Genomic DNA, 55909 nt, shown 5'->3' with positions numbered 1-55909 from the left:
CCGGGCACCGTCTTGGCGACCTTTTCCACGGCCTGGGTCACGGCGTCGATGTCCATCAGGCTGGAACCCGCGACCTTCACGCCGATCGGGCTTTTGACCCCGGTGGCGAGCATGTCGATACGGTTGCGGATTGGCGGAATCCAGATGTTGGTCAGCCCCGGCACCTGCACCACCCGGTCGAGTTCCTTCACCAGTTTTTCCGGAGTCATGCCGGGGCGCCATTGGTCTCGCGGCTTGAACTCGATGGTGGTTTCGAACATTTCCAGCGGCGCCGGGTCGGTGGCGGTTTCGGCGCGGCCGGCCTTGCCGAACACGTGGGCGACTTCCGGCACGCTCTTGATCAAGCGGTCGGTACGTTGCAGCAATGCGCCGGCAGTTTGCGTCGACAAACCAGGCAACGCCGACGGCATATACAACAGGTCACCCTCATCCAGCGGCGGCAGGAATTCACCGCCCAGGTGCGACACCGGCCATAGCGCACTGGCGACCATCAGCAGCGCGACCAGCAAGGTCATGCGCGGCCAGCGCAACACCGCGTCGAGGGCCGGTTGGTAGAGTTTGATCAGGCCGCGATTCAGCGGGTTGCGTTGCTCATCGGGAATACGCCCGCGAATCCAGTAGCCCATCAGCACCGGGATCAGGGTCACCGACAACCCCGCCGCAGCGGCCATGGCATAGGTCTTGGTGTAGGCCAGCGGCCCGAACAAGCGGCCTTCCTGGGCTTGCAGGGTGAACACCGGGATAAACGACAAGGTGATGATCAGCAGGCAGAAAAACAACGCCGGCCCCACCTCCACTGCCGCATCGGTGATGACCTTCCAATGCGCCTCCCCCTTCAATTCCTGGTTCGGATGCGCGTGGTGCCAGGCTTCGATTTTCTTGTGGGCATTCTCGATCATCACCACCGCGCCATCGACCATCGCGCCGATGGCAATCGCAATCCCGCCCAGGGACATGATGTTCGCGTTGATGCCCTGGAAGCGCATGACGATAAAGGCAATCAACACCCCCACCGGCAACGAAATGATCGCCACCAGCGAGGAGCGCAGGTGCCACAGGAAGATCCCGCACACCAGCGCCACCACCAGGAACTCTTCGAGCAGCTTGTGGCTGAGGTTGTCCACGGCGCGATCGATGAGTTTGCTGCGATCGTAGGTGGTGACGATTTCCACCCCGGGCGGCAGGCTGGTTTGCAGTTGCTCCAGCTTGGTCTTGACCGCCGCGATGGCCTCGCGGGCGTTCTTGCCGCTGCGCAGGATCACCACGCCGCCCACCGCCTCGCCTTCGCCATCCAGTTCACTGATGCCCCGGCGCATGTCCGGGCCCAGCTGGATCGTCGCCACATCCCCAAGGGTCACCGGCACGTTGTGGGTGTCGAGCCGCAGGGGAATCCCGCGAAAGTCCTCCAGGGTTTTCAGGTAGCCGGACGCACGCACCATGTATTCCGACTCACCCATGTTCAGCACCGAACCGCCGGTTTCCTGGTTGGCCTTGCCGATGGCTTCCACCACCTGGGCCTGGGTGATGCCGCGACTGGCCAGGGCCAGCGGATCGATCTGCACCTGGTACTGCTTGACCTGGCCGCCGATGGTCGCCACTTCGGCGACATTGGGCAGGGTCTTGAGCTCGAACTTGAGGAACCAGTCCTGCAACGAGCGCAGTTGCGCCAGGTCGTGTTTGCCGGTGCGGTCCACCAGCGCGTACTGGTAGATCCAGCCGACACCGGTGGCATCCGGGCCCAGCGCCGGCTTGGCCGATGCCGGCAAACGCGCCTGCAACTGGCTAAGGTATTCCAGCACCCGCGAGCGCGCCCAATACAGGTCGGTGCCCTCGTCGAACAGCACGTAGACGTAGCTGTCGCCGAAGAACGAAAAGCCACGCACGGTCTTCGCACCCGGCACCGAAAGCATGGTGGTGGTCATCGGGTAAGTGACCTGGTTCTCGACAATCTGCGGGGCCTGGCCCGGGTACGGCGTGCGGATGATCACCTGCACATCCGACAGGTCCGGCAAGGCATCCACCGGGGTGTTCTGGATCGACCACAAACCCCAGGCCGTCACGAATAAAGTCGCCAACAACACCAAAAAGCGGTTGGCCACCGACCAGCGAATCAACAGGGCGATCATGGCCGGGCTCCCGGTTGCATGCTCATGCCGTCCATGGCCCCCTCATCTGAAAAACCGCCGGACGATTGAGTGATAATTCCCTTCAAACTTGCTTCGGAGTCCAGCAGAAATTGACCGGAGGCCACCACCTGCTGGCCTTCCTGCAGGCCGGCGAGGATGACGGTGTTGTCCTGGTTTTCTGCACCCACCTGGACTTCTACCGGGCGATATCGCCCGCCCTCCTCGGCCACCATCACCAGCACGCGTTTGCCGGTGCGAATCAACGCCTCGCTCGGCAGCAACAGCACCGATTGGCCGCTGGATTGGGCCAGGCGCACCTGGGCGGTCATACCGGGGCGCAACATACCGTCAGGGTTGGGCAGTTCGACCCGAACCTGCACGGTGCGACTGTCCATGGCGGTTGCCGGCAGAATCGCGGCGACGGTGCCTTTGACGACTTGTCCCGGCAACCCGACAAAACGGCTCTCGACCGTTTGCCCAACGTCCAGCGCGGCGCCCTGGGCTTCAGGCACGGCGACCTGCAGCCACACGGTGCCCAGGCCATTGACCCGCGCCAGGGTTTGACCCGCCGCGACGGTCATGCCTTCGCGTACGTCGAGGGTTTGCAACGCGCCGCCCAGCGGGGTGGTGATGGTCATCACCGATTGCACCCGGCCGCTGCGCTCCATCTGCGTGATCAGCCCGGCAGGCATTCCGCTCAAGCGCAGACGCTGGCGGGCGGCAGCCAACAAACCTGGATCGCTGTGTCGCAGAGCAAGGAACTCTTCCTGAGCGGCGGCCCATTCAGGCACCAGAATGTCCGCCAGGGGCGCCTGAGCCTTGAGCACATCCCCCGGCGCACGGGCGTAAACCCGCTCGACAAATCCCGCAGCGCGCGCCTGCACCACCGCCACATCGCGGTCGTTGAAGGCGAGGATTCCCGACAGCTCAAGACTCGACGCCAGCACCCCACGGCTGACGCTCGCCAGGCGCACGCCGATGTTCTGGGTCAGGCTGGGGTCAATCTGAATCGCCGCACTCTCCTCGGCGCCACCGGCGTAGCGCGGCACCAGTTGCATGTCCATGAAGGGCGACTTGCCCGGCTTGTCGAATTTTTGCTGCGGGTACATCGGGTCGTACCAGTACAGCGCCTTTTTCTCGTCCGGCGCCTGCATCGTCCCGGCCGTGACCGGCTGTGCCTCGCGCATCTGCGCCAGCCAATAGCCGCCACCCAGACCCAGCAGCAGGACGCCGCCCAACAGGGCCATATTCACGATTCGGTTATTCATTGGCGGGTTCCCCGTAAGCAAAATACAGCTGGGCGCCGGTCAGGGCACGCTGCTCAATGGCGTCAATCTGTTTGAAGCGCGCCTCGACCCACTCGCGGCGGGCGCTGACCACGCTCATCAGGTCGCCCTTGCCCGCGCGATACCCCGCCAGGCTCAGCGACAATTTCTCCTCGGCCAGCGGCACCAGGCTGTCCTGGCTGCGCTGCACGGCGCGGTCCAGGCGCTGGTAGTTGGCCAGGTCGTCTTCGAGTTCCTGGGTATGTTCACGGGTCTTGGCTTCGCGTTCGGCGTCCAGTTGGTCGAGTTCGGCCTGCTTGGCGGCGATACCGGGGTTTTGTCGGCGACCGGGGAAGATCGGCAAATCGAAGGTGAATTGCAGGCTGACCATGTCGCCGTACTCACGGCCTCGGTGCTGGTAGTCCACTTCCCAACTCCAGTCCGAGGTCTTTTGCGCCCTGGCCTCGTTCAGCCGGGCTTCGGCCTCGCGGGTGCGCGGTGCAAAGGCTTGCAGAACCGGGTGCTGGTGCAGGTTGTGGGTGAAGCCGGTGGTGTCGATTTTCCAGTTCGGCAATTGCCCGCTGGGGGCTTCGCTGGCGGCCGGGCCGATCCAGCGCTTGAGGGCCGCCCGGGCCTGGGCGCGTTGCTGGATCAGCTCATCCTCGCGCTCGGCCAGGTCAGCCGCTTCCTGCTTCGGGATCACAGCGTCGGAAGGCTGCCCGCGACCGCCGGCCAGTTGCGCACGCACGGTGTCTTGCAGCAGGCGATTCTGCTGATAGAAGTCCTTGAACAGTGCCTCTTTGCGCTCCACCGCATAAGCGCGAATCCACGCCTGGGCGGTGGCCTGACGCACATTCAAGCGCTCGATCCGGCCTTCGGCGGCAGCCGTGTCCACGCTGGCCGACGCCAACTCAACCCGTGCCTTGCGCTTGTCGCGGCTGGGCACTTGTTGCTGGATGCCGATCATTTGCTCGGTCATGTCATCGCCATACAACGTGCCGCGATTGGGCCCGCCGACGGGGAAATTTTGCAGGCCTACTACCAGTTTCGGGTCCGGCAGTTCGCCGGCCGGAATCGCCGCCTGGGTCGCGGCCTGCAATTTGGAGGATTCAGCCGTCAGCGACGGCGCGTTGTTTTGCGCCAGGCGCAAGGCCTCATCCAGGGTCAGCGCAGACGCCAGCGTCGGCCACGCCAGCACGCCCATCACCAGGGCACGCACGCATAGGAAATTCATCTTGAAGTGTCCTGTTCTGTTGCGCTGCGCACCGCTTTACGCGGCCCACAGCAAGGCCGTCCCGGTTCAGGGACGAGTCTTCAGGTGCAACAGGATTCAGCGACGGGGCGGGCGCCAGACGCCGGACGGCGTGCGGTCGGGAATGAAGTCGGAAGAGACGCTGACAACCAGCGCATTGGAAGCAGTCACCGGGGCCTTGAGCACCGGCATCGACAATTGCAGCATGCCGCCGGTCTTGCACTCCTGGCCGGGCTTGCAGCTTTTGCCGTGGTCGGCGGCTGCGCCGTCCTGGCAACAGTCAGGGGCCATGTCGCTCATCATCTGCATGTCGGACATCTGCATCGGGCACGGCTCGGTGCTCGACGGCACACCCGCCATCCCGGTCAGGGGAAGCGCAAGACTCAACAGCAGGACCAGGAAAAAACGCAGATAGCGGCTCATGGGACGGGAGCTTAGCCAAAAGGCGGTTAAGCAACAATTAACAAAATCCGGAGATTTCGCCTTCGCCCGGAATGCAGCAACGACACAAAACAAAATGTGGGAGCGGGCTTGCTCGCGAAAGCGGTGTATCAGCCAGTTCATATGTGACTGATACACCGCTTTTTTCGCCAGCAAGCCCGCTCCCACATGAGGACCGAGCAAGCCTCAGGATCAGTGCATGAAGATCGCGATCAGGATAATGACCGGGATAGGCACACCGAGGAAAAACAGCAGTAATGAGCGCATGACGTTCTCCTTGAATTAACGAACGGAAGTGGTGTGGGGAGTGGTTTCCAGATACACCACGGCATCCCGGCGACGACCACCAAAGGTTGCAGCGAGGCTGGCAAAAAACGCACCGATCAACAGCGCCACGAAGGTCCACAGCGACGTGTAGGCAGCCACTTTTGCAGCCGTGTCGGCAGCCTGCTTGGCTTTCAACTTGGCGTCATCCAGGGCTTTTTGAGCCTGGCCATAGACCTGGTCAACACGCGCCTCGGCATCGGCCTGGCTGAGGTTGGTCCGCTGGCTGATCAACTGTGCAAGGTACGCACGGTCTTCAGGTGCCAGCTGACCATTGTTGCTCACGGTACGAGCGAAGATGCGAGCGACCACACCATGCACCGCGTCATCACTGACGGCGGCCGGGCGATCATCACGGAACAGGCTGTCGACGTAGTAGCCAAAGTCTTCGCCCTTGGAGGCAGCGCCAGCCACCTGGCTCATGCCACTGACGGCACCCGAGGCCACACTGGCACCGGCCTTCACACCACCGCTGACCACACTGCTGACCGAACCGACGATCAGCACCGCCGTCACCAGTGTCGCCACGGCCCAGGCCAGGAAGCCATGGGCGGTGTCGCGAAAGTACACCTCATCGCCGTGCATATTGGCCCATTTCACCCGCAGGCGACCGGCGATGTAACCGCCCATCCCCGACGCGATGATTTGCGTAACCGCCAGCCAGACAATGGTAGAAATGCCAAGCCCTTTGGCGCTGATGCCACTGTCGGCCCACGGCGACACCGCCGAAAAGCCCAGGCCGAAGCCCAGCAGTACCAGAATCAAGGACAGCGCAGCCGCGGCAGCGGCCCCGGCAAAGATCGCGCCCCAGGAAACCCCGGAGAGCGTGCTCGACTCTTGCAGCGTGGATGAGGATGTAATCATTGTTGTTTTGCTCCAGGCATGAAAAATAGTGTTACAAGTCTCAAAAGGGACAGTGCAGGCGACGTGCCAGAAGCTCTAAAATTAAAACATCATATATTTCAACAACTTAATTAAGTTGAACTAATTTGAACCATGCAACTTGCAAGAAATGGCCTGGAGCGGCGGGCGTATTGCATTCCTCGTAGGAAATAACCCGTACGCACCCCATGGCATGCAAAAAATCCTACACACACAGCGTTCGTTCAGATTCAGCGGGTTATGGTGAATTGTGTCGTTTGTGCCTACATAAATTTTTATTTAGGAAGCGGGCTATCATTTCTTGGCAAAATGCCCGCACTTCAGTGTGAATCGCTCACCAGGTAATCCTTATGACCCGCATTTTGACCATCGAGGACGACGCCGTAACGGCCCGCGAGATCGTTGCCGAGCTGAGTAGCCATGGACTGGACGTAGACTGGGTAGACAATGGCCGCGAAGGCCTGGTCCGTGCCGTCAGCGGTGATTACGACCTGATCACCCTCGACCGCATGCTCCCGGAACTGGATGGCCTGGCCATCGTCACCACCCTGCGCACTATCGGCGTATCCACGCCGATCCTGATGATCAGCGCCCTCTCCGATGTGGATGAACGGGTACGCGGCCTGCGGGCCGGTGGTGATGACTACCTGACCAAACCGTTCGCCTCCGACGAAATGGCCGCCCGCGTCGAAGTGCTGCTGCGGCGCAAAAGCACGGTCAAGGAGTTTGAAACTGCCTTGCGCGTGGCGGATCTGGAACTGAATCTGATCAGCCGTGAAGCCAGCCGCGCCGAACAGCCCCTGAGCCTGTTGCCGACCGAATACAAACTGCTGGAATTCCTGATGCGCAACACCGGGCAAATTCTCTCGCGGATGATGATCTTCGAGGAAGTCTGGGGTTATCACTTCGACCCGGGCACCAACCTGATCGACGTGCACATCGGTCGCCTGCGCAAAAAAATCGACCCGCCGGGCCTCACGCCGCTGATCCGCACGGTACGAGGTTCCGGGTATGTCATTGCTGAACCCCTCTAAAGGCTGGCGCTCTTCCAGCAGCCGGCTGCTGGCGCTCTACAGTTCGTTGTTCGTGGCCTGGAGCTGCATCCTCATGGGCGTGCTGTACTACGAGGTGTCCGGTTACCTGGGCGACCTCTCGCGCCACTCCCTGATGCAGCGCCAGCACCTGTTCCAGCGGTTTGACGGCGAAGAGCTGGTGGAAGCCCTGACCACCAGCATGACCTTCGACATGAAGGGCGTTGACGCCTACGGCCTGTTCGACAATCAGTTCAACCCGATCAGCGGCCCGATCCGCGTGATACCGCCCGACCTGCCAATGGACGGGCACATCCACGCCCTGGCCAACTGCATCGACTCCGACGACCCGAAACTGCCGCGCGACAGCTGCGACGCCGTAGCCACCCACACCGAAGACGGCCGCTGGCTGATCCTGGTGCGGGCCAACGGCTCGCTGTTCGGCGTGACGCGGATCATCCTGCACGCCTTGCTGTGGGGGATCACCCTGACGATCATTCCCGGCGCGGCCGGCTGGCACCTGCTCAGGCGGCGCCCGTTGCGGCGGATTCGCGGGATCCAGGCGAGTGCCGAAGCCATCGTGGCCGGCGACCTGACCCACCGTTTGCCATTGTCCGACCGACGCGACGAACTGGACATGCTGGCAGCCATCGTCAACGCGATGCTCGACCGTATCGAGAAGCTGATGAACGAGGTCAAGGGCGTGTGCGACAACATCGCCCACGACTTGCGCACCCCGCTCACACGCCTGCGGGCGCAGCTGTACCGAATCCAGCAACAGGCTGATGAAGACGCGCCCCACGCCCTGCAACTGGACGCGGCCATCGCCGAGACCGACACCTTGATGGCGCGTTTTCGCGGCCTGCTGCGGATTTCCGAACTGGAAGACCACCAGCGCCGCTCGGGCTTCCTGGTGCTTGATCCCCTGCCCTTGCTGCAGGAACTCCACGACTTCTACCTGCCCCTGGCAGAAGAAGGCGAGATGGAATTGCTGCTGCAAGTGCCGGACTCATTGCCCTGGATCACCGGTGACCGCGCGCTGCTGTTCGAAGCCCTGGCCAACCTGCTGAGCAACTCGATCAAATTCACCCCGCCGGGCGGCGAAGTGATTTTGCGCGGCGTGAACGATGCCGGCAGCACCCGCATTGAAGTCCTGGACTCCGGCCCCGGGATTCCCGCAGCTGAACGTGCGGCAGTGTTCCAGCGGTTTTACCGGGTGGACGAAGGCAATCAACAGCAAGGCGGGTTTGGCTTGGGGCTGTCGATTGTGGCCGCGATCATCAACCTGCACGGTTTCAAGCTGGAAGTCGGCAGCAGCGAACGAGGCGGCGCAAAGCTGATCCTCGAATGCCGCCAACAACTGATGCCCGAAGCCTGAAGCCTGAAGAACACCACAAAACCAATGTGGGAGCGGGCTTGCTCGCGAATGCGGAGTGTCAGTCAACCCATCTGGCACTGATCCACCGCATTCGCGAGCAAGCCCGCTCCCACATTTGATCTTCATTCAGCCCGGAAAATTACCGCGCAACGCATCCAGCCCGCCGCTGTAGACACCGGTAAACAACTCCTCCACCGCCGCATCCGTCACACCGGCCACCGGGGTAAACACACCCGACCAGGTGACCTTGGCGGTGCTGTCCGTCAACGCCTCAACCTTCAACGTCGCCAAATACTCACTCACCGGAAACGGCGACTCGCTGATGGAGTAGCTGTAAGTACGCGCCGCGTTATCAAAGCGTTGCAGCCGCTCCACCACCACACCACCATCCGCCGTTTGCAGATGACGCACGCGCCCGCCTTCACTCGGCTCGCTCTTGACGATAAAGGGCAGCCAGTCCGGCAGCGAATTGAAGCCGCCGACCAATTGCCAAACCTGTTCGGCCGAAACCGGGATTTCAATAACAGCAGATGCTTTTGCCACGATTAACACTCCAAACCATTCAAGAAAAATCAGATCGCCATGCTGTCGACAACACCGCCGTCGACCCGCAACGCGGCACCGGTGGTGGCAGAGGACAACGGTGAAGCAATGTACGCCACCAGATTCGCCACTTCATCCACATTCGCTGCGCGCTGGATGATCGACGTCGGCCGCGCATTGCGCACAAACACATCCGCCTCGTCCCGCGCACTGCGCCCGGACTTGGCCACGGCGTCCTTGAGCATGTGCTCCAGGCCATCGGTAAAGGTCGGCCCCGGCAGGATCGCATTGACCGTCACCCCGGTGCCCGCCAGGCGTTTGGCCAAGCCATGGGACACCGCCAGGTTGGCGCTTTTGGTCACGCCGTAATTGATCATGTCAGCCGGCGTTGCCACCCCGGATTCCGACGACACAAAGATCACCCGGCCCCAGCCCTGCTCGACCATGCCCGGCGTGTAATGCCGCGACAAACGCACACCGGAGATCACGTTGACCTCGTAGAAACGCGTCCACTCGCTGTCGGGGGCGTCGAAGAAATCGACGTCGTTGAAGATCCCGAGGTTGTTCACCAGGATGTCGGCGCGCGGCTCGGCGGCGAACAGCTTTTCAGCGCCCTCGGCCGTACCGAGGTCCGCCACCAGCCCACGCAGATCCGCGCCGGGCACGGCCTGGCGAATGGTCGCCAGCGCCTCGTCGACCTTGCCCGATTCACGCCCGATCACCACCACCGTAGCGCCGGATTGCGCCAGCGCCTGGCTGATGCCCAGGCCTATGCCGGCGGTGCTGCCACTGACGATTGCGACTTTGCCACTGATATCAATTTTCATGTTCGCGTTCCTGTGGTTAGAGCGGCAACGGTGCACGGGCCGAAATCAATCGTGCCTCGCGCAGGGCCTGCCAAAAGGCTGCGGGAATCTTCTCTGACAACGCCGCGACGTCTTCAGCAATGCGCCCCGGACGACTGGCACCCGGAATCACTGCGGCCACTGCCGGGTGAGCCAGGGAGAATTGCAGTGCAGCGGCTTTCACACTCACGCCATGGGCCGCGGCAATCGCCTTGATCTGCTCGACCTTGCTGATGATCGCCGGGCTGGCTTTCTGGTACTCAAAATGTGCGCCGCCCGCCAGGATCCCGGAGCTGTAAGGGCCACCGACCACGATCTCGACGTTCTGCGCCTGGGCTGCATCCATCAAGCGCTGCAAGGCGCGTTCATGGTCGAGCAAGGTGTAGCGACCGGCAAGCAGGAAACCGTCGGGCTGGGCTTCGGCCAGGTCCAGGGTCAACTCGCAAGGCTCGACCCGATTGACGCCCAGGCCCCAGGCCTTGATCACGCCTTCTTCACGCAGGCGGGTCAGCACCTTGAAAGCACCGGTGCGCGCCTGATTGAAGTAGTCCAGCCATTGATCGCGGTAGAAATCCTGGGCGATGTCGTGAATCCACACGATGTCGAGGCGGTCGGTTTGCAGGCGGTTGAGGCTGTCTTCGATGGAGCGCAGGGTGGCATCGGCGCTGTAGTCGTTGACCATCTTGTTCGGCCGGCCATGTTCAAACACGCCGCTTTTCTCGCCGAGGTCGCGGGCGCTTTCTTCCACTTCATCCAGGATCACCCGGCCGACCTTGGTGCTGAGCACATAGTCGTCACGGTTGTACTTGGACAGGGCCTGGCCCAGGCGGATTTCCGAGAGGCCCGAGCCGTAGAACGGTGCGGTGTCGAAGTAACGCACGCCCTGGTTCCAGGCTGCTTCAACGGTGGCTTGCGCCTCCTCTTCAGGAATCGCGCGGAACATGTTGCCCAAGGGGGCGGTGCCAAAACCCAGCACGCCGGGCAGTTTGTCTTTCAAGCTCATGGGGTAAATCCTCAAGATTGTTCAAGGTCGCTGTGTTGACCGTTGAGCAGATCGTAGATTGCAGAGATCGGACCGTCCAAGACATACTGCGACCAACTTGAGTCCCTTAAGGTCTGACATGATCGACTTCCGCCAATTGCGCTACTTCGTTGTAGTCGCTGAAGAAGAACACGTGGGGCGTGCTGCCGAACGGTTGCACATCTCCCAATCGCCCCTGAGCCGGCAGATTGCCCAATTGGAAGAGCGCCTGGGCCTGACCCTGTTCGAGCGCAGCCAACAGCGCATCCGCCTGACCCGCGACGGCCAGACGTTCCTCGCCGAAACCAAGGCGCTGCTGACCCACGCCAACCGCCTGGAGTCATTGGGCCGGCGATTGGGTAAAGGCGAAGAAGGCGGACTGTGCATCGGCTACATCGAAAACGCCATGCACGCGGGGGTGCTGCCCAACGCCCTGAAGGTACTGCGTGACGCGCGGCCCAACGTGCATATCGCCCTGTACAACCTGCCCTCCATCGAGCAACTGGAAGGCCTGCGCCAACGCAGCCTGGATATCGCTCTGGTGGGTGAACCACCGGCGGCGGATGACCCGGACCTGATGGCATTGCAAGTGTTGGACGATCCGATGCTGCTGGCGCTGCCCGAGCAGCATCCGCTGGCCAGCGTCAGCGAGTTGCTGCCTGAGCATCTGGCCGAGCAGCAATGGATTGGCGTGCAGCGCAAAGCGGGTGCAAACCCGGCGGATGACTTTGTTGCGGCGTGCATTCGGGCAGGGTTTACCCCGCAGATTCCGATGGAAGCCAGCGAGCCGTTTACCGCGTTGGGGTTGGTGGCGTCGGGGCTAGGTGTCGCGATGGTGCAAAAGGGCTTGAGCCGCAATGCACCGCCGGGCGTTGTGCTGCGAGAACTGCCGTGGCTGACCTACACCACGCCGCTGTGGGCGGCGTGGCATCGGATCAACTTGCGGCCGTTGGTGGAGACGTTCAGGAAAGTCCTGACAGAGCCCCTATCACCTGTGGGAGCCGGGCTTGCCCGCGATGCAGGCACCTCGGTCTGTCAGTCAGACCCAGGCGATGCCATCCGGTGATTAATGCTCGTTCCCACGCTCTGCGTGGGAACGCATACCGTGACGCTCCGCGTCACCACTGCGCAAGACTTGAACCATGCATCGCCAACTGGACGCAGAGCGTCCGGGGCGGCATTCCCACGCAGAGCGTGGGAACGATCATCAGTGGCTCTTGGCGACCTTGCCCTTCGCCTGCCCCTTCATATACAACGCCTCCACCAACCGCTGGCGCTCATCCCGGGGCAAGGTGCTGGCGAACTGCGCCAGGGTGTTGTCCACCAGCGCCCTGAGCGCCATGTCCGCCTCCCGGGCCTTGCCCAAATCCGTCACCAACGCCTCACGGTCGAGAGTCGGCGCCTCCAGTTGCTTGATCACGTCCAGCCGCGCCTCGCGCCCGGCAAGTACCAGCGGCTGGCTGTCGGCGCGGTTCTGGCGCAACAACTGGCGCAGTTCCTTGCGCCGTTCCGGCGGCAGCTTGACCATCGCCTGGCGCAGGCCATGCTGGTTAACCACCGCCTCGGCGGGCTTGGTGTTCGCCAACCAATGGTACAAGCCACCGCCGACACCGCCGATCAAAAACACGTTGAACAACACCGACACAACCAGCAGCGGCTTCAGGTACTTGGGTGACGGGGTCATTGCTCGCTTTCCTCGGCGTTGACGGTGAAGACGACTTCGGCGTCGCCCTGGTCGAAGACACTCGGCAGTACTTCAGGGCCAAGCATGGGCAACGGCACGCTCAACGACGCCACCAGGATTCCGGCGGCGACCCCGGCGATGCCCACGCCAACAAAACCGGCCGGCGACAGCCAGCCGGCGTAGCGCGCCCAGAAGGACTGGCGCTGGGGAAACGATTGGCGAATCTGCCGCGCCAGCGCCGGGTCGACGGGTGCCAGTTGATAGCCGTCCAGCTGGCCGTCGAGCCATCGCGCCTGATGCAGCACCTCAAGGAGGCTGGCATCGCCTGCATCCAGCAGGGCCTGGGCCTCGGCCTGTTCGGCGCGCGGCCAACGGTGCAAGTGGCCGCCGTAAGCCTCGGCCAATTGGGCAAATCGTTCAGGCGTCATGGTTTTCCCCTTCCTGGGCGGGCGGGCCCGGGTGTGTCGTCAAGGTAACTGCGCAGGTTGCGCCGGGCCCGTGACAGCAAGCTCTCCAGTGCCTCGACGCTGATGTTCATCAGCGCCGCGGCGTCGATATTCGACAGCTCTTGGTAATACTGCAACACAATCGCCTCACGCTGGCGATCAGGCAGCGACGCCAACGCCGCCGCCATGTGCTCACTGCGGGCGGCCGCTTCCAGCTGTTCATCGGGCGCAGGCGCTGTGTCGACCACCTCGCTCATCGCCTCCTCATCGCGCAACGGGCGCTCCTTGCGCCGACGCAAATGGTCGTGGCACAGGTTGAGTGCCACGCGGTGCAGCCAGGTGTCGAAACGCGCTTCGCCACTGCGCCAGCTTGCAGCCTGGCGCCAGATACGCAGAAAGCTTTCCTGGGCCACGTCCCTGGCCTCGTCGGCATCCCCGAGGATCCGACTGGCGAGCGCGAGCAAACGCGGCAGTTTGCGCGTCACCATTTCGTTGATGGCCGCCGGTTCGTTGTTACCGATGCGGGCCAACAGCTCAACGTCCGGATCAGTGTCTTTCAATAGGGCAAGTCTCGGTCCGGTGGCTAAGGGTCAGGTTGACGGAATGCTCAGCGGATCCAGTGCCCTTCTCTCCAGTACCAGTTGGGGCCGCGCGATTCCCAGTGGCCAGGTTCCCAACGGGCGTTGCGCATCACCGGCTGCCAGTGGCCCGGTACCCAGGCATAACCGCGCCCTTCGTAGCGCCAGTGCCCGCGATCCCACACATAGCCAGGGCGTTCGACGGGAACGGCCTCGACGCGCATCGGCGGTGGCGCTTCGCGGATGATCACTTCGGTCTGGGCAAACGTCGGCGTGCTGACCAGGGCGGCCAGTGCCAGCGGGATCAACAGGGCATAACGTAATTTGGCCAGCGGTCGTGCAAGTCTCATGACAACTCCTTCATCGGCGATCGCCAGTGATCGCAGTTGTAGGGTTGAACGGCAGGTGTCCGAAAATCCGTCGCAACAAAAAGAACTTTTTATCGCGACCGCTCAGGACGGCAGGCAGGGCCAGTATTGCCCAGGGTTTGCGGGGAGTTGATGAAATTGTTGAAAGGCCGCGACGGATTTGTCCATGTGGCCGCGTTCAAGGGCTAACCGTTGGTAATCGACAGGCGCGTTCTGTTGGTTGGCGACGTCCATCACCTTGAGGAAATCACCATGTCTCGTCGAATTTCACTGCTGGTTGCCGCCGTCCTGCTCATGAACCTTGGCGGCTGCGTGTTCCTGCCGGGGCACCGCGAGCATTGCTGCTGGCGCGGTTACGGGGTAGTGACTACCCCGACGGCACAAGCGATCTCCTGATCCGCTAACTGACCGCTGCAAACCCCCTGCGCCCGGCCTTGATCTCGGTGCGCAGTTCGCCAATCAGGTTTGAGATGGAACGGATGCTGTCCAGACCCTGGGGCGACACACGGGGCAGCAGCAGGTCGACGCGCCCGGAGGCCGGGTCGAAGATGTTGATGCGCAGCGAACCGTCGCTGTTCAATGAGCAGTCACAGGCGAGGGGCAGGAAGCCCGACTCCATGATGTGGCGAAACTCGGCGATCGAAATCATGCGGGCACCCTTCCCTGTACGGGGCTCGGAGGACGTGATCCGTCTAGGGTAGATGAGCTTTTTCAAACTGCCCGGGAATTAATGCAAAAGTGATACTTGGTGCGCATTTCGGCTAAAACCGCTGGCCGGCTGACGCCAAAAAAACCACACCGACACCCTCTTATCCGATGCCGCGCGAAGGGCTTGCTTCCTGGCGATGATGGCCAGATGCTCTGGTTTTTTTCCGACACCGAGAGCACTCCGCATGAGCATCGAACCTTTGATCGAACCCGACAGTGCTGTGTACAAGACGTTGCTGGAATCGACCAAGGCCATTCCCTGGCGTATCGACTGGGCAACCATGACTTTCAGCTACATCGGCCCGCAGATCGAGGCGCTGCTGGGCTGGACGCCGCAGAGCTGGGTCACCGTGGACGACTGGGTGGAACGCATGCACCCGGATGACCGCGAATACGTGGTCAACTTCTGCGTCTCGCAGTCCCGCGCCGGGGTCGATCATGAAGCCGATTACCGGGCGCTGACCGCCAGCGGTGAGTACGTGTGGATTCGCGACGTGGTGCACGTGGAGCGCAAGGACGGCGAGGTGCAGGCGCTGATCGGCTTCATGTTCGACATCAGCGAGCGCAAGAAGACCGAAGAACACCTGATTCGCCTGCAGAAGCAGCTGGAGGAGTATTCGTTCCAGGACGGCCTCACCGGCATCGCCAACCGGCGCATGTTCGACACCGTGCTGGCGCGGGAATGGACCAGCGCCCAGCGCAGCCAATTGCCGCTGTCGTTGATCCTGTTGGATATCGACTATTTCAAGCAGTACAACGACCTCTACGGGCATATCAAGGGCGACGAATGCCTGCGCCAGGTGGCACGCACGCTGTCGCAGGCGGCCAACCGGCCACGGGACTTCATTGCGCGCATCGGCGGCGAGGAATTTGTGTGGTTGTTGCCGGAAACCGATGCCGAGTCGGCACGGCGCGTGGCCGAACGCTGCCTCCACTTAATCCGCCAGCAGCAGATCGCGCATGCGCACTCGGCGGTGTCGGACCTGCTGACACTGAGCCTGGGCGTAGGCACTTGCACGGTAACGCCGGGCGGCGCGGCGCTGGCCTTTGTCGAAGCCGTCGACAAATTGCTGTACCAGGCCAAGCGCAATGGGCGGATGCGCGCAGAGTTTGCCGACGTAGAGGATTGATACAACGCTCAAATCGCGGGCAAAAAAAATCCCAAGTAGCTGATGGAAACTTGGGATTTAAAAATGCATAAACCGTGGGAGGTGAACGCCCGGCTATATTACCCAGCGGGAAAACTTGTAACAAGATAATTTTCAACCTTTCGTCGGATTAAAACAGCGCTAAGTCATTCAATAACCACACTTTTTTAATGGATCCGATTATTGGAAATGCCACTTTTTGGTGCAATAACAGCGCATCGTTAAACAAACTTCGCTGTTTAATTCCGTGATAAAAATAAGGTTATTGATTAAAAGTGCGTGGGCTTCTTCAAATAGTGCTGATACAGGTGTTTGCACGGATCCACCAACACAAGTTCGTCCTGGGGCGTGGCGCGCGAAACACTGGCTGCCTGACGGCATAACGCCAGGCGCTCCGCCGCCTCTTCCCGCTGCCGGTCTACCTGGGCATTGAGCCGAACGAAATAAGTCCCCAACAACACCGCGACACATAGAACGCCGACGCCAAAATAGCGCAAGGCGTTGGATTGAGGGGGTTCCAGCTCACTCATACACTCATTGCACCTTGTGTTTCTGATAGCGAACATCGTCGCCCAGCTTTTCACCGAGACGCCCAATTGTATGTAAATTGAAACACATCGGTTGTGGTGGATTTGTAAAACAGTCAGCCGGATTGCGCGTTAATCCTGCTCACGTCGCCTGAATTGCCCTGGCGCCAGCCCGTGGGCCTTGCGGAAACACCGGGAAAAATACGCCTCGTCGGTAAACCCGCAGCGGTGCGCAATCGCGCCGATCATCTGCGGGCTGTTGAGCAGCAGCGTGCGCGCCAGTTGCATGCGCCGGTCGAGCACCAACTGGGAGAAGGGTTTGCCGGTTTCCTTGCGCAACAGGTGGGTCAGGTAGTTGGGCGACAGGAACGCCGCCGCCGCGGCATCCGTCAGGTTCAGCGACGGCTCGTGCAAATGCTCGCGGATGTAGCCTTGCACCCGGGCCAGGGCATCCTTGCGCCCACGCCGGGTGGCGTTGTTGGCGGCGAACGCCTGGAGCGGTTCGGCGTACTGTTGGCACACCAGCCCGATCAACTGGAACAGGTAACCCTTGAGCCGCTCCCGGGCGCCGAAGCTGCGGTGGGCGTCCAGGCTACGCATGTGTTCCAGCCAGGCTTTGACTTCTTCGAAGGCCGCGTCGTCGAGGATGAAGTCCAGCTGCTCCTGGAACCGGAACGGCGACAGCTCCGGCGCCTGGCCGATGGGGATGTCTTCCAGGTCCAGCGGATCGCAGGTCAGTTGCGGCAGGAAAAAACCCTGGCTGAAATTGATCAGCATGAAGTCGCCGTCGTCGGGATGGGGAATCACGTGCAGGCGATGGGGCAGGATAAAGGCCAGGGCCTTTTTCGGGAACGGGCGCACCGCACCGCCGATGTGCTGCACGGTGTCGCCACCCAGGTTGATCTGGATCTGGAAATATTCGTGGCGATGGGGACTGGTCAGCGCCGCCCTGCCCCGCTTGTCGCGGATGTAGAAGTCGGAGCGGTCGCTGCGTTGTTCCATGCCATAGGTGGTGATGCGGGTGCCGGGCATACGCGTTTCTCGGGGGGCCTGGGCACCACTGTAGCGTCAACCCTGGCCGAGGGTGAAGCTCAGTTCCGCCAGGCCGTCGATCCCGGCGGTCACCACATCGCCCGGTTGCAAGGCGCCAACGCCCGCCGGGGTGCCGGTGAAGATCAGGTCGCCGGCTTTCAGCGCCACGGATTTGGACGCATGGCTGATCACCTCGCTGACCGACCAGATCTGGTCCGCCAGGTCGCCCACTTGGCGTTGCTCGCCGTTGACCTTGAGCCAGATACGCCCGCTGGCCGGATGGCCGACGGCGCTCACCGGCTGCAACGGGGTGCAGGGTGCCGATTCATCGAAGGCCTTGGCCCATTCCCACGGCCGCGACAGCTTTTTCGCCTGGGCCTGGAGGTCGCGGCGGGTCAGGTCGATGCCCAAACCGTAACCCCAGATATGCGCAAACGCATCTTCCGGGGCGATGTCCACGCCGCCCTTGCCGATGGCCACCACCAACTCGACTTCATGGTGCAGGTCGGCGGTCAATGGCGGATAGGCGATCACGCCCTCGGCAGGCACCACGGCATCCGCCGGCTTCATGAAAAAGAACGGCGGCTCGCGGTCGGGGTCGTGGCCCATTTCGCGGGCATGTTCGCTGTAGTTGCGCCCGACACAGAACACCCGGCGCAGCGGGAAGCGGGCGTCGTCGCCGTGGATGGCGAGGGACGGGGTTTCGTTGGGAGTGATGACGTAGCGGGTCATGGCATGTGCCTCTTCGGTTACCTGGGGCCAGTATGCGGACTGGCTCCGGGGCGAAGTTGGACAGGCTTACGCAGATTTTGTACTGGGCGGTGCAATCATTTACGCGCCAGCTTGTAGCGCAAACAGTCCTGATAAAAACTCTGGCGAATCACTTCGGGCTTGACCCGCGAACGGCTGTCGTAGGTCTGCTCGGTGATGCCCATGGCCATCATGTGCATCCAGGGTTTCTTGAACTGGTAGGTCTTCAGCTTCTGCCGCGCGGCGTACAGCGAGACGCCCGACAGCTTCAATTCCTGGGCCCGGGCGGCGGTGCCAGCCCCCCAACTGCACATGTACTTGTCGTTGTCCCGCAGCTCCCGTGCCTCAACCGAAACCGCCCCACCCGCCAGGGAACAGGCGATCAGCATGATTCCAACATTGCGCATTTGCATCCCGCCTAACCACCTGAAAATAAAAGTGATTTTGGCGAGAATTTTGTTACAAAGGGGCCAGCAAATTGCCTTATCGGTGAATTTTCCGGCCTGAAACCGAACCGAGTAACAGCGTTGCCATTCAGGCATTTTGCCACTATTGGTTGCCGATGGCCCATTGCCTGACGATAATCGCGGCGCTCTCCCACACTCACGCAAGGAAACGCCGTGAAAAAGCTTCTACTGTTGACCCCATTGCTCGCGCTGCTGTTGCAAGGCTGCGGCGTCACCATGACGCAATACGAGCCGAACTTCGATAACGTCCAGGTCCTCAAGCAGGCAGCGCCGCTGCAACCCGTCAGCAATGCCCAGGTGACGGCCGCATCGGGCGAAGGCTCGTTGTCTGTACGTGCCAACCCGATCCGCTCGCCCAGTGGCAGCATCCCGGCGCATATCCAGGCTGCGATCACCCAGGAACTGCAACTGGCAGGCCTGCTGAACCCGCAAGCAGAACGTCATCTGCAAGTGCTGGTGGTGAAGAATTCGCTGTCGGCAGGCATGGGCTCCGGCAACGGCACGCTGGCCGCGCGGTTTACCCTGCTCAAGGGCAATGACGTGGTGTACGACGCGACCAAGGAAGTGAATCACACCTGGCCCAGTTCGTTCTTCGGGTTCATTGCGATCCCGAATGCCGCCAACGCCTACAACCCGATGGTGCGGGATTTGCTCAAGTCGCTGTACAGCGACCCGTTGTTCATCAAGGCGCTTAAGTAAGGCCTGGGCTGCGAGGATCGGCCACCCTGCCCTCGCAGCTGTTTCAAACGTTCAGTTACGTGTCACGCCCGTGGCACGCCGGCATCCAGCGCCGAATACTTCAGGTTATTACCGTCGACCATTTGCTTGAGCAGGGCATTGACCTGGCGGGTGAAGGTATCGGTCACCGCGTCTTTCGGCGTATTGGCCATCAACGGGATGAACCAGATGCCCATCCAGGTATTGATCGAGTCGTGGTTGGAGCCGGTGCTCAGTGCCTGGCCTTGTGCGTCCACCGATTCCAGCTTCATGGTGTACTGATCAGTCCCCAGCGCCGGAATGATGGTGAAGGTAAAGCCACTGATAAAGGCCAGTACCAGTTGGCCGCCACCCGGTGGATGGTTGTAGACCTTCAGGCGCAGGCTGTAATCGCCTGGCTGCTTCTGGAATTCATCCAGGGTCACGCGACCAAACAGGCCGGAGTCAGTCAGGACTTTCTGCAGCTGTGGCTTGAGCATCTCACGCGCTTGTGGGACTTCGGCCGCGGCGGCATTTGTCGGCTCGCCCTGGTAGAACTTGAAGTCTACGTAGACGTTCGGTTTGTTGGCGTAGCTGGCCTTCGACGGCAGCGTGACGGGTGCTACTTCGTCTTTCGTGAAGCTGGCGCAGCCGCCCATCGACAACGTGATCAGGGCCAACCCCAGCATTTTTCCAATGTGCATTACGACTTCCTTAGTGAATGGAGCGTCTCCATGGCCGGAGTTGCTGGGGGCGGATGATAAAGAGTGGGTGGGAATGTTAAAAGGCCATCTCCTAGAAATACCCGCTCGCAGGCAGCACTAGTTGGCGGAGACCAGTTTCAGGCCGATCACGCCGGCCAGGATCAGCACGATGCACAAAACCCGCAATGGCGCGGTGGAATCGCCCAGCAATGCCATGCCGAGGATCGCGGTGCCCGCTGCGCCGATTCCAGTCCACACTGCGTAGGCGCTGCCCACCGGCAGGGTGCGCAGTGCCATCGACAGCAGGATCACGCTGGAAACGCCGGTCACTACGGTGAGCAATCCGGGGGTGAATCGGGTGAAACCGTCCGAGGCCTTCATCGCGAACGCGAAGGCGATTTCAAGGATGCCGGCCAAGCCGAGCAGTAGCCATGCCATGGGATGAGCCCTCAGGAAATACAGTGGGTGTGTGGCGAGCAGCCCCGCCACACCGAATCAGCGTTGGCTATGCCTTGGCAGCTGCCGCTGGCGTGGTACGGAAGGTGATGCCCAGTCGGTTGAAGGCATTCATCAAGGCGATGCCGTAGGTCAGGTCAGCCAGTTCCTTGTCGCTGAACTCGGCGGCCGCTGCCGCATAGTCGGCGTCCGAAACATCACTGGCGGTCACGGCTTCGGCAAAGGCCAGCGCCACGCGCTCACGCTGGGTGAAGACTGCGCCAGCGTCGTGCCACACTGGCACCAGCACCAGCTTGTCCACGGCCAGGCCTTGCTTGAGCAGGTCCCGCGAGTGCATGTCGATGCAAAAGGCGCAGCCGTTGACTTGCGAAACCCGCAGGTAGACCAGGTCGATCAGCTCCTTGGACAGGCCGCTGTTTTGCAGGTAGACGTAAACCCCGCCGAACGCCTTGTAACCTTCAGGGGAAGCTTTGGAGTAGTCGAGACGCGTTGTCATGGTGAAATCCTGTAGCGGTTGGATGAAGCCGCCATCTTGCGACGCCATGGCCTACCCCAAAAGATCCATGATCTGGCTTGAGCGCTAGGCCATGGACCCGCGGACATGGCCTACTCTGAATCATGATTCTTGGCTCTTTGGCATGGGTCATGGGGTTCGTAGACTGAGGGCCATCCATCCAGGAAGCAACGCACCATGAATATCCTCCATGTCAGTGCCAGCCCTCGCGGGCAAGCGTCGGAGAGCAACGCCCTCTCCCTCAAGATCATTGAATGCCTGCGCCAGCGGCACCCGGACGCCGAGGTGATCCGGCGCGGCATTGCCGCCAATGCCCTGGCACCGGTGGACGAGGCTTATGCAACGTCCCAGCAGTCCCTCGTGGACGTCTCGTCCGAGGGGTCGATGGCCCAGTCCGAGCGGCTTGTTCAGGAGCTGGAGCTGGCCGACATTGTGGTGATCGCCACCCCCATGCATAACTACTCGGTGCCCGCGGCCCTCAAGCTATGGCTCGATCACATCGCACGGGTGCGCCGCACCTTCGATATCTCGGCCCAGGGCAAGATCGGCCTGTTACAGGACCGGCCAGTGTTCGTCGCGATCGCCTCAGGCGGGCGGTTTTCCGGGGAGCGCGCGCACCAGCCGGACTTCCTGACGCCGTACCTGAAAACCATACTGGGCATGATCGGCCTGCATGACGTGACCTTCTTCACCGTCGAAGGCACCGCTTCCCGCCCGGAAACACTGGCCCAGACGCGCCGCCAGACCGACCAGGCGCTGCACGATTATTTCGCCACCTGAACAGGACCCGCCGCCGGATGAGCACTTCGATCAAGGCCTTTTCACCGCTGGACGCCGGCGCCGCGGAGCCGATTTACCGGCAACTTTACTGGCGGTTCCGCAGCGCGATTGCCGACGGTTTGCTCAAGCCGGGCGAACGCATACCCGCAGCCCGGGCCCTGGCCAAGGAGCTGGGGTTGGCCAGGGGCACCATCGACACGGCTTATTCGCTGCTGGCAGCCGAGGGCTATATCCAGGCCCGAGGCCAGGCCGGCACGGTGGTGGCTGAAGGGATCAAGGCCAGCCTGCCGGAGCGCCCCATGACGGCCAGCGACCACAATGCCGTTCGGCACAAGGCCGCCGTGTTGCCGTTTCAAATGGGGCTGCCGGCGCTGGATGCGTTCCCTCGCAAGATCTGGTCGAAAATCGCCGCCCGCTGCGTGCGGGCCACCCAGGTCGCCGACATGGCCAACCCGTGCGTGTTCGGCCTGCACTCGCTGCGCACGGCGATTGCCAGCTACTTGCAGGTCGCCCGGGGCATCCACTGTTCGCCGGCGCAGGTCTTCGTCACCTCGGGCTATCGCAATACGCTGGGGCTGATCGCCCATGCACTGCTGGAACCGGGCGATCGGGTGCTGGTGGAAGACCCGGGCTACCTGTTCACCCGGCCGTTGCTGGATTACCTGAATATCAAGGCCATACCGGTGCCGGTGGACCCGGATGGCATGCAGGTATCCCGGGCCGTGCAACAGGGCAAAGGCGCCCGCGCCGTAGTGGTCACGCCGGCCCATCAAAGCCCGCTGTGTGTCTCGCTGTCCTTGCCCAGGCGCCTGGAACTGCTGGATTGGGCGAGTCGCCAGCAGGCCTGGATCATCGAGGACGACTACGACGGCGAATACCGCTACGTGAGCCGCCCGCTGCCGGCCCTCAAGAGCCTGGACCGCGACGGCCGAGTGCTGTACGCCGGAACCTTTAGCAAGGTGTTGTTCCCCGGCATCCGCCTGGCCTATCTGGTGGTGCCGGCAGCTCAAGTGGAACGCTTCGAACATGTCAGCCAGACCTTCCTCGGGGGCTGCCCGGAGCTGACCCAGGCGATCGTCGCAACATTTATGACCGAGGGGCATTTTGCGCGGTATATCCAGCGCATGCGCAAACTCTACGGTGAGCGTCGGGAGGCCACCGCCAGGGGCTTGCGCAAGGCCTTGGGCGAGCATATTTCGATTGACGCCCAGCCGGGCGGGATGCACTTGATCCTGCGCCTCAATGCACAACAGTCAGACCGCCTGTGCGTGGAACGCCTGGCGCAGGCCGGCATTTATGCAGAAGCCTTGAGCGACTGGAATATTCAAGGCCAGACCGGCCCCGGCCTGCTGCTGGGCTTTGCCAATATCGAGTCCGAGGCCATCGCCGAAGCCCTTGGAAAACGCATCCTGGACGCACTCATGGCCTGATCCGCCTGCGCGTTCTTGGCTCTTTCGCCCACCGGCGAGTGGCGCCATGCTGGACAGCTTGTCCTCACCCGCCTGGAATGCCCATGCCCACTCCCCTGCGCAGCCTTGCAGTTTTCTGCGGTACCAATTTCGGCTTCAACCCGCGCTATGCGGATGGCGCCCAAGCCCTCGGCCGGGAAATCGCCCGGCGCGGCATACGCCTGGTCTACGGCGGCACCCACAAGGGCTTGATGGGCGTGGTGGCGGATGCTGCGCTGGCTGAAGGTGGCGAAGTCATCGGCGTGATCACCGAGTTACTGCATGAACGCGGCCATTCCCACGCCGGGCTTACCCACCATGAAGTGACTCAAGACATGCGCAGCCGCAAGACACGCATGAGCGACTGCGCCGACGGTTTCATTGCCTTGCCCGGCGGGCTGGGAACCCTGGAGGAGTTGTTCGAGGCGGCCACGCTGACCCAGGTCGGCGAACACCACAAGGGCGTGGCGTGCCTGAATACGGAGGGGTTCTTCAACCCGGTGCGCGCCCTGTTGGATCACGCCGTGAAGGAAGGCTTCATGAAGGTCGAGCACAGCCAGATGCTGATGTTCAACGAAGACCCCGGCGCCCTGATTGATGCCCTGGAGCAGTGGCAGGCGCCGATGGTTTCCAAGCTGATTGAGCCGGTGGCGAACTAACGTTTTTCGGCCTTGGCGATGCTGCTCCCGAATCCTTTCGCCAAGGCCTTTTTATTTACCACTGATAGGTCGCACTGGCCTGCACGGTACGCTGCGAGCCATACCAGCACCACGAGTAGGAATAGCAGGACGCGACGTACTCTTTATTCGCCAGGTTGGTGGCGTTCACTGCCAGGCGCAGGTTGTCACCCTGACGATTGATGTGCGGGATGTCGTAGTGCACCGCTGCATCGAACAAGGTGTAGCCCGGCACCTTCAGGGTGTTGGCGGTATCGCCCCAGGAAGAACCGACATAGCGCGCACCGGCGCCTACGCCGAAGCCCTTCAGCGTGCCGTCGTGCAGGGTGTAATCCGCCCAGGCCGACGCGGTATGACGCGGCACCGCGTAGGTGGTGGTGCCTTCGGCCGCAATGGCCGGGCCGACACCGATGTCGCTGATGGGCGCATAACGCACGGTGTTGTTGGATTTGCTGATGCGGTTATCCAGGTAGGCATAGGCCGCAGTGATATCCAGGTTGTCGTTCAGGCTGGCCTTGCCTTCCAGTTCAAACCCGCGGGATTGCACTTCACCGTCCTGAATCTGGCAGCGGGAGCCGTTGCACAGGTGGGAAGCGTCCGGGTCCAGCGTCGGTACGTTGGTCTGGCGCAGGTCGAAAATGGCAGCCGTGATGAAGCTGTTGCTGCCCGGCGGCTGGTACTTGATGCCGATTTCCGTCTGCTTGCCCTCGGTCGGCTGGAACGTCGAACCGCCGTAGCCCGTGCCGGATTGCGGCTGGAAGGATTCCGAGTAGCTGACATACGGCGCCAGGCCGTTATCGAACAGGTAGACCAGGCCCAGGCGGCCGGTGAAGGCTTTGCTGTCCTGGGACGACTTGGTCTTTTTCTGGGTGGTCATCGCCAGGGTACTGTTGTCGGTGCTGGCCCAGTCATAACGCCCGCCCATCAACAGCACCCATTTGTCCCACTTCATCTGCTCTTGCAGGTACACCCCCGTTTGCTCGCTGCGCGAGGTGGCGTCGCTGGTGTACGCCGGCACCGGCACGGCCGCGCCGTAGACCGGGTCGAAAATATCCAGCGTAGGCCCTGCCGTGTACACGCCGCTGCCCGACTTGGTGTCGGTGCTGGTGTTCTGGTAGTCGGCGCCCATCAGCACGGTGTGCTGCAACGGCCCGGTGTCGAATTTGGCCTGCAACTGGTTGTCGAGGGCATAGGCGTCGATGTTCACGTCGCTGGCGATGGTCGAGCGGCGGATGGTGCGGTAATCGCTCTCCAGGTAGTTGCTGTAGAGGCTGCGGTATTGCCCTTCGCTGCGCAGGTAGCGCGCATTCTGGCGCACGGTCCAGACATCGTTGAAGTGATGCTCGAAGGCGTAGCCGATGGAGTAATACTCGCGGTCACTCTTCTCGAAGCTTTTCTCGCCGTCGTAGAAATCCACGTCGATCTTGCGCCCGGTCGGACTGTGCAGCACCGAACCCCAGGCCGGCATCGAACCGTAGGACGCGCCCTTGGGGTCCTTCTGGAAGTGCCCGAGCAAGGTCAGCGAGGTATTCTCGTCCGGTCGCCAGGTGAAGGCGCTGGACAGGGACTGGCGACGGGTTTCGGTGTGGTCGATCTGGCCGTCGGCATCGTCGAACAGGCCGGCAACGCGGTAGGAATACACGCCTTGATCGTCCAGCGGGCCACTCAAGTCAAAGGTCGTGCGCTTCTTGTTGAAGGTCCCGTACTCGACGCCGACTTCATGGAACGGCGTGTCGAGCGGGCGTTTGCTGACCATGTTGATCACGCCGCTGGGGGTGCCCTGCCCGTACAGCACCGACGCGGGCCCGCGCAGCACTTCGACGCGCTCCAGGTCGAAGGCGTCTTTTTGCGGCAAGGCATCCCGGCTCGAGGGCATACGCAGGCCGTCGAGGTAGGTCGCCGGGGTGAAGCCACGGATGGTCAACTGGTCGAGGCGCGAGGCGGTGGAGCCACGGGTTTCCGGGATCACGGCAGCGCTGTAGCGCAGGATCTGGTTGAGGCTCTCGGCGTTCTGCGCGCGCATCTGGTCTTTGGTGACCACGGAGATCGACTGCGGGGTTTCGATCAGTGCGGTGTCGGTCTTGGTGCCCGACAGGCTGCGGGTGGCCACGTAGCCAGACACCGGGCCGGTGGGGCTTTCCGACGGGTACGCGCCGCTGATGGTGGTGGCCTGCAACTCCATGGCGCCATCGGTGTGCGGGATGGCTTCGAGACGGTAGCGGTCGTCGGCGATCTTCAGGGCTTGCAGGCCGCTGCCGGCCAACACTTGGGCCAGGGCGGCGTCGGTATTGTATTGCCCGTTCAGGCCATTGCTGCGTTTGCCGCGGGTCAGGCTCGAATCAAAGGCCAATACCAGGCCCGCCTGTTCGGCGAGGCTGTTGAGGGCCTGGCTCAGGTCACCGGCGGGAATGGAGAACGCAGCGCTTTCAGCCGCGTAGGACGCTTGAACGGTCAGCAGGGGTACGGCGGCAAACGCCATCGCCACTGAAAGGGTCAATGGCTGTAAAGGACGAGCAAGGCGCGACATGAGAAGTCCTGGGAAATGGGGGTTCTATTAGTCATGACGGCCATGTCGGAAAATCGGGTATGAATGAGAGCAGTTTTTATTCAGACTTTTTACCGAGGCTTGATCACCACCACCAAATCGGTGAAGTACTCGACCTTGATCGGCAGGTTATCCGCCAGTGACGCCAGGGCCGCGCCGGTGTCGTCGAGCTTGAATACCCCGGACACGCGCATCCCTTGCAGCGCCTGCGGATCAAAGCGCACCAGCCCATGGCGGTAACCGGCGAGGGTTTGCAGGACCTCGCTCAGGGGCTGGTCGTCGACCTTGAGCAAACCACGGGTCCAGGCGTCCGGGTCGGCGTTGCCGATGGGTTGTGGGGTGCCGGCACGGCCGTCCTGGAGCGTGGACTTCTGCCCCGCCGGCACTTTCACGTTGCCTGCAGTGGTGCCTTTGACGGCCACGGTGGACTCGATCACGGTGACCACGGTCGCGCCATCCTCGGCCTTGCGCACCAGGAACCGCGTGCCCAACGCCGTGGCCGTGCCCTGGTCGGTGTGCACCACGAACGGCCGTTGCGCGTCCTTGGCCACCTCGACCCACATCTCGCCCTGCAGCAGTTCGATCACCCGTTGGTGGCCGTCAAACTTCACGTCCAGTGCCGAGTTGCTGTTGAGCTGCACCTGGCTGCCGTCGGTCAGTGCCACCTGGCGCCGTTCGCCCACGCTGGTGCGTTGGTCGGCCATCCACACCGGCAGGCGCTCAATCCCGGCCCAGCCGCACAGCAACACACCCAACAGCGCGACGGCCTGGGTGCTACGGGCGGCAAACCTTGTTTTCTGTGGGGCAAATGCACGGTTCAGGGCCATGCGCGCCGGGGCGGCGGGCAACTCGTCGAGGCTGCCCCACAGGCTGCGCATGCGCTCGATGGCGACGGCATGCCGTGGATCGGCCTGGCACCATTTCTCGAAGGCCGCGCGGTCGGCCTCGGTCACGTGGTCGTCGTGCAACAACGTCAGCCAGCGGGCGGCTTCACTGATGATCTGCTCGGAACTCACGACAGCGGGTCCGCCCCGTGCAGGGTGTGATAGCAATGCACCAACGCACTGGAGATGTAGTTCTTCACGGTGCTGGAAGACACCTGCAGTTGTTCGGCGATTTCGCTGTAGGTCAGCCCGTCGAGGCGACTGAGCAGGAATGCCTCGCGGGCCTTGGCGGGCAGGCCGATGAGCATTTCGGCAATGCGTTCCAGGGCCTGCAGTGCCACATGAATCGCCGCCGGGTCCGGCATGCCGGCATCTTCGCTCTGGATCGCCAGGGCTTCCATGTAGGCCTTTTCGATGCGCCGCCGACGCGCGCCATCGATCATCAAGCGCCCCGCCGTGGTGGCCAGGAAGGCGCGGGGTTCCTTGATGGTATGGGGATCGGCCAGCAGCAGGATGCGGATAAACGCGTCGTGGGCCAGGTCGGCGGCATGTTGCGAGCAGCCGAGTTTCTTGCGCAGCCAACCGTGCAACCAGGAATGATGGTCGCTGTAGAGGGTGGTGATGGTCTGCTGGCGACGGGTTGTATCACCATCAGCTACAGGAAAGTCATGCATGCGCAAAAATTTCTCAAACAAGAAAGATTACCAATTGCGCGAACGATGACAGTAAAACGAAGGGGGAGCAAGGATGGAGTGATGGGTTGCAATGAATCTGCGACTTGCTGTGCCCACCTTGAAAGCGACCAGTGCGCACGCGACACTTCTGCGACTCATACAAGGACATCACCCATGACAACCTTCGCCAACACGGTCTCCACCCGCGAGGCCTATCAACTGCTCAAGGACGTGGCATTAGAGGTTCGAACGCTGAAACCCGTCAGCTCCAGCGACGAGCAAATGGTTGTCGACATCGACGGCTGGCAGGTCACGCTGTCAACCTGCGGGACGGCTCTGGAGTGCTGCCTGCGCTGTATTGCACCGGATAACAGGCAAGGTTCACTGGACACCTGGCAACGTTACGGCACCAATCCGCTCGATCTGATGAGCCTGTGGGAGCGAACGCAGCTGCAGCGCCTGGTGCATGCAGCCTTCGTTCGCTGAACGTACGCTTTGCCCGCAATCACCCACTGCCAACATCAAACACTTTACGGGTTAACGCCAGCTCCAGGAAACCCCAGTGTAAACCCCCATGCCATCCCCCGGCGTCGACCGCGCCACGTCCAGCCCCTTGTCGTCATAACCCGGCGTGACCGTGTTCGCGTAACGCCGGTTGGTCAGGTTGCGCAGGTCGACCCAGGCTTGCCAGTCGTGCTTCGGCGCGTCGTACCCGAGCGTCGCGCCGAGCAGTGTGTAGGCCGCCGCGTAGTAGGAGTTGGCGTAGTCCACCGCGACCCGCGATGAATGTTCGCCATTGAGGCTGGTGTAGAAACCGCTAGGGTGGCTGTAGCGCAATTGCGCCTGGTAGTAGTGCCTGGGGATGCCGGGCAAGGTGTTGTCGCCGAAGCGGTCGTCGTTGCGGTAGTGGAAGTCGCTGTAGGTGTAGGCCTGGCGCAGGGCGAGCTGGCCCGTGCGGCCACCGTCCCACAGCGGGCTGATCAGGCTCAGCTCCAGGCCTTGGTGCACGGTTGGGCTGGCGTTGGATTCGGCGATTATTGCGGACGTGGTGGACGTCGCGGCCTGGGTTTCGACGCTGAGCAGTTCGTGGCGCACCTCGGAGCGGTACAGCGCCAGGTCCCACTGACCGAACCACGCTTCACCGCGACCGCCGACTTCCAGGGTGGTGGCGGTCTGGTTTTTCAGCTTTACCCCTTCACGTTGCAAACCGCTGGCCGGGCCGCTGCCCACGGGGAAGTACTTGTTGGAACCCCAGATCATCGACCACGCATGGGGCGGTTCCACCGAGCGACTCAGGTTGCCGTACACCTGCAATTGGGGGCTGAAGTCGTAGCGCAGGCCAACCCTGGGCGCGTAATCCCAATCGTGCTGGCTGACGGGTGTGTGGGTCTGCGGGTAGCTGACTTCGGTTTCACGACGGGTATAGATCGCCGCCAGCCCGGTGGTCAGCCAAAGGTCCGGCAGCAGTTCCAGGTCGTTGCCGATATGCAGCACGGTGTCCGAACCCAGGTAGCTGTAGTCGCGGGTCTTGGTGCCGGGTGTGTAGCCCGCCGTATTGCCGGTAGGGATCCGCACGAATTCCGAGCCACCGTTGTTCGGCATCGCCTGGGTGGTGCGCAGGCCGAGGGTGGTCTTGCTGTCACGCCCGAACAATGTGTCCTGGCGGATGTAATTCAGGGTGCCGCTGACGTCGGTGTAGGCAACCTTGAGACGGTTGGTGCCCTCGCGCAGGTCCATCGGATAATCGTGATACGCCAGCCCGACCTCGACCCGGGCGTTGTCGTCCAGGTGCAGGGTGGTTTTGTTGGCGATCCAGGTCGAGCCCGGTTGCGTGCGTTTCGAGTCTCGCGCCACGTTGAGGCTGGCGGCGGCGCGCGGGTCGTGGCTGATCTGGTCGCGGGTCAGTTTGCCGGGGGAATCGTTGTCGGTTTCGCGGTAGCGAAAGTAGAAGCGGGTTTCCAGGTCGGGGTTGAAGCGGTAGCCGAAGTTGGCCGCGATGCCCTTGCCGCTGCCGGCGCTGTGGTCCTGGAAACCGTCGTATTGCGAGTCGGTGAGGCTGATGTAGTAGTCGGCATCCCCCAGCACCTGGCCCGAGCTGATCTCTCGCTGGCCGTAGCCATGGCTGCCGGCTTCGTAGCGTACTTGCAGCCTGGGCGCGTCGTAGCCGGTGTGGGTCACGTAATTGACTGCCCCACCCAGGGCCAATGCGCCCTGGTCAAAACCGTTGGCGCCACGCAGCACTTCAACGCGGCTGAGCCACAACGGGTCCTTGAGTTCGTAGGGCGTGCCACCCGGGCCGGTCAGTGGCAGGCCGTCGAAGGTTTCATACAGGCCGGAAGCGTGGGCGCCCGGGCCCCGGTTGATACCCGAGCCACGGATCGAAAGCTTCACCCCTTCGTTGTTTGCCGCCTTGGCATAAACACCGGCCTGGTACTTGAATACGTCCTCGTTGGTGCTCACCCGCCCCTGATCGACGCTGCCCATGTCGATGTAGTTGGTAGCGCCGGGCACGCTCTTGAGCTGGACCTCGGCCAGTTCGTCGGCGCTGAGTTCGGCGCTGCTGACTTCGACGGGGGCCAGTTGCAGCGTGTCTTCGGCCTGGGTGGCCGGGCTGAAGCTCAGGGCGGCGCCAAAGCCCAGCAAGGGCCAGGCTTTTCGGGAGGTGAACGCAAACGCGGGGGGCATGGGGGTAAATCCTTGGAATTCGTTTTTGCGACGGGCTCGGTCCGGCACAAGGTCTGTGGTGGGAAGCCCGTGAAGCGCGGCGGGTCACCATTGATGAACGCACAGGTCCCCATCGGCGTTAAGTCCAAAATAGAATTACCAAATGCAAACTCAGTATTTATGGAAATAAGCGGCACCGATTACTGTAGAGCCATTGAGTCCCCAGAGATTTACGTCATGCAAACATCCGCCACCGTCATCGATTTCACCCTCCACCGCAAACGCCGCCAGGCTCGCGCAGCGGCTGAACTGATGTGGGCGATGTATGCGGCACGGGCCGGGGTCGCGCTGTTTACCGCACACGTCACCACGTCCAGCGATACCCGCCGGGCGTGAGGCGATGAATTTCCTGCACGCGATACCCGAAGTGCCCGACCTCCCCACCAAACCCAAGGACTGCAACAGCGGCGACGATGACGCCATCGGCCAGTGCGTCGCGCAGAACCTGCAGCGCCTGCGCAGTAAACGCTACCTGTCGCTGGATGCCCTGGCGCGCAACTGCGGCGTAAGCCGGGCGATGCTCGCGCAGATCGAGTCCGGGCGCAGCGTGCCGTCGATCAAGGTGCTGTGCAAGATCGCCAAAGGCTTGAAAGTGTCGGTGGCGGCGTTCCTGGAAAATCGAGCGTTCGAAGGGGTTGAGCTGCTGCCGGCGCAACAGAGCAAACGCCTGGTGAGTGCCGATGGCAGCTTCATCAGCCGGGCGCTGTTTCCGTACGATATGGCGCGCCAGTCGGAGTTCTACGAGATACGCCTGAGGGCCCTCGGCGAGGAGATTTCAGAAGGTCACGGGCCCGGGATCCAGGAAAACCTGGTGGTGGCCCAGGGCGTGCTGGAAGTCAGCGTCAACGAGGAACGCTACCTGCTGTCTACCGGTGACTCGATTTTGTTCTACGCCGACCAGCCCCACCGCTACCGCAACCCCGCAGACAGTGAGGCGGTGGCGTTCCTGGTGATCACCTACCCGGAACGCCTGGACTGAAACGCAAAAAGCCCCGGCACTCGCCGGGGCTTTTTAGATTTCACGCCAAACCAATCAGCAGGTGCAGCACATCATCGGCATGCCGTTGCAGCTCATCATCATCGGCATGGCGCAGTCGTTCATCATCTTCATCATCAGCATGCAGCAGTTGTTCATCATGTCCATGCTCATGCCAGGCATCGGCATCATCTTGCAGGTCATGCAGTCGGCTTCCATCTTGCATACCATGACGCACTTCATCATCGGCATAGGCATGCCCATCGGCATCATCATCGGCATGTTCATGGTCGACATGCTGTTCATCATCGCCATGCCGTCTTCAGACATGCACATCATCGACATGTTGGCGCACTGCATCATCATCGGCATGCCGCAGTTCATCATCATCGCCATCATTTCGGCGTTGTTCTTGAACATCGCCATGTCCATGCCCGCGGCCGGCTTCATGGTGCACATCATGGCCTCGTCGGTCATCTTGCAGGTCATGGTTGCCATCATCATCGGCATGCCCATCATCGGCATCATCGGCATCGCGTTGTTCATTGGCATCTGCATGGCGTTCATCATCTTCGAAACTCCGTAATCGACAGGAAATGAGTAAGTTCTGGGGCCGATTCTAGAGAGGCCGCACAACGGCGCAAGACGCTGACCCAGCAGCAGGAATAGACGCTGCATGGGGATTTCCCGGGGCGCGGCAGCGGATAATTCCGCGATGACAGATGCTTTGGCGTGATCACGCCGGCCGGCTCCGCTATCAGGGCCAAACCGGCGCGATGGATATGCGATTGGGGAATGGCCCCCAATCAGAAGGAAATAAACGATCTAACCACGGTAGAAATACCCGCTCATTCGGCGAAGAAGCGGTTCGCCGGACGCGGCAGCCCGAGGTTTTCCCGCAGGGTAGAGCCTTCGTACTCGCGCCGGAAGATCCCGCGCCCCTGCAACTCGGGCACCACCCTGGCCACAAAGTCATCGAGCCCGCCCGGCAGCCACGGGAACATGATGTTGAAGCCATCGCTGCCCTCTTCTTCCAGCCACTGCTGCATCTCATCGGCAATACTGTGGGCGGTGCCGACAAACGAGAGACCTGCATAACCGCCAAGACGCTGGGCCAATTGGCGCACCGTCAACTGTTCGCGATCAGCCAGCGCCAGTACCCGTTCGCGGGAGCTCTGGCTGGCGTTGGTTTGGGGAATCGCCGGGAGGTATTGGTCGGGATCAAACTTCGTCGCGTCGGTACCCAGCGCGATCGACAGCGAGGCAATCGCACTTTCGTAATGCACCAGGCTGTCGAGATGCGCACGAATCCGCCGCGCATCTTCCAGCGTATCGCCGACCACCACAAACGCCCCGGGCAAGATCTTCAGATGGTCGGGATGCCGCCCCACCGCCAGCATCCGGCGCTTGATATCGGCATAGAATTTACGCCCTTCCTCGAGCGTGCCGGGCGCCACGAAGATCACCTCGGCGGTTTCTGCCGCCAATTGCCGGCCGGGCTCCGAGGCGCCGGCCTGCACGATCACCGGCCAGCCCTGCACCGGGCGGGCAATGTGCAGCGGGCCGCGCACATTGAGGTAGCGGCCCTGGTGATTGAGGGTGTGCAGCTTGTCGGGGTCGAAGTACACACCGCTGTCGGCATCGCGGATGAAGGCATCATCGGCCCAACTGTCCCAGAGCCCGGTGACCACATCGTAGAACTCCCGCGCACGGGCGTAGCGCTCGTCGTGGGCATAGGCCTGCTCCAGGCCGAAATTCTGCGCCGCATCCGGGTTGGCAGTGGTGACGATATTCCAGCCGGCGCGGCCGTGGCTCAGGTGATCCAGGGACGCAAAGCGCCGGGCAATGTGGAACGGCTCGTCGTAGGTGGTCGAGGCCGTGGCTACCAGGCCGATGTACTCGGTGGCCTGGCTCAGGGCCGACAATAAGGTGAACGGTTCGAAGGAGGTGGCGGTGTGGCTGCGCTTCAACGCGTCGATAGGCATGTTGAGCAGGGCCAGGTGGTCGGCCATGAAGAACGCATCGAAACGCGCTTTCTCCAGGGTTTGGGCAAACTGCTTGAGGTGCGTGAAGTTGAAGTTGGCGTCACGGTAAGCGCCGGGATAGCGCCAGGCGCCGGTGTGGATGCTGACCGGACGCATGAACGCGCCCAGCTTCAGTTGGCGTTGAGTGGTCATGGAAAGCCCCTGATCGAGAGGGGCCCAGCATCGGATGGGCGAACGGCGTCTGTCTAATAACCAAAGGATCTGACTTATGCCTGCGCGGATCGGCTGTTGTAGTCCGCCAGAAATTCTTCGGAGGCGACATGGTCTGCCATGCCCCGCAGCTGCGCGGCCGAATCATGCCCCAGCACCTCCTCTACCCGGTTATTGGCGGCCGCCCAGTACACCAGCGCCTCACTGAACAGGGCTTCGCCCTTGGGCGTGAGCACGCAGCGTTTGGTGCGCTTGTCCAGGGCATCCGGGCGCAGCTCGACAATCCCGTCGCGCACCAGCGGCTTCATCGCATGGGTCAGCGCCGACATCAGGATCGCCAGGCGTCCGGCCAGCTCCTGCAACGTCGGCCCTGCCTGCTCATCCACCGCCGCCCACCGGGCGATTTCACCCAGCAAGCCGACCTGCGTAGCCTTCAGGCCAATCGGCGCCAGCGCTTCGTCATACAGTTGGCCCAGCCGCCGGGCGGCACGGCGCAGTGCGTTGTTGGTGCACGCCACGTCCCCCAGCAGGCTCAAAAGGTCGGCACGGGCATCAGGCTTGTCAGTCTTGTGTGTTGGCATTTTCAGATCCTCCATGCCGGTAGAATGATTGAGTACTAAACCATTGACAAGGACAAACGCCAAGCCTATAACTTGAGCCCTCAACAATATTGGTTGAGTACTCATCTATTGGAGCCGTTCATGTCGATCCCTGCTTCCACAAAAATTGCCCTGATCACGGGTGCTTCTTCAGGTATTGGCGCTGTGTATGCCGACCGATTGGCAGCCCGTGGCTACGACTTGATCCTGGTCGCCCGTCGTGAAGACCGCCTCGAAGCCCTGGCGGCGAAGATCACTCAAGCCTACGGGCGCCAGGTCCAGACCATCGGCGCCGACCTGGTAAACCCCGCGGACCTGGCCCGTGTTGAAAGCCTGCTCGCCGGCAACCCGGCGATCCAGGTGCTGGTGAATAACGCCGGCCTGGCCCGCCTGCATCCGCTGGCTCAATCCTCGGTCGAGGATTCCACGACCCAGATCGCCCTGAACATCACCGCCCTCACCCGCCTGACCCACGCGGCGCTGCCGGGCATGCTGGTGCGCAATGAAGGTTTGATCATCAACGTGGCATCGGTGTTGGGCGTGCACTCGCTGCCGGTCAGCTCGGTGTACAGCGGCACCAAGAGCTATGTCCTGGCATTCAGCCGTGGCTTGCAATCGGAACTGGCGGAAACCGGGGTGAAGGTGCAGATCGTGTTGCCGGCAGCCACCGCTACCGAGATCTGGGACGCGTCGGGCATTCCGCTTTCCGCCCTGGAACAGGAGTCGGTCATGACCACCGAAAACCTGGTGGACGCGGCACTGGCCGGGCTGGATCAGGGTGAGACGATCACCTGGCCGTCGGTGGCCGATGGTTCGTTGTGGGAGACCTATGATGCGGCGCGTGGTGCGTTGTTTGCGGCCACGCAAACAGGCAAGCCGGCGCCCCGGTATGGGATCGTCTGAGGCGCCAGCCGGCTTTATTGAATACCGATGGAAATACGCCGCACAGTCTGCTCCTCACGGGGCAGGCTGATGTCGCCTTCGTAGGTGCACTCGCGGCCGGTGCAGCTGTTTTCCACGGTCACCGGCGCAAGGCTTTTGACCGGAAAGCGCGGTTTGGGCTCAGCCTGCGGCGTGAGCGGTACAGCGCTGAGGACAGGTGCCTCGTAGGTCAGGTCCAGGCTGGACGCGTGGGCCTGGGTGGCCAGAACGGCGAGCAGTGCGCTCGCCATGACAGTCCTTGTAAACAACATCGAAATCTTTCCGGGCAGCAAAAAATGAAGGGGCAATGATAAACCCTTGAGCTGCCGGGTTGAAGTCAACGTGCCTGGACGGCAGGTTCCAGCACCAATACGTTGGAGGGGCCCGCACGGAATGTCGGGTTGTGCTTCGCGGCTTCCAGCATGTGCGGCGCTGCGTGGTGATCCTTGAGCGCCGCCTTTGAAGCCCACGTCTCGATCAACACAAAACTGTCGCTGTTGCCCTCGACCGGATGCAGGTCGTACTGGATACAACCGGCTTCGGCCCGGACCAGCGGAGCGAGCCCGGCAAAGGCCGCCAACTGGTCCGCACCCCGGCCAGGCTGGGTATTGATGATGACGACAAGCCGCACTTCATCGGACATAAACAGCACCGTTATCGATAAGGAAATTGAGGCGCCACAGTAAGGGATGCCATTCTCTGGCGCTATGAAAAATCTATCAGTAAGCTACTTTCACTGATTGGATTGAGTCAGCACTCAAGCCCTCCCCCTTTTCTGCACCCGGCGATAACCACGTGATCGAAGTAACCGAAGTTTCCATTGCCCAGCTGCGCACTGCGCTCGAATCCGGCCAGACCACGGCGGTTGAACTGGTCGAGGCTTACCTCGCCAGGATCGACGCCTACGACGTCCCCACGACTGCCACCGCGCTCAACGCGGTGGTGGTGCGCAACCCGCAAGCGCTGGAGGAAGCCCGCGCATCCGACGCACGCCGGGCCAGCGGCACAACCCTGGGCCCGCTCGACGGCATTCCCTACACAGCCAAGGACAGCTACCTGGTCAAGGGCCTCACCGCCGCTTCCGGCAGCCCGGCTTTCGCGAACCTGGTTGCCTACCGCGATGCGTTCACCATCGAGCGACTGCGGGCAACAGGCGCCATTTGCCTGGGCAAGACCAACATGCCGCCGATGGCCAACGGCGGCATGCAGCGCGGCGTGTATGGCCGGGCCGAGAGCCCGTACAACCCCGACTACCTCACCGCACCGTTCGCCTCGGGCTCCTCCAACGGCGCCGGCACGGCCACTGCGGCGAGCTTCGCGGCGTTTGGCCTGGCGGAAGAAACCTGGTCCAGCGGGCGCGGCCCGGCGTCCAACAATGGCCTGTGTGCCTACACCCCGTCCCGTGGCGTGATCTCGGTGCGCGGCAACTGGCCGCTGACCCCGACCATGGACGTGGTCGTGCCTTACGCCCGGACCATGGCCGACCTGCTTGAAGTGCTCGACGTCGTGGTCGCAGAAGACCCCGACACACGCGGCGACCTGTGGCGGATGCAACCCTGGGTGCCGATCCCCGGCGTCGCCTCGGTACGCCCGCAATCCTACGCAGACCTGGCCGCGACCGGCGATGCACTCGCCGGCAAACGCTTCGGCGTGCCGCGCATGTACATCAACGCCGACCCCGAGGCAGGCACCAGCGACGCCCCGGGAATCGGCGGCCCTACTGGCCAGCCAATCAAAACCCGGGCCTCGGTGATCGAGCTCTGGGAAGCTGCGCGCAAGGCACTTGAAGCCGCCGGCGCAGAAGTGGTCGAGGTGGATTTCCCGCTGGTCTCCAATTGCGAAGGCGATCGCCCGGGCGCACCGAAAGTGTTTACCCGAGGCCTGGTGTCCAAGGAATTCCTCCACGATGAATTGTGGGAACTGTCGGCCTGGGCGTTCGATGATTTCCTGCGGGCCAATGGCGACCCTGCGCTGAACCGCCTGGCGGATGTCGACGGCCCGAAGATCTTCCCCCACGACCCCGGCACCCTGCCCAACCGCGAAGACGACCTGGCCGCCGGCATGGACGAATACGTGCGTATGGCCGAGCGCGGCATCACGCCGTGGGACAGGATCAGCACCGTGCCCGACGGCCTGCGCGGCCTGGAACAGACACGACGCATCGACCTTGAAGACTGGATGGATAACCTGGGGCTGGATGCGGTGATTTTTCCGACAGTCGCCGACGTAGGTCCGGCGGATGCGGATGTGAATCCCGCGTCGGCGGATATCGCCTGGAGCAACGGAGTGTGGGTCGCCAACGGCAACCTCGCCATCCGCCATTTGGGCGTGCCGACAGTGACGGTGCCCATGGGCGTCATGGCCGACATCGGCATGCCGGTGGGGCTGACATTTGCCGGCCGGGCGTATGACGATTCGGCGCTGCTGCGATTGGCATCGGCCTATGAGTCGACGGGCAGCAAGCGCCTGGTGCCGCCGCGCACGCCGGCGCTGGTGGCTCGTCAGGACTGATTGATTTCGCTGCTGATCTTGCGCATCAACCGATCGGCTTCCGACCCGGGTTCAAATCGAAAGCCACGCATCTCATCGAGGAGCAGGCAATCGCTGATGGCCTCCCAAAGTTGCTCCTGGGTCGGCTTGTTGCGCAACAGTATGTATGAAAGCAGCAGGCGTTCGATGGGAACGCCTCGAATACAGGCCGTTTCAATGATTGCCAGCAGGATAAAGCGCAGTCGAACTTCCCGCTCCGTGGGCCAAACCGTTTTTCGCTTACCCAATGCCGGGCCTCAGTGTCAGGAAAAGCGTGAGGCTATGGCCCAGAGGGGTGGCGTTTCAAGCGCTGCATGGGGAGAAAGCCCTGCTCCTACACAAAACAGGGAAAAAGCCCACGAAATCACCCCGCAGATCAACAGCCTTTACCCACGCTTGCCCATCAACGGATCACTGATGCTATGCGCCCCCGTCTCGATTCGCCCCGCCACCCGCCGCACCCAACCATGCTCGTCGCGTAGCTTGAAGTCATACCAGCCTCCATTGGGCTGGCAGGAGAACGTGCGCTGCACACGACCGCCGCCCGCAATCTCGAGCAGCCACGGCCCCTGCCTGGTGTAAGGGCAACGCTCGATGGTGATTGAGGCCGCACGCTTGCCAGGGTTGACCAGGGTCAGCAGCAAGGTGTCACCGTGATACGCCAGGGATAACTCCGGCTCGCGACGCTGCAGGTGCCCCTTGAACGAACGGTGGAACCCATTCGGTCCCAACAGCCAAAGCTTGTAGGCACCCGCGACTTGCCAGGTGTCACTGAGGTGCTTGCCGGCTTCCACCGTGTAGCGGCGCGGTACCTCGTCCAGGTGCAGGCGGTCGTAGACGTGGAAGACCACGCCCTGTTCGCCATTGTTGAAGAAGTCCAGGCTCACCGAACTGGCGCGACGGTCAACCGAGCCTTCAACGTTCAACTGGTACGGCAGCGCCCGGGATGGCCGCGCCATTCGCGCCTGGAACGGCGCCTGTTGCTGGCCCACCGTCGGCAGGGCGACCTGGGGCAGTTGCTCCTGGCGTTGACGCAGGGAGTCGGCGGCCTGGCGGCTGATGGTGTGCAGCGGCGGCAGGGTCTCGGTGTTGGGGTTGACGAAGTTGAAGGCCGAGGTGAGGTCGCCGCACACCGCCCGGCGCCAGGCGCTGATATTGGGTTCGCGCACGTGGAAACGCTTCTCCAGAAATTGCAGCACGGAGGTGTGATCAAACGCCTGGGAATTGACCCAGCCACCACGGCTCCACGGCGACAGCACCAGCATTGGCACTCGCGGCCCGGGGCCGTACACCCCGCCGTCCGGCGCGGGTTGCTGGCTAGAGCCGGGCGGTGCCGGGTGGGTAAAAATCTCGCTGTCGAACTTCACCGTGGACTTGCCGGCAAAGCTGCCATCCAGGCGTTTGGACGGGGCTGACGGCGACGGCACGTGGTCGAAGAAACCGTCGTTTTCATCGTAGTTGACCAGCAGCACGGTCTTGCTCCACACGTCCGGGTTGGCGGTCAGTGCCTTGAGGATTTCCTGGGTGAACCAGCCGCCTTGCACCGGGCTGGAAGGCCCGGGGTGTTCGGAGTAATCGGCCGGCGCCACCAGCCAGCTCACCTGTGGCAGGCGCCCGTCGTTCACGTCCTTGCGAAAGCCCTGGATGATCGATTCCAGGTCGCTGCCGCTGACCGCCGGCAGGGTGTTGCCATTGCCTTTGTACAACGGCACGCGGGCGTTCAATTGATCGCTGTAGGGCACAAAATCCTTGAAGTCTTTCGGTGGCACGGCGGGGTTGCCGGCCGCGACGCTGGCCGCACGAAACTGGCGAAACCCGGCCAAGGGGTTGTCGCCAAAGTTATCCGGCAGGTACTGGTAAACCTTCCAGCTCACACCCGCTTCTTCCAGGCGCTCGGGATAGGTTTTCCAGGTGTAGCCCACGCCCACCGCGCCGGGGCCGTCCCATTCGTTGACCACCGCCGCCACATTTGCACCGGTCGGGCCGTTGGTGCCGGTCCAGTGGAACAGCCGATTGGGATTGGTACCTGCGTGTACCGAACAGTGGTAGGCGTCGCACAGGGTAAAGGTGTTGGCCAGGGCGAACTGGAACGGCACTTCCTGCTCACGGTAGTAACCCATCGAGGTGGGTGTCTTGAACGTTGGCCAGGCGTTCATCCGGCCGCTGCTCCAGGCGGCGTGCTCGTCGACCCAGGAATGCGGCGTGCCGCTGACCCGCTGCGCGTTGCCACGGGAGCTGTCCAGGTGATAGGGCAGGATCCGCCGCCCAACGCCCTGCTGCTCCCACACCCGGTGCCCGCCCGGCAGTGGAATGGTGAAGCGGTCACTGAACCCGCGCACACCCGGCAAGGTGCCGAAGTAGTGATCGAAGGAGCGGTTTTCCTGCATCAGGATCACCACATGTTCGACGTCCATGAGGGTGCCGGTGCGGTTGTTGGCGGGGATCGCCAGGGCCTGGCGAATGGAGTCGGGCAACAGGGTGTAGGCGGATCCGATGGCAGCTGCTTGCAACAACGTTCTGCGTGTAAGAGTCGGCATAAGACGATTCAATCCCTTGAAGTTCTGGAGCGAAGCTCAGGACAAAATAGGGACTCAAGGCGACAAAGAAATGACATCGCTCGAATCGCGCTCGACCTGCCCCACCTGGTACTCCCTCGGCGTACACCCGAACTCGCGCTTGAACACCGTGTGCAGGTACTGGGCGGATTTGAACCCGCAGTCATAGGCAATATCCGCAATCGCGGCCCTGGTATTTTCCAGGCTGGAAACCGCAGCCGCGAGTTTGAAGCGCAGGATTTCATCGTGGACGCTGCGGTTCAGTTCACTGCGAAAATGCGCTTCCAGGGACGACCGCGACACGCCGACGTAGTTGGCGACCTGGGCGGTCTTGATGCCCTGGCAGGCGTACTGGCGAATGAAATGCAGCGCCTGCATCACGTAGGGATGGCCGAGGGGTTGGTGCAGGCTTGAGGTCTGCACGTTGACCGCTTCCGGCGGCACCAGGATCTGGCTGCCTGCCGAAGGCATGCCGTGCAGCATCTGGTGCAGCAGGCGCGCGGCGGTGCGGCCCATTTTTTCAGTGCCCTGGATCACCGAGCTCAGCGGCACGCGGGTCAGGGTGCGGGTCAAGGGGTCGTTGTCGATGCCGATCAGTGCCACTTGCTCCGGCACCGGGATGCCGGCGGTGAGGCAGGCCTGCAGCAACTGGCGGGCACGGGCGTCGCTGACCGCGATGATGCCGATGGGTTTGGGCAGGCTGTGCAACCAGGCAATTTGTTGCTCCACCGCCGAGTCCCACAGCGGCGCGCTGGTGCCGAGCCCGCGATACACCTCCACCGGCAAGCCATCGCGCTCCAGCAGGCGGCGGAAGGCTTTTTCGCGCTCCTGGGCCCAACGGTTGATATCGGCTTCAGGCAGGCTGAAACAGGCAAAGCGCGTCAGCCCGGCTTCGATCAGGTGTTCATAGGCCAGCTTGATCAAAGCAAAATTGTCAGTGGCCACATACGGAGTATGCCGTGGGTAAGCCCGCTCATCCTCATAAGACCCGCCCACCGCCACCACCGGCACATGCACACCCGCCAACGCGGGGCCCATCGCCGGGTCGTCGAAGTCGGCAATGATCCCGTCGCCATGCCAGCGCTCGATACCCTTGAGCCGGCAGACGAAGTCCTCTTCCAGGAACAGATCCCACGACACCCGCGTACTGCTCAGGTAGTTGCCGATCCCGGTGATGATGCCGCGATCGTAGATCTTGTTGCCATTGAACAGCAGGGCAATCCGGTGCACAGGCGGGACAGTTTTCACAGGGGCGGCTCCATGCGATATGTCGAGCCACTATGCGCGTAAAACCACTCAAAATCGAACCCCGCTCTGGTGATTTTCATAATCGGTTGGCCGGGGGCCGTTGCTAGTATCGAGGCAAGGTTAACGTGCACTCATAACAACAAGGATCTGGCGATGCCCTACTTTCCCGCGGTCGAAAAAATCCTCTATGAAGGCCCCGATAGCGACTCTCCCCTGGCCTTCCGGCACTACGATGCAAACAAGCTGATCCTCGGCAAACCGATGCGCGAGCACCTGCGGATGGCCGCGTGTTACTGGCACAACTTTGTCTGGCCCGGCAGTGACATGTTTGGCTCCGGCACCTTCCAGCGGCCCTGGCAGCAACCGGGGGAAGCCCTGCAAGTGGCACGCGGCAAGGCCGAAGCGGCGTTCGAGTTTTTCTCCAAGCTAAGCATCGACTACTACAGCTTCCACGACACCGACGTGGCCCCCGAAGGCGCAAGCCTGGCGGAGTACCGCGACAACTTTGCGCGGATGGTCGACCAGCTCGAAGGCCATCAGGAACAGACCGGTATTCGGCTGCTGTGGGGCACTGCCAACTGCTTCAGCAACCCGCGCTTTGCCGCCGGCGCCGCCAGTAACCCGAACCCGGAAGTGTTTGCCTATGCGGCGGCCCAGGTGTTCAGCGCGATGAATGCCACCCACCGTCTCAAGGGCTCCAGCTATGTGTTGTGGGGCGGCCGCGAAGGCTACGAGACCCTGCTAAATACCGACCTCAAGCGCGAGCGCGAGCAACTCGGGCGGTTCATGCGCATGGTGGTCGAGCACAAATACAAGATCGGCTTCACCGGCGAGCTGTTTATCGAGCCCAAGCCACAGGAGCCCACCAAGCACCAATACGACTACGACAGCGCCACCGTGTTTGGCTTCCTGCATCAGTTCGGCCTGGAGAAAGAGATCAAGGTCAACATCGAGGCCAACCACGCCACCCTCGCCGGCCACAGTTTTCACCATGAGATCGCCACCGCCGCGTCCCTGGGCATTTTCGGCAGCATCGACGCCAACCGTGGCGACCCGCAGAACGGCTGGGACACCGACCAGTTCCCCAACAGCGTCGAGGAGCTGACCCTGGTCACCTACGAGGTACTCAAGGCCGGTGGCTTCAAGGGAGGTGGCTACAACTTCGACTCCAAGGTACGCCGCCAAAGCCTCGACGAAGTGGACCTGTTCCATGGCCACGTGGCCGCAATGGACGTGCTGGCGCTGTCCCTGGAACGTGCCGCCGCCATGGTGCAGAACGACGCCCTCGAACAATTCAAGGCCCAGCGGTATGCCGGCTGGGACCAATCCTTCGGGCGTGCCGTGCTTGGCGGCGACTTCAGCCTGGCGTCGCTGGCCGAGCATGCCTTCAGCCACCAACTGAACCCACAAGCCGTGAGTGGCCGCCAGGAGATGCTCGAAGGCGTAGTGAATCGCTTTATCTACCCATGACCGCTACGCTCCAGGTCCAGCAGTGCGTCTAAACAACAATAAAAGGGACTCACCATCATGAAACACCTGAAAACTGTCTTGCTCACCAGCGTTCTGGCACTGCTTTCCAATTCGGTCATGGCCGACGCGGCCCATCCGAAAATCGGCTTTTCCATCGACGACCTGCGCCTTGAACGCTGGGCCCGCGACCGCGATTATTTCACCGCCGCCGCCGAGCAGTTGGGCGCCAAGGTCTATGTGCAATCGGCAGACGCCAACGAACAGCGGCAGATCTCGCAGATCGAAAACCTGATCTCCCGGGGCGTCGACGTGATTGTGATCGTGCCGTTCAATGCCACGGTGCTGAACAACGTGGTGGCCGAGGCCAAGAAAGCCGGGGTGAAAGTGCTGTCCTACGACCGGCTGATTTTGAATGCCGATATCGACGCCTACATCTCCTTCGATAACGAAAAGGTCGGCGAGATGCAGGCCCAGGGCGTGTTGAACGCGCAGCCTAAAGGCAATTACTTCCTGCTCGGCGGCGCACCTACCGACAACAACGCGAAGATCCTGCGCCAGGGCCAGATGAAGGTGCTGCAGCCTTCGATCGACAAGGGCGACATCAAGATTGTCGGCCAGCAATGGGTCAAGGAATGGAACCCCACAGAAGCCCTGAGCATTGTCGAAAACGCCCTGACCGCCAACAGCAACAAGATCGACGGCATCGTCGCCTCCAACGACGCCACCGCCGGCGGCGCGATCCAGGCCCTGGCGGCACAAAAACTCGCGGGCAAGGTGCCGGTCTCGGGCCAGGATGCCGACCTGGCCGCGATCAAGCGCGTGATCGCCGGCACCCAGACCATGACCGTCTACAAGCCCCTGAAGCTGCTGGCGTCCGAGGCGGCCAAGCTCTCGGTGCAACTGGTGCGTGACGAGAAACCGGCCTACAACTCGCAGTACGACAACGGCAGCAAACAGGTGTCGAGCATCCTGCTCAAGCCGACCGCGTTGACCAAGGACAACGTCAACGTGCTGGAAGAAGACGGGTTCTACACCAAAGCGCAAATCGCCGGGCAGTAAGCGTACGGCTCACTGCAGGGGCGGCTTGAGGCCGCTCCTGCCTTTTCGCTGTGGAATGAGTGCCCGCCATGTCCGACTACCTGCTGGAAATGAACAACATCGTCAAGACCTTCGGTGGCGTCAAAGCCCTGAATGGCATCGACATCAAGGTAAAACCCGGGGAATGCGTAGGGTTGTGCGGCGAGAACGGCGCCGGCAAATCGACCCTGATGAAAGTGCTGTCGGCGGTGTATCCCCATGGCACCTGGGACGGCGAAATCCTTTGGGACGGCCAGCCGTTGCGCGCCCACTCCATCGCCGAAACCGAAGCCTGCGGCATCGTGATCATCCATCAGGAATTGACGCTGGTACCCGACCTCTCGGTGGCCGAAAACATCTTCATGGGCCACGAGCTGACACTGCCCGGCGGGCGCATGAACTACCCCGCCATGATGCACCGTGCCGAAGCCCTGATGCGCGAGCTGAAAGTGCCGGACATGAACGTCGCCCTGCCCGTTTCGCAATACGGCGGCGGCTACCAGCAACTGGTGGAAATCGCCAAGGCCCTGAACAAGCAGGCGCGCCTGCTGATCCTCGACGAACCCTCCTCGGCGCTGACCCGCTCGGAAATCGAGGTGCTGCTGGACATCATCCGTGGGCTCAAGGCCAAGGGCGTCGCCTGCGTGTACATCTCCCACAAGCTCGATGAGGTCTCGGCCATCTGCGACACCATCGCGGTGATCCGCGACGGCAAACACATCGCGACCACGGCCATGGCCGAGATGGACGTGTCGCGCATCATCACGCAGATGGTCGGCCGTGAGATGAGCAACCTCTACCCCACCGAACCCCATGCGGTCGGCGAGGTGCTGTTCGAGGCGCGCAACGTCACCTGCTACGACGTCGACAACCCGGGCCGCAAGCGGGTGGACAATGTTTCGTTCAGCCTGCGCCGTGGCGAAATCCTCGGCATCGCCGGGCTGGTGGGCGCCGGCCGCACGGAACTGGTGTCGGCGCTGTTCGGCAGCTACCCCGGGCGCTACCAAGGCGAGGTGTGGCTGGATGGCAAGCCCATTGATACACGCACGCCGCTGAAGTCGATTCGCGCCGGGCTGTGCATGGTCCCGGAAGACCGCAAGCGCCAGGGCATCGTCCCGGACCTGGGCGTTGGGCAAAACATCACCCTGGCGGTGCTGGACCGTTTCTCGCACCTGACGCGCATCGATGCCGAGGCGGAACTGGGCAGCATCGAGCAGGAAATCAAGCGCATGCGCCTGAAGACGGCGAACCCGTTCCTGCCGATCACCAGCCTGTCCGGCGGCAACCAGCAGAAGGCCGTATTGGCCAAGATGCTCCTGACCAAACCCCGGGTGCTGATCCTCGACGAACCGACCCGTGGCGTGGACGTGGGCGCCAAATATGAAATCTACAAATTGATGGGCGCGCTGGCGGCCGAAGGCGTGTCGATCATCATGGTGTCTTCGGAGCTGGCCGAGGTGCTGGGGGTCTCCGACCGGGTGCTGGTGATCGGCGAGGGCCAGTTGCGCGGCGACTTCATCAACCAGGGCCTGACCCAGGAACAGGTGCTCGCCGCCGCCCTCAGCCAACCGAACGGGCATGACAATAATAATGATCGGAAGTCCGCGTAAATGAACCAGGTCAAACAGCTCTTCACCCGCTACAAAATGCTCGCCCTGTTGATCGCCGTGGTGCTGATCTGGGTGTTTTTCAGCTGGCAGACCGAAGGCGGTTTCCTGACCCCGCGCAACCTGTCGAACCTGCTGCGGCAGATGTCCATTACCGGCATCCTGGCCTGCGGCATGGTGCTGGTGATCATCAGCGGCGAGATCGACCTGTCGGTGGGCTCGATGCTCGGTTTGCTCGGCGGCGTCGCGGCGATCCTGGATGTGGTTTATCACATTCCCCTGCCGCTGAACCTGGCCATCGTCGCCCTCTGTGGCTTGCTGATTGGCCTGGGCAACGGCTACATGACCGCGTACCTGCGCATCCCCTCCTTCATCGTCGGCCTGGGCGGCATGCTCGCGTTTCGCGGGGTGCTGCTGGGCATTACCGGCGGCACCACGATTGCACCGGTTTCGCCACAACTGGTGTACATCGGCCAGGGTTACCTGCCGACGGTGGTCGGGGTGATTCTCGGCGTGCTGCTGTTCGGGCTGGCGATATTCCTGACCTGGCGCCAACGCCACAACCGCGCCCTGCACGGCTTGGCGCTGCCGTCGATGCTGCGCGACAGCGTGCGCGTGGTGTTGATCGGTTTCGTGCTGGCCGGCTTCGTCTACACCCTCAACAGCTACGACGGCATTCCCGTGCCGGTGCTGCTGCTTCTGGTGCTGCTGGGGGTGTTCAGCTACGTCACCAGCCAGACCGTCTTTGGCCGGCGCATCTACTCGGTGGGCAGCAACATGGAAGCCACACGCCTGTCGGGGATCAACGTGCAGGCGGTCAAACTGTGGATCTTCGGGATCATGGGCGTGATGTGCGCCCTCGCCGGGCTGGTCAACACCGCGCGCCTGGCGGCCGGTTCACCCTCGGCGGGCAACATGGGCGAACTGGATGCTATCGCGGCGTGCTTTATCGGCGGTACATCGATGCGCGGCGGTTCGGGCACCGTGTACGGCGCCCTGCTCGGCGCACTGGTGATCAGCAGCCTGGACAACGGCATGTCGATGCTCGACGTGGACAGCTACTGGCAGATGATCGTCAAGGGCAGCATCCTGGTGCTGGCGGTGTGGGTGGATGTGAGTACACGGACGGGGCGTCGTTGAGGTTGGGGCAATGGCATGGAGCTTGCTCTTGACCAGCAGGCGGCCGATATCGGCCTCGACTTGAGCAGAAACGACCCACGAGGCACATGCCATGCACAGTTTGTTCTTTGCAACCGCTCAGATGATCAACGGCCGCGTACAGTCCGTTGATTCCATGGACAAACATCAGGACCCAAGGGCAATGCCCCTTGAACTGCAGGCAAAGCTTGGCATCGCCCTTGGGCTGCTGGCCCTCGGCAGCTGTTTCGCGCTGTGGTTGATCGGCGCCTGAGCCTGCCCCAAAAAGAGGCCGGTGTTACCGCCCGGGCAACCCTATCGGGCGGTCCGGATCATGTCGGCAGCTTTTTCGCCGATCATGATGCACACCGAGTTGGGGTTGCCTGAAATCAGGGTCGGCATGATCGACGCATCGGCCACCCGCAGCCCTTCGATGCCATGCACCTTGAGGTCCGGCCCCACCACTGCCCGCTCATCCACCCCCATGCGACAGGTGCCGGATGGATGCAGTGCGGCGTGGGCTTCCTGATGGCAAAACCGCTTCATCGCTTCGCGCGAGCGCACGGTGGGTTCCGGTACATGCCGACGAGCCACGTAGGGTTTGAAGGCCGCCTGGGCCATGATCTGTTCGCCCACAAGGCAACCGTCCACCAGGCTTTCAATGTCGTACGGATCGGAAAAGTAGTTGGGCACGATGCGCGGCGGGGACATCGGGTCGGCGGAGTAAAGCTCCACATAGCCCCTGGACCTTGGCCGTATCTGCCCCAGGTTCAACGTGCAGCCATTGCCGCCGGGCACCGAATCCACACCCTCTTCGATGCCCGCGCCCACCACCATGAAATACTGGATATCCGGGTGCACCGCCGTCTTGTCGCCCCACCAGAACGCCCCGCCTTCAATCAGGTTGGACGCCGCCGGGCCTTGCCGGAACAACGCGTACTGCAACCCCGCCATAAGCTTCCACCACGGTTTTTTGTACTTGTCGTAGCTGTGGGGGCCAGTCAGCTCATACACCAGTGAGATTTCGATATGGTCCTGCAGGTTCTGCCCCACACCGGGCGAATCCTGAACCACTTTGATCCCGTGTTTTTCCAGCTGCTCAGCGGGCCCGATCCCCGACAACATCAGCAACCGGGGTGAGTTGATGGCGCCGCAGGACAGGATGATTTCCTTGTCGGCGTGCATCACCTGGCGCACGCCCTTCTCCAGGTATTCGATGCCGACGGCCTTGTTGCCCTGCATCAGGATACGCAGCACCCGGCAGCCGGTCTTCACCGTCAGGTTCTTGCGCGACTTGGCCGGCGCCAGGTAGGCCACGGCGGCACTGCTGCGAAAGCCGTTTTTGGCGGTGATCTGGTACAGCCCGCAGCCCTCGGGCTGGCCTGAGTTGAAGTCTTCGTTATAGGGCAATCCAAACTGCTGGCAGGCCCGCAGCCAGACTTTGGTCAAGGGATGGATATTGATCGGGTCCGACACCCCCAACGGCCCGCCGACACCGTGCACCTCGTTGCAGAACCGCTCGTTGTCCTCGGCCTTTTTGAAGTACGGCAACACGTCTTTATACGACCACCCGGCGGCGCCCTGTTCGGCCCAACCGTCGTAGTCGGCAGGCACGCCACGGATATAAATCATCGCATTCACCGAGCTGCCGCCCCCGAGCACGCTGGCCTGGACCATGGTCGGCGTTTCGCTGCGGTGCTGGTCCTCGGTCGGCTCCCACGCATAACGCTTGAGCAGCGGGCCCTGGGCGGTCTTGTAGTAGGCGCCGGGAATATGGATGTAAGGGCTGCGATCCCGCGGGCCTTCCTCGAACAGCACCACCGACGCTCCCGCATCCTCACTCAGGCGCGATGCGACTGTGCAGCCCGTGGAGCCGCCCCCGATTACGATGAAATCCACCATGACAACCTCAGATCTTTTTAGTATTCAGCCAGTGTCGAAACGCGCGTTATCAACCGACCAGGCCGGTTAACAGCGTCTTCAATTGTTGGGCGACGGCGTAGCTGTTTTGCTGCTGCTGTTTTTTGCAGAACAACTCACAACTCCACCACCCGGCGTACCCGGTGGCCTTTACCGCGGCGGTCCACTCGACCAGGTCGAGCACGCCGCTGCCGGTGGGCACATCGCGCAGCACCTCCTCATTCGGGATACCGCCTTCGAAGGCCAGTGAGTCGCAGACATGCACGCCGTAGATCACGTCCTTGTCGAGCCGGGCGACGTCCGCAGGGGTCACGCCGCTGGTAAAGCAATGCCAATAGTCGATCACCATCTTCACGTTGCTGCGCCCGGTGCGCTCAATCAGCTGCAGTTGGTGATCCAGGGTGTTGAGCGGCGTCCAGGACAAGGCTTCGAGGTAGAGCAGCAGACCGTATTGCCGGGCCACATCGGCCAACTCCGCCAGGTTGCTTGCCGTGCGGGCGTACTGTTCGGCTTGATCCAGGCCCAGCAAGCCTGAGTAATGCAGGCTCTTGCCGGTCGCCTGAAAATCAATCACCGCCTGTACATTGATCGGACCGGTGAGGACTTGCACGCCTTTGGCGCCCACCAGATTGGCCAGCTCAAATAGCCGCCGGGCTTCCTTGAACAGGTCCTCGCGCTCGGCGCCCTGGCGTTCGATATCCCGCAGGTAGCCGATGCCGGTGACAGGCACGTCGTTGAGCAGTGCTTGAAGCTCTGACTCGCAATAGCCGGCCTGCAGATACGCCTCCAGCTTGCCGCTGTTGATCTCCAGCGCGTCAAAACCCAGCGTCCGGGCTATGTCGATATCCATCGCCAGGGTCGAGTGTTTCGCAACGGTGGAATGCAGGGCGAGGACGTTATTTTGGGTTGCCATATGGCGCTCCTACGGTTGAACAGCGATCAGCCAAGGCACCAACGGCCAACGCCGCGGCGTCCAGCCGTGCTTGGGGCAAGAGGCCCTCGGCGACGGCGGCGACAATCGCCCGAACGATCTGCGGCACGTGGGGCATAGCCTTTGCGGAAATCAGTAATAAGTCGGCCCCGGCATTCAGCGCGGCCACTGCGACCTCGCCGAGGGACATCTGGCCGATGATTGAGCGGTGATCGAGGTCGATGGTCATGACCAGCCCCTTGAAGCCCAACTCCTGGCGCAACACGCCGATCAATTCAGGCGACACCGAGGCTGCCGTGGGCGGTGTGCATGCGGCGAATATCGCCGGGCCCATCATCACCGCATCGGCGCCAGCGTCGATCCCGGCCTGAAACCCGGGCCAGAAGGCCCGCAGTTGCTGCATGGACTCGCTGACCACCGCCGTTTCAGTCGACGGCTGCTGAAACAGCACCGGGTGCCCGGGGAAGTGCTTCAGGGTGCTGGCCATCCCGGCCCGCCGCACGCCGCGCACATAGGCACCGACCATCGCCGCCGTCTGGTGGACATCGCCCGACAGCGTGCGCCCCGCCAGCCACACATTACGGCCGCCGACCACATCCGCCGTCGGCGACAGCAGCAGGTTGACCCCGGTCGCCCGCGCGGCGGTGGCGACCTTGAAGCACGCCTGTTCCAGCGCCGCACAATCCATCGCCCGGGCCACATCGGGCTCCGGCAGCGCCGGGGTCATCCCTTGCAAGCGGTGCACGGCGGAGATGTCGGCATCGGCTGCCAGCAGCAGCGGCCCACCCAGTTCGGTGGCCGTGCCGGTAAAACGCTGCCAGATGTCCAGGGTTTCGGTTTGCAGGCGGCTGGCGCTCATTTTTCCGCTGACGTATTCCTCTCCCGTCTCGCCAAACAACAGGCTGCGCCCGCCATTGCCGAGGAACCGACGCACGTCATCCGTCATCTGCACGTCCAGCAATACCGGGAACAGTACGCCGTAGGCCTTGCGGTCATTCGCGCTCATGGCTGGTTTCCTGGGTGGCGATTGCCAGTTGACGAACCTTGGCAGCGGCGTCCAACAGAACCTGGCGGTCCAGGGTGCCTTCGTGGACGGCGGCGACAATCGCCTCGGCGATGCTGTCCAGGCCTGACTCGCTGGACACCAGCAACAGGTGCGCACCGGCCACCAGGGAGGCTACGGCGGTGTCGGGGATGGTGTTGCCGCGCAGGATCGACACGGCGTCCAGGTCATCGGAAATGATCAGGCCTTCGAAGCCGAGGGTGTCACGCAGTACGCCGATGACCTTCGACGAGGTGGACGCCGACTGCTGCGCATCAATCGCAGGAAACACCGCCGGGCCAGGCATGACGGCTTTTACGCCGGTGGCGATGACCTGCTTGAACACTTCAAGATTGTCATGCAGCAATTCCAGCGGCCCCGGCACGGTGGCTTCGGCAATGGCCGGATCGTGCTCGGTGATGTAGTGCCCGGGGAAGTGCTTGGCAGTGGCGATCACACCCGCGCGCTGCACCCCGCGGATAAACGCGCAGGACACTCGGCTGACTTCCACTGGATCCGCGCCCAGGTGCCGGTTGTGCAGCCATGGATTGACGCCGGTGACCACGTCCACGATGGGCGCCAGGAACAGATTCACGCCCAGCCCGCGGGCCGCGGCGGCCATCTCGAAGCAACGTTGCTCGAGGTCCTCGGCGCCGAGGTCCTGGAGCTGCGCCCGGGTGGCGACCGCCGGGACCAGTTGGTGCAGGCGTTCGATTCCGCCGAGTTCCTGGTCTACCGCGATCAGCACCGCAGAGCCCGCCAGCGCCGTGGCTTCCTTGACGATACTGATGAAATCGGCTTTGGACTCGGCCGCCTTGCGCGCCGGGCTCATGCCTCGGCCCACGTATTCATCCCGGGTTTCCCCGAGCAACAGGGATACACCACCACGGCTCAGGTAACGGCGCACATTGTCGTCCAGGTGCAAATCCCCGAATGCGGGAAGCAGTACCGAATACGCGGCGCGATGCAGTTCGCTTGACATTGTTTTTCCTCAACAGCGTTTGGGTGAGTCGTTGGATGCGCAGCGGTGCCACGCATGAAATCAATTACCGCGGGAAAGGCACCCAGGCCCGCTGCTGGTGGGATTCGAGGCTGGCCTGGGACAACAACACCCCGCGCACGCCTGCGTGAATATCCGGCAACGGGACGCTGGTCGCTGTGCGCCATTGCGCCCCGGCGTCCAGGGCCTCGGCGAAGTCGGCGTACAGCACGGCCAGCGCTTCCAGATAACCTTCGGTATTGCCCGCCGGCAAGCTGGTGAACGTCAGCGTCTGCGGCCTGTTGTCGGACTGGCCTCGCCGATAGATGCGGTCTGCACCGTCAGTGGGCGTGAACAACAGGGTTTCCGGTGACTCCTGGCACCACTCGAGCGAAGCCAGGCTGCCGACGACCTTGAAGCGCAAGCCGTTGCGATGCCCGGGCGCGGCGAAACTGGCCCACAACAATCCATCCACGCCGCCGTCGAATTCCAGTTGCACCACGCAGGTATCGTCCAGGCCCCAACCCGGCACCACGCTGGTCAACTTGGCGTTGAGCTGGGTGCAGCGCTGCCCGGACAGAAACTCCAACAGGTTGAAGGCATGGGTGCCGACGTCTCCCAGCGCGCCGGTGGGGCCGGCCTTTTGCGGGTCACCGCGCCACGCCAGGCTATTGCTCAAGCCGGACACGCCGGGGGCCAGCCACTCCAGCAGGTATTCGACGTACAGGAAGCGCAGCTCACCCAGCTCGCCGGCCTGGATTCGACTGCGGGCGTCCCTGACCATCGGGTAGCCCTGGTAGGTGTAGGTCAGCGCAAAAAATGTCCCGTGGCGCTCGGCAAGGTTCGCCAGCTCCCGGGCTTCGTCAGGGTGGTTGACCAGGGGCTTGTCGCAGATCACCGGGATGCCCGCCTCCAGGAACAACCGGCACGGTTCGAAGTGCAAGTGGTTGGGCGTCACGATAATCACCGCCTCGATCGGGTCGGGGCGGCGAGACTCGGCGGCCGCCATGTCCTCGAACGACAAGTAGATACGTTCGGGTTCAATAGTGAGCGCTGCGCCCGCCTCGCGGCATTTATCCGCGTCGGCAGAGAAAGCGCCGGCAACGATATCGAAGCGATTACACAGGCGCATCGCGGCGCGGTGGTAACTGGCGAAGTAAGCGCCCTGCCCGCCGCCGACCATGCCGACCTTGAGTCGCCTCTTTCCGGGAATGTCGCCGGTCAACCTTGCCATCGCCCAATCCTCCGCAAAAAGCATTGGCCCGAGTATCAGGGGTGACCGGTGTTTCCACCATTTCGCACCCTTGGCGATACCTGACGCGGACTGAAGCACTCCTGCGCAGCACGGGGTGTTACCCGTCGCTATCGAATGTGTTACTGGGCGGACCGCCACCGTCACGATTGACCCGTGAAAACCACAACGCACTGGCGCCGAACCTTCAGTAAAAGCGCTTACAATCTGACGCATTCAGTTATGCTCAAACTTCATGTTTGAACTTAAACAAACGGCATGAAAGATGCTTTGGTAATGATCGGAAGTTTCAAACGCTTAAACGGTTATTACGGTTATGCCCAAGGTTATTCGATAACTGCGCTATAACTTTAATAACTGGCGCCTTAACCCAGCCAAGTACATCGAGATAATAATGCCCAGCCGCCCGGATTCATCGCCCCTGTCATTAGCCGCCGCCACCTCCCACCCCGAGCGACAGCAGGCGCGCAGCGACTTGCAGGCCAATGTGCAAAAGAATCTGAGCACGCTGGTGGAGTCCTGCCGGTCGGTGGCCGACATGTGCCGCAAAGTTGATGTGAACCGCCAGCAGTTCAACAAGTACCTGGTGGGCCAGCACGTGCCGTCGCAGAAGATTCTGCAAAAGATCGGCCGTTATTTCATGATGGAAGCCGAAGACCTCTTCCGCCCGCCCGCCGAGTTCAAGAAGTTCTATGAAGGCTATGAAAACGAACTGCCGACCGGCTTGCGGGCTTCGGAGCAGTTCAATCATTTCCTGCCGCTGGCCAAGCAGTCGGCTGACGTGCTCGAAGACTATCTGGGGGTGTATTACCGCTACCACAATTCATCGATCTACAAGGGCCGGATCCTGCGTTCGGTCACCTGCCTGTACCGCGCCGACTCGATGGTGCAGTACGTCACCGTCGAGCGCTTTCCGCTGCGCGATGGCAGCGGCAAGATCGGTTATTCATTCACCTACCACGGGTTCTGCCTGCTGCTGGGCGATCGCCTGTTCATGGTGGATTTCGAAGGCAAGCAACGTAACGAAATGACGTTTTCGATCCTGACGCCGCAGCATCGTCGGCCGATCCGTTTCCTCTATGGGTTGGTGACGGGTGTGGCGTCGTCCTCGTTCCGCCAGCCTTTCTCCACGCGCATGGCGCTGGGACTGGTGGACAAGGGCAAGATCCGCAAGCACCACTTGCGCAATGCAACGGTGCTGTTGCCCAGCGACCAGTCGATCCCGCTGGACGTACGTGAATACATGACCGGCGACAACGCCACCATCGTATGGGGCGGTCAGGACTGAGGGACCTGCAGGGGCTGGCGTGCCGTCATCATTTCAACCAGCGACGGGCCCTTGCTGTTGAGGGCTTTGACGAGGGTCGCGTTGAGTTGTGACGCGTGTTCCACGCGCCAGGCTTCAAGGCCGAAGTTTCGGGCGATGCCGGCGAAGTCCGGGGCATAGGGTTTGCCATCCGGCAGGTTGAATTCACCGGCCCGGTGCTGCTCGATGGGCGACGTCTGTACGTCGCCCAGGGCTTCGTCACCGTTGCTGTTGAAGACCAGGAACACCACCGGAATGCTGTGCATCACGCACACGGCCATCTCTTGCATCGACTGCAGGAAATCCCGGCTGCCCACGGCACAGACCACCTGGCGGGCGGGCATGGCGAGCTTGGCGCCGATCGCTGCCGGGACGGCCCAGCCGAGGGTGGCGGGGTTGCCGGCGCACAAGTGCCTGCCGGGGTAATGCATCGGGAACATCTTGCGGGCCATGGGCTGGGTGGGGCCGCTACCGAAGACGAGGATGGCGTCGTTTTCCAGCACGGAGGGTGAGGCGCGGCCTTCGCGCAGTACGCTGATTTTACGCGGGGTGGGTTGGGGTTCTGCACGCAGGGTGGCGGGTGGCAGGCTGGCGTTGGTGGAGGCGCCTTGGAGGGCGTCGTCAATGGACAGGCTGACAGGGCCGGGATGGGCGCTCAGCATGGTGTCGAAGGCTTGGCGCAGGGCTTGGGGTAGCTGTTGTAGTGTCGAAACCGTCGCGTGATCTTTCATGACGTTGGCGGCTATCGTTTCGGGCTGGGCGTTACTGATGACCAGCAGCGCGCAGGCGTCCTGGTGCGCGGTGGCGAGGGCTCCCAGGGCTGAGGGGATGCCCAGGGGGCCCGTGAGTACGACGGCCATGGGGCGACCGCATGCACGGTAGTAGCCGTCGGCGAGGTGCACGGCGCTGTGGGCCTGGATGACGTGGATAAAGGGGATGTCGGTGCCCGGGGTCAGCAGCGCTTCCACCAGGGCCCGGGCGCCGTCGCCCGGGGGGCCGGCTACGTAGTCGACACTGTTGGCCTTGAGTGCCTTGGCGATGATTTGGCCACCTGTGAATTTCACTCGATACTCCAGCGAATGCGCGGCGTCTGGGCCGGGATCAGGCTTGGAGTATTCGCCTGGTGCGGGGTGGGCTCAATTTCGCACCTTGGGTAAAAGAGACGCAGATTGACGCAGATATTGGGGCTCACTACAGCACAGCGGCCTGCAGGCCGGCTTGAGTGTTAGAAGCCAAATCAAAAGCTA

General features: G+C 62.3%; 57 protein-coding genes (1 of these 57 only partly in view). 20 read left to right on the top strand and 37 right to left on the bottom strand.

Going from position 1 to position 55909, the window contains the following annotated elements; all coding sequences use genetic code 11:
- The 5 genes from HX801_RS04115 to HX801_RS04095 all read right to left on the bottom strand — a co-directional run.
- On the bottom strand, positions 1–2126 hold the 5' portion of the coding sequence (locus tag HX801_RS04115; protein WP_177021645.1) for an efflux RND transporter permease subunit. It extends 988 nt beyond the left edge of the window; 2126 of the gene's 3114 nt are visible here — the first part of the coding sequence; it begins with the start codon at positions 2124–2126; its stop codon lies beyond the left edge, outside the window.
- The gene (locus HX801_RS04110; protein ID WP_177021644.1) at positions 2123–3394 is read right to left on the bottom strand and encodes an efflux RND transporter periplasmic adaptor subunit; all 1272 of its coding nucleotides are present in this window, start codon (positions 3392–3394) and stop codon (positions 2123–2125) included. The genes HX801_RS04115 and HX801_RS04110 overlap by 4 nt, the downstream gene beginning before the upstream one ends.
- On the bottom strand, positions 3387–4625 hold the full coding sequence (locus tag HX801_RS04105) for a TolC family protein (protein WP_177021643.1): 1239 nt from the start codon (positions 4623–4625) through the stop codon (positions 3387–3389). The genes HX801_RS04110 and HX801_RS04105 overlap by 8 nt, the downstream gene beginning before the upstream one ends.
- Before the next feature lie 96 nt (positions 4626–4721).
- Positions 4722–5066, bottom strand: coding sequence for a hypothetical protein (locus HX801_RS04100; RefSeq protein ID WP_177009771.1), 345 nt, complete (start codon positions 5064–5066; stop codon positions 4722–4724).
- Between the two features lie 300 nt (positions 5067–5366).
- Positions 5367–6272 carry a hypothetical protein gene (locus HX801_RS04095; RefSeq protein ID WP_003219728.1) on the bottom strand — a complete coding sequence of 302 codons (906 nt, stop codon included), beginning with the start codon at positions 6270–6272 and terminating at the stop codon, positions 5367–5369.
- A 368-nt stretch (positions 6273–6640) separates the two neighbouring features.
- Between HX801_RS04095 and HX801_RS04090 the strand changes: the two genes are divergently transcribed.
- Both HX801_RS04090 and HX801_RS04085 read left to right on the top strand, forming a co-directional pair.
- Entirely contained in the window at positions 6641–7324 is a 684-nt protein-coding gene (locus HX801_RS04090; RefSeq protein WP_003219726.1) for a response regulator transcription factor, read from the top strand.
- Entirely contained in the window at positions 7302–8699 is a 1398-nt protein-coding gene (locus HX801_RS04085) for a cell wall metabolism sensor histidine kinase WalK (RefSeq protein WP_008435962.1), read from the top strand. The genes HX801_RS04090 and HX801_RS04085 overlap by 23 nt, the downstream gene beginning before the upstream one ends.
- 126 nt (positions 8700–8825) lie before the next feature.
- Here the strand turns inward: HX801_RS04085 and HX801_RS04080 are convergent, their stop codons facing one another.
- Genes HX801_RS04080 through HX801_RS04070 form a run of 3 tightly spaced genes read right to left on the bottom strand, consistent with a single transcriptional unit; the run spans position 8826 to position 11090 of the window.
- Positions 8826–9242: an SRPBCC family protein gene (locus tag HX801_RS04080; protein WP_008435964.1), complete on the bottom strand. Its 417-nt coding sequence runs from the start codon at positions 9240–9242 to the stop codon at positions 8826–8828.
- Between the two features lie 29 nt (positions 9243–9271).
- Positions 9272–10069 carry an SDR family NAD(P)-dependent oxidoreductase gene (locus HX801_RS04075; RefSeq protein WP_003219722.1) on the bottom strand — a complete coding sequence of 266 codons (798 nt, stop codon included), beginning with the start codon at positions 10067–10069 and terminating at the stop codon, positions 9272–9274.
- A gap of 16 nt (positions 10070–10085) precedes the next feature.
- Positions 10086–11090, bottom strand: coding sequence for an aldo/keto reductase (locus HX801_RS04070; RefSeq protein ID WP_177021642.1), 1005 nt, complete (start codon positions 11088–11090; stop codon positions 10086–10088).
- Between the two features lie 118 nt (positions 11091–11208).
- Between HX801_RS04070 and HX801_RS04065 the strand changes: the two genes are divergently transcribed.
- Positions 11209–12174: a LysR substrate-binding domain-containing protein gene (locus HX801_RS04065; RefSeq protein ID WP_177021641.1), complete on the top strand. Its 966-nt coding sequence runs from the start codon at positions 11209–11211 to the stop codon at positions 12172–12174.
- Between the two features lie 141 nt (positions 12175–12315).
- Here HX801_RS04065 and HX801_RS04060 read toward each other — a convergent pair whose 3' ends face one another.
- Genes HX801_RS04060 through HX801_RS04045 form a run of 4 tightly spaced genes read right to left on the bottom strand, consistent with a single transcriptional unit; the run spans position 12316 to position 14166 of the window.
- Entirely contained in the window at positions 12316–12792 is a 477-nt protein-coding gene (locus HX801_RS04060; RefSeq protein ID WP_003219717.1) for a periplasmic heavy metal sensor, read from the bottom strand.
- Positions 12789–13220, bottom strand: coding sequence for a hypothetical protein (locus tag HX801_RS04055; protein ID WP_003219715.1), 432 nt, complete (start codon positions 13218–13220; stop codon positions 12789–12791). Before HX801_RS04055 ends, HX801_RS04060 begins: the two co-directional genes overlap by 4 nt.
- The gene (locus tag HX801_RS04050) at positions 13217–13798 is read right to left on the bottom strand and encodes an RNA polymerase sigma factor (RefSeq protein ID WP_102607490.1); all 582 of its coding nucleotides are present in this window, start codon (positions 13796–13798) and stop codon (positions 13217–13219) included. The genes HX801_RS04055 and HX801_RS04050 overlap by 4 nt, the downstream gene beginning before the upstream one ends.
- 47 nt (positions 13799–13845) lie before the next feature.
- Positions 13846–14166, bottom strand: a complete 321-nt coding sequence (locus HX801_RS04045) for a YXWGXW repeat-containing protein (protein WP_003219711.1) — start codon at positions 14164–14166, stop codon at positions 13846–13848.
- 270 nt (positions 14167–14436) lie between these two features.
- Between HX801_RS04045 and HX801_RS04040 the strand changes: the two genes are divergently transcribed.
- On the top strand, positions 14437–14580 hold the full coding sequence (locus HX801_RS04040) for a hypothetical protein (protein WP_166742173.1): 144 nt from the start codon (positions 14437–14439) through the stop codon (positions 14578–14580).
- Between the two features lie 4 nt (positions 14581–14584).
- Here the strand turns inward: HX801_RS04040 and HX801_RS04035 are convergent, their stop codons facing one another.
- On the bottom strand, positions 14585–14833 hold the full coding sequence (locus tag HX801_RS04035; RefSeq protein WP_008435982.1) for a DUF1652 domain-containing protein: 249 nt from the start codon (positions 14831–14833) through the stop codon (positions 14585–14587).
- A gap of 244 nt (positions 14834–15077) precedes the next feature.
- On the opposite strand from HX801_RS04035, the gene HX801_RS04030 reads away from it, so the two are divergent.
- Positions 15078–16022, top strand: coding sequence for a diguanylate cyclase (locus HX801_RS04030; protein WP_177021640.1), 945 nt, complete (start codon positions 15078–15080; stop codon positions 16020–16022).
- Between the two features lie 287 nt (positions 16023–16309).
- Here HX801_RS04030 and HX801_RS04025 read toward each other — a convergent pair whose 3' ends face one another.
- The 4 genes from HX801_RS04025 to HX801_RS04010 form a co-directional block, all read right to left on the bottom strand.
- Positions 16310–16570: a hypothetical protein gene (locus tag HX801_RS04025; protein WP_003219703.1), complete on the bottom strand. Its 261-nt coding sequence runs from the start codon at positions 16568–16570 to the stop codon at positions 16310–16312.
- A gap of 129 nt (positions 16571–16699) precedes the next feature.
- Positions 16700–17599, bottom strand: coding sequence for an AraC family transcriptional regulator (locus HX801_RS04020; RefSeq protein ID WP_177021639.1), 900 nt, complete (start codon positions 17597–17599; stop codon positions 16700–16702).
- Between the two features lie 36 nt (positions 17600–17635).
- A complete protein-coding gene (locus HX801_RS04015) occupies positions 17636–18331 on the bottom strand; it encodes a fumarylacetoacetate hydrolase family protein (protein ID WP_177021638.1) in 696 nt (231 codons plus the stop codon).
- 95 nt (positions 18332–18426) lie between these two features.
- A complete protein-coding gene (locus HX801_RS04010) occupies positions 18427–18756 on the bottom strand; it encodes a hypothetical protein (protein WP_023658946.1) in 330 nt (109 codons plus the stop codon).
- 213 nt (positions 18757–18969) lie between these two features.
- Here HX801_RS04010 and HX801_RS04005 point away from each other — a divergent pair, with 213 nt between their 5' ends.
- Entirely contained in the window at positions 18970–19515 is a 546-nt protein-coding gene (locus HX801_RS04005; protein WP_003219695.1) for a hypothetical protein, read from the top strand.
- A 62-nt stretch (positions 19516–19577) separates the two neighbouring features.
- On the opposite strand, the gene HX801_RS04000 is transcribed toward HX801_RS04005, so the two are convergent.
- The 3 genes from HX801_RS04000 to HX801_RS03990 all read right to left on the bottom strand — a co-directional run bounded on the left by HX801_RS04000 (position 19578) and on the right by HX801_RS03990 (position 21168).
- The gene (locus HX801_RS04000; RefSeq protein WP_003219694.1) at positions 19578–20216 is read right to left on the bottom strand and encodes a hypothetical protein; all 639 of its coding nucleotides are present in this window, start codon (positions 20214–20216) and stop codon (positions 19578–19580) included.
- 117 nt (positions 20217–20333) lie between these two features.
- Positions 20334–20654: a multidrug efflux SMR transporter gene (locus HX801_RS03995; RefSeq protein ID WP_087693029.1), complete on the bottom strand. Its 321-nt coding sequence runs from the start codon at positions 20652–20654 to the stop codon at positions 20334–20336.
- A 67-nt stretch (positions 20655–20721) separates the two neighbouring features.
- Positions 20722–21168: a carboxymuconolactone decarboxylase family protein gene (locus HX801_RS03990; RefSeq protein WP_029615984.1), complete on the bottom strand. Its 447-nt coding sequence runs from the start codon at positions 21166–21168 to the stop codon at positions 20722–20724.
- Positions 21169–21363: 195 nt separating this feature from the next.
- Here HX801_RS03990 and HX801_RS03985 point away from each other — a divergent pair, with 195 nt between their 5' ends.
- The 3 genes from HX801_RS03985 (at position 21364) to HX801_RS03975 (ending at position 24073) form a co-directional block, all read left to right on the top strand.
- Entirely contained in the window at positions 21364–21966 is a 603-nt protein-coding gene (locus tag HX801_RS03985) for an FMN-dependent NADH-azoreductase (protein ID WP_177021637.1), read from the top strand.
- A 17-nt stretch (positions 21967–21983) separates the two neighbouring features.
- Entirely contained in the window at positions 21984–23396 is a 1413-nt protein-coding gene (locus HX801_RS03980; RefSeq protein ID WP_177021636.1) for a PLP-dependent aminotransferase family protein, read from the top strand.
- Between the two features lie 77 nt (positions 23397–23473).
- Complete coding sequence (locus tag HX801_RS03975) at positions 23474–24073, top strand: TIGR00730 family Rossman fold protein (RefSeq protein WP_177021635.1); 600 nt, start codon at positions 23474–23476, stop codon at positions 24071–24073.
- A 55-nt stretch (positions 24074–24128) separates the two neighbouring features.
- Here the strand turns inward: HX801_RS03975 and HX801_RS03970 are convergent, their stop codons facing one another.
- From HX801_RS03970 to HX801_RS03960, 3 genes are all read right to left on the bottom strand, one after another.
- The gene (locus HX801_RS03970) at positions 24129–26618 is read right to left on the bottom strand and encodes a TonB-dependent siderophore receptor (protein WP_177021634.1); all 2490 of its coding nucleotides are present in this window, start codon (positions 26616–26618) and stop codon (positions 24129–24131) included.
- A gap of 89 nt (positions 26619–26707) precedes the next feature.
- Complete coding sequence (locus tag HX801_RS03965; RefSeq protein ID WP_177021633.1) at positions 26708–27652, bottom strand: FecR family protein; 945 nt, start codon at positions 27650–27652, stop codon at positions 26708–26710.
- Positions 27649–28194, bottom strand: coding sequence for a sigma-70 family RNA polymerase sigma factor (locus tag HX801_RS03960; RefSeq protein WP_102605591.1), 546 nt, complete (start codon positions 28192–28194; stop codon positions 27649–27651). Before HX801_RS03960 ends, HX801_RS03965 begins: the two co-directional genes overlap by 4 nt.
- A 174-nt stretch (positions 28195–28368) precedes the next feature.
- On the opposite strand from HX801_RS03960, the gene HX801_RS03955 reads away from it, so the two are divergent.
- The gene (locus HX801_RS03955; protein WP_102605590.1) at positions 28369–28680 is read left to right on the top strand and encodes a hypothetical protein; all 312 of its coding nucleotides are present in this window, start codon (positions 28369–28371) and stop codon (positions 28678–28680) included.
- A gap of 51 nt (positions 28681–28731) precedes the next feature.
- Here HX801_RS03955 and HX801_RS03950 read toward each other — a convergent pair whose 3' ends face one another.
- Positions 28732–30879: a TonB-dependent receptor domain-containing protein gene (locus HX801_RS03950; protein ID WP_177021632.1), complete on the bottom strand. Its 2148-nt coding sequence runs from the start codon at positions 30877–30879 to the stop codon at positions 28732–28734.
- A gap of 216 nt (positions 30880–31095) precedes the next feature.
- Between HX801_RS03950 and HX801_RS03945 the strand changes: the two genes are divergently transcribed.
- The 3 genes from HX801_RS03945 (at position 31096) to HX801_RS32195 (ending at position 32480) form a co-directional block, all read left to right on the top strand.
- A complete protein-coding gene (locus HX801_RS03945) occupies positions 31096–31254 on the top strand; it encodes a hypothetical protein (protein ID WP_003219684.1) in 159 nt (52 codons plus the stop codon).
- 4 nt (positions 31255–31258) lie between these two features.
- Complete coding sequence (locus HX801_RS03940) at positions 31259–31897, top strand: helix-turn-helix domain-containing protein (protein ID WP_177021631.1); 639 nt, start codon at positions 31259–31261, stop codon at positions 31895–31897.
- A 61-nt stretch (positions 31898–31958) separates the two neighbouring features.
- On the top strand, positions 31959–32480 hold the full coding sequence (locus tag HX801_RS32195) for a hypothetical protein (RefSeq protein WP_177021630.1): 522 nt from the start codon (positions 31959–31961) through the stop codon (positions 32478–32480).
- 262 nt (positions 32481–32742) lie between these two features.
- On the opposite strand, the gene HX801_RS03930 is transcribed toward HX801_RS32195, so the two are convergent.
- A complete protein-coding gene (locus HX801_RS03930) occupies positions 32743–34071 on the bottom strand; it encodes an LLM class flavin-dependent oxidoreductase (RefSeq protein ID WP_177021629.1) in 1329 nt (442 codons plus the stop codon).
- A 74-nt stretch (positions 34072–34145) separates the two neighbouring features.
- Positions 34146–34670 (bottom strand): MarR family winged helix-turn-helix transcriptional regulator, encoded by a 525-nt coding sequence (locus HX801_RS03925; protein WP_003219677.1) that lies wholly within the window; start codon positions 34668–34670, stop codon positions 34146–34148.
- Positions 34671–34790: 120 nt separating this feature from the next.
- Between HX801_RS03925 and HX801_RS03920 the strand changes: the two genes are divergently transcribed.
- On the top strand, positions 34791–35591 hold the full coding sequence (locus HX801_RS03920; protein ID WP_102369415.1) for an SDR family oxidoreductase: 801 nt from the start codon (positions 34791–34793) through the stop codon (positions 35589–35591).
- A 14-nt stretch (positions 35592–35605) separates the two neighbouring features.
- Here the strand turns inward: HX801_RS03920 and HX801_RS03915 are convergent, their stop codons facing one another.
- Together HX801_RS03915 and HX801_RS03910 are read right to left on the bottom strand one after the other, a co-directional pair.
- Entirely contained in the window at positions 35606–35860 is a 255-nt protein-coding gene (locus tag HX801_RS03915) for a hypothetical protein (RefSeq protein ID WP_003219674.1), read from the bottom strand.
- A gap of 86 nt (positions 35861–35946) precedes the next feature.
- On the bottom strand, positions 35947–36252 hold the full coding sequence (locus HX801_RS03910) for a putative quinol monooxygenase (protein WP_003219672.1): 306 nt from the start codon (positions 36250–36252) through the stop codon (positions 35947–35949).
- A gap of 152 nt (positions 36253–36404) precedes the next feature.
- Here HX801_RS03910 and HX801_RS03905 point away from each other — a divergent pair, with 152 nt between their 5' ends.
- Entirely contained in the window at positions 36405–38120 is a 1716-nt protein-coding gene (locus HX801_RS03905) for an amidase (RefSeq protein WP_177019761.1), read from the top strand.
- Here HX801_RS03905 and HX801_RS03900 read toward each other — a convergent pair.
- From HX801_RS03900 to HX801_RS03890, 3 genes are all read right to left on the bottom strand, one after another.
- The gene (locus HX801_RS03900) at positions 38111–38386 is read right to left on the bottom strand and encodes a hypothetical protein (RefSeq protein ID WP_008436022.1); all 276 of its coding nucleotides are present in this window, start codon (positions 38384–38386) and stop codon (positions 38111–38113) included. The genes HX801_RS03905 and HX801_RS03900 overlap by 10 nt on opposite strands.
- A gap of 138 nt (positions 38387–38524) precedes the next feature.
- Positions 38525–40675: a phosphocholine-specific phospholipase C gene (locus tag HX801_RS03895; RefSeq protein ID WP_177019762.1), complete on the bottom strand. Its 2151-nt coding sequence runs from the start codon at positions 40673–40675 to the stop codon at positions 38525–38527.
- A 54-nt stretch (positions 40676–40729) separates the two neighbouring features.
- Complete coding sequence (locus HX801_RS03890) at positions 40730–41941, bottom strand: DNA-binding transcriptional regulator (protein ID WP_003219663.1); 1212 nt, start codon at positions 41939–41941, stop codon at positions 40730–40732.
- A 153-nt stretch (positions 41942–42094) separates the two neighbouring features.
- Here HX801_RS03890 and xylA point away from each other — a divergent pair, with 153 nt between their 5' ends.
- The 4 genes from xylA to HX801_RS03870 all read left to right on the top strand — a co-directional run bounded on the left by xylA (position 42095) and on the right by HX801_RS03870 (position 47235).
- A complete protein-coding gene (xylA, locus tag HX801_RS03885) occupies positions 42095–43411 on the top strand; it encodes a xylose isomerase (protein ID WP_177019763.1) in 1317 nt (438 codons plus the stop codon).
- A gap of 57 nt (positions 43412–43468) precedes the next feature.
- On the top strand, positions 43469–44470 hold the full coding sequence (gene xylF, locus HX801_RS03880; protein ID WP_003219660.1) for a D-xylose ABC transporter substrate-binding protein: 1002 nt from the start codon (positions 43469–43471) through the stop codon (positions 44468–44470).
- Positions 44471–44538: 68 nt separating this feature from the next.
- The gene (gene xylG, locus HX801_RS03875; protein ID WP_177021628.1) at positions 44539–46098 is read left to right on the top strand and encodes a D-xylose ABC transporter ATP-binding protein; all 1560 of its coding nucleotides are present in this window, start codon (positions 44539–44541) and stop codon (positions 46096–46098) included.
- A complete protein-coding gene (locus tag HX801_RS03870) occupies positions 46099–47235 on the top strand; it encodes a sugar ABC transporter permease (RefSeq protein ID WP_003219656.1) in 1137 nt (378 codons plus the stop codon).
- A 312-nt stretch (positions 47236–47547) separates the two neighbouring features.
- Here the strand turns inward: HX801_RS03870 and HX801_RS03865 are convergent, their stop codons facing one another.
- The 5 genes from HX801_RS03865 to HX801_RS03845 form a co-directional block, all read right to left on the bottom strand.
- A complete protein-coding gene (locus HX801_RS03865; protein ID WP_177021627.1) occupies positions 47548–49134 on the bottom strand; it encodes a GMC family oxidoreductase in 1587 nt (528 codons plus the stop codon).
- Between the two features lie 49 nt (positions 49135–49183).
- The gene (locus HX801_RS03860; protein WP_177021626.1) at positions 49184–50065 is read right to left on the bottom strand and encodes a sugar phosphate isomerase/epimerase; all 882 of its coding nucleotides are present in this window, start codon (positions 50063–50065) and stop codon (positions 49184–49186) included.
- Positions 50049–51089, bottom strand: a complete 1041-nt coding sequence (locus HX801_RS03855) for a glycoside hydrolase family 3 N-terminal domain-containing protein (RefSeq protein WP_177021625.1) — start codon at positions 51087–51089, stop codon at positions 50049–50051. Before HX801_RS03855 ends, HX801_RS03860 begins: the two co-directional genes overlap by 17 nt.
- A complete protein-coding gene (locus tag HX801_RS03850) occupies positions 51076–52107 on the bottom strand; it encodes a glycoside hydrolase family 3 N-terminal domain-containing protein (protein ID WP_177019765.1) in 1032 nt (343 codons plus the stop codon). The genes HX801_RS03855 and HX801_RS03850 overlap by 14 nt, the downstream gene beginning before the upstream one ends.
- 64 nt (positions 52108–52171) lie before the next feature.
- Positions 52172–53338 (bottom strand): Gfo/Idh/MocA family protein, encoded by a 1167-nt coding sequence (locus tag HX801_RS03845; RefSeq protein WP_177021624.1) that lies wholly within the window; start codon positions 53336–53338, stop codon positions 52172–52174.
- Between the two features lie 439 nt (positions 53339–53777).
- Between HX801_RS03845 and HX801_RS03840 the strand changes: the two genes are divergently transcribed.
- On the top strand, positions 53778–54644 hold the full coding sequence (locus HX801_RS03840; protein WP_032899479.1) for a helix-turn-helix transcriptional regulator: 867 nt from the start codon (positions 53778–53780) through the stop codon (positions 54642–54644).
- Here the strand turns inward: HX801_RS03840 and HX801_RS03835 are convergent.
- Positions 54635–55726, bottom strand: a complete 1092-nt coding sequence (locus HX801_RS03835) for a thiamine pyrophosphate-dependent enzyme (protein WP_177021623.1) — start codon at positions 55724–55726, stop codon at positions 54635–54637. The genes HX801_RS03840 and HX801_RS03835 overlap by 10 nt on opposite strands.
- Between the last annotated feature and the right edge of the window lie 183 nt (positions 55727–55909).

Source organism: Pseudomonas sp. G1002 (assembly GCF_013385455.1).
Lineage (GTDB): Bacteria > Pseudomonadota > Gammaproteobacteria > Pseudomonadales > Pseudomonadaceae > Aquipseudomonas.
Note: the sequence above shows the minus strand (reverse complement) of the source record. Positions and strands in the feature narration are given on the sequence as shown.

Bases quoted from the DNA above. Each gene is read 5' to 3' on its own strand.
- HX801_RS04110 (WP_177021644.1), bottom strand. From the start codon at position 3,394: ATGAATAACCGAATCGTGAATATGGCCCTGTTGGGCGGCGTCCTGCTG.
- HX801_RS04105 (WP_177021643.1), bottom strand. From the start codon at position 4,625: ATGAATTTCCTATGCGTGCGTGCCCTGGTGATGGGCGTGCTGGCGTGG.
- HX801_RS04100 (WP_177009771.1), bottom strand. From the start codon at position 5,066: ATGAGCCGCTATCTGCGTTTTTTCCTGGTCCTGCTGTTGAGTCTTGCG.
- HX801_RS04095 (WP_003219728.1), bottom strand. From the start codon at position 6,272: ATGATTACATCCTCATCCACGCTGCAAGAGTCGAGCACGCTCTCCGGG.
- HX801_RS04090 (WP_003219726.1), top strand. From the start codon at position 6,641: ATGACCCGCATTTTGACCATCGAGGACGACGCCGTAACGGCCCGCGAG.
- HX801_RS04085 (WP_008435962.1), top strand. From the start codon at position 7,302: ATGTCATTGCTGAACCCCTCTAAAGGCTGGCGCTCTTCCAGCAGCCGG.
- HX801_RS04075 (WP_003219722.1), bottom strand. From the start codon at position 10,069: ATGAAAATTGATATCAGTGGCAAAGTCGCAATCGTCAGTGGCAGCACC.
- HX801_RS04070 (WP_177021642.1), bottom strand. From the start codon at position 11,090: ATGAGCTTGAAAGACAAACTGCCCGGCGTGCTGGGTTTTGGCACCGCC.
- HX801_RS04065 (WP_177021641.1), top strand. From the start codon at position 11,209: ATGATCGACTTCCGCCAATTGCGCTACTTCGTTGTAGTCGCTGAAGAA.
- HX801_RS04060 (WP_003219717.1), bottom strand. From the start codon at position 12,792: ATGACCCCGTCACCCAAGTACCTGAAGCCGCTGCTGGTTGTGTCGGTG.
- HX801_RS04055 (WP_003219715.1), bottom strand. From the start codon at position 13,220: ATGACGCCTGAACGATTTGCCCAATTGGCCGAGGCTTACGGCGGCCAC.
- HX801_RS04045 (WP_003219711.1), bottom strand. From the start codon at position 14,166: ATGAGACTTGCACGACCGCTGGCCAAATTACGTTATGCCCTGTTGATC.
- HX801_RS04040 (WP_166742173.1), top strand. From the start codon at position 14,437: ATGTCTCGTCGAATTTCACTGCTGGTTGCCGCCGTCCTGCTCATGAAC.
- HX801_RS04035 (WP_008435982.1), bottom strand. From the start codon at position 14,833: ATGATTTCGATCGCCGAGTTTCGCCACATCATGGAGTCGGGCTTCCTG.
- HX801_RS04030 (WP_177021640.1), top strand. From the start codon at position 15,078: ATGAGCATCGAACCTTTGATCGAACCCGACAGTGCTGTGTACAAGACG.
- HX801_RS04025 (WP_003219703.1), bottom strand. From the start codon at position 16,570: ATGAGTGAGCTGGAACCCCCTCAATCCAACGCCTTGCGCTATTTTGGC.
- HX801_RS04020 (WP_177021639.1), bottom strand. From the start codon at position 17,599: ATGCCCGGCACCCGCATCACCACCTATGGCATGGAACAACGCAGCGAC.
- HX801_RS04015 (WP_177021638.1), bottom strand. From the start codon at position 18,331: ATGACCCGCTACGTCATCACTCCCAACGAAACCCCGTCCCTCGCCATC.
- HX801_RS04010 (WP_023658946.1), bottom strand. From the start codon at position 18,756: ATGCGCAATGTTGGAATCATGCTGATCGCCTGTTCCCTGGCGGGTGGG.
- HX801_RS04000 (WP_003219694.1), bottom strand. From the start codon at position 20,216: ATGCACATTGGAAAAATGCTGGGGTTGGCCCTGATCACGTTGTCGATG.
- HX801_RS03995 (WP_087693029.1), bottom strand. From the start codon at position 20,654: ATGGCATGGCTACTGCTCGGCTTGGCCGGCATCCTTGAAATCGCCTTC.
- HX801_RS03990 (WP_029615984.1), bottom strand. From the start codon at position 21,168: ATGACAACGCGTCTCGACTACTCCAAAGCTTCCCCTGAAGGTTACAAG.
- HX801_RS03985 (WP_177021637.1), top strand. From the start codon at position 21,364: ATGAATATCCTCCATGTCAGTGCCAGCCCTCGCGGGCAAGCGTCGGAG.
- HX801_RS03980 (WP_177021636.1), top strand. From the start codon at position 21,984: ATGAGCACTTCGATCAAGGCCTTTTCACCGCTGGACGCCGGCGCCGCG.
- HX801_RS03975 (WP_177021635.1), top strand. From the start codon at position 23,474: ATGCCCATGCCCACTCCCCTGCGCAGCCTTGCAGTTTTCTGCGGTACC.
- HX801_RS03970 (WP_177021634.1), bottom strand. From the start codon at position 26,618: ATGTCGCGCCTTGCTCGTCCTTTACAGCCATTGACCCTTTCAGTGGCG.
- HX801_RS03960 (WP_102605591.1), bottom strand. From the start codon at position 28,194: ATGCATGACTTTCCTGTAGCTGATGGTGATACAACCCGTCGCCAGCAG.
- HX801_RS03955 (WP_102605590.1), top strand. From the start codon at position 28,369: ATGACAACCTTCGCCAACACGGTCTCCACCCGCGAGGCCTATCAACTG.
- HX801_RS03950 (WP_177021632.1), bottom strand. From the start codon at position 30,879: ATGCCCCCCGCGTTTGCGTTCACCTCCCGAAAAGCCTGGCCCTTGCTG.
- HX801_RS03945 (WP_003219684.1), top strand. From the start codon at position 31,096: ATGCAAACATCCGCCACCGTCATCGATTTCACCCTCCACCGCAAACGC.
- HX801_RS03940 (WP_177021631.1), top strand. From the start codon at position 31,259: ATGAATTTCCTGCACGCGATACCCGAAGTGCCCGACCTCCCCACCAAA.
- HX801_RS03930 (WP_177021629.1), bottom strand. From the start codon at position 34,071: ATGACCACTCAACGCCAACTGAAGCTGGGCGCGTTCATGCGTCCGGTC.
- HX801_RS03925 (WP_003219677.1), bottom strand. From the start codon at position 34,670: ATGCCAACACACAAGACTGACAAGCCTGATGCCCGTGCCGACCTTTTG.
- HX801_RS03920 (WP_102369415.1), top strand. From the start codon at position 34,791: ATGTCGATCCCTGCTTCCACAAAAATTGCCCTGATCACGGGTGCTTCT.
- HX801_RS03915 (WP_003219674.1), bottom strand. From the start codon at position 35,860: ATGGCGAGCGCACTGCTCGCCGTTCTGGCCACCCAGGCCCACGCGTCC.
- HX801_RS03910 (WP_003219672.1), bottom strand. From the start codon at position 36,252: ATGTCCGATGAAGTGCGGCTTGTCGTCATCATCAATACCCAGCCTGGC.
- HX801_RS03895 (WP_177019762.1), bottom strand. From the start codon at position 40,675: ATGCCGACTCTTACACGCAGAACGTTGTTGCAAGCAGCTGCCATCGGA.
- xylA (WP_177019763.1), top strand. From the start codon at position 42,095: ATGCCCTACTTTCCCGCGGTCGAAAAAATCCTCTATGAAGGCCCCGAT.
- xylF (WP_003219660.1), top strand. From the start codon at position 43,469: ATGAAACACCTGAAAACTGTCTTGCTCACCAGCGTTCTGGCACTGCTT.
- xylG (WP_177021628.1), top strand. From the start codon at position 44,539: ATGTCCGACTACCTGCTGGAAATGAACAACATCGTCAAGACCTTCGGT.
- HX801_RS03870 (WP_003219656.1), top strand. From the start codon at position 46,099: ATGAACCAGGTCAAACAGCTCTTCACCCGCTACAAAATGCTCGCCCTG.
- HX801_RS03865 (WP_177021627.1), bottom strand. From the start codon at position 49,134: ATGGTGGATTTCATCGTAATCGGGGGCGGCTCCACGGGCTGCACAGTC.
- HX801_RS03860 (WP_177021626.1), bottom strand. From the start codon at position 50,065: ATGGCAACCCAAAATAACGTCCTCGCCCTGCATTCCACCGTTGCGAAA.
- HX801_RS03855 (WP_177021625.1), bottom strand. From the start codon at position 51,089: ATGAGCGCGAATGACCGCAAGGCCTACGGCGTACTGTTCCCGGTATTG.
- HX801_RS03850 (WP_177019765.1), bottom strand. From the start codon at position 52,107: ATGTCAAGCGAACTGCATCGCGCCGCGTATTCGGTACTGCTTCCCGCA.
- HX801_RS03845 (WP_177021624.1), bottom strand. From the start codon at position 53,338: ATGGCAAGGTTGACCGGCGACATTCCCGGAAAGAGGCGACTCAAGGTC.